Origin of the sequence: Bartonella sp. AP150HLJHH (genome assembly GCF_042196385.1) — a bacterium.
Lineage (GTDB): Bacteria > Pseudomonadota > Alphaproteobacteria > Rhizobiales > Rhizobiaceae > Bartonella.
Map to the genome: position 1 here is coordinate 57672 of NZ_JBHIQC010000005.1, position 57671 is coordinate 115342.

Here is a 57671-nt window from a genome sequence, read left to right on the forward strand (position 1 = left end):
TAACGGCCATATTAATAGCTGATTGAAAGCCAATCATCATTGCTATGCCAGTAATACCAAGACGTATAAAGGAATCACGTGTATTCATGGCTATATACAATGAACGCATAACGATAAAGCCAAACAGCATCATAATTAATAAACAAAGAATAATACCATATTCTTCAGCAGCAACGGAAAATACAAAATCTGTATGGCTATCAGGAATGATACGTTTTACTGTGCCCTCCCCAGGACCTTGCCCAAACCAACCACCATTCAAAATAGCCTCACGTCCCACATCCACTTGAAAAGTATCTCCTTCACCTGTCAAAAAACCATTGATCCGCTCGCGCACATGATGCAGAAAAAAATAAGCTAAAATAATTCCTACAACGCCTAAAATGAGAAAGAGAAAAATAATAGTAAGAGGGACACCAGCAATAAAAAACAGCCCCCCCCATGTTGCACTTATTAAAACTGTTTGTCCAATATCAGGCTGCAAAACCAGAAGCACACAACAAATGGCATAAAGTAGAATCGCTAACGTATAACCCAGAATGCCCCTCTTGCGTATCTGTTCCGAAAAAAGCCAAGCGGACATAACCACAAAAGCTGGCTTCATAAACTCTGACGCCTGTACAGAAAAACCAAATAGTAGAATCCACCTCCGTGCTCCCTTTAATTCTGGACCCCAAAATAAGGTTGCAACCATAAGAGCAAGCGTTACAATGAGCAAAAGAGCACATAAACGACGAATATTAGAAAGCGAAAAAAAGGAAATGGTAACCATCGTAAAAAATGCTGAAATGCTAAAAATGATATGCCACCGAACAAAATAAAAACTATCAGCAATTCCGATTTTTTTTGCAATAATAGGGCTGGCAGCAAAAGACAGCATAATGCCAATTCCCATTAAAATTAAACAAGCTGCAAAGATAGAGCGATCAATCGTCCACCACCAATTAGCAATTGGATCTCTATCTGCACGCGTCACCATGGTATCCACCTTATCCATTTTATAAATTATCTCAAAGTGATATGGTTCCCCAGCCTGTTTAACAAACACTTTAAAAACTAAATTACACAAAAAAAGATTCTGGAGTCTTAACGCAAAAATATTTTTTTATAACTGATGCTTTTTTATTGTAACTGCATCACAAAAGAGACAAATGCTTCGCCTCGCATTTCATAATTTTTAAATTGGTCATAACTTGCACAAGCAGGTGACAAAAGAACCGTCACCTCTTTTGCCTGAAAATCCATTGCGTCAACAGCTGCTTCACACACCGCATTTTTCAAAGTTAAGCTCATAGAAAAGGGAAAAGCAGATCCAATAGTGCGAGCAAATTCTTCCGCCGCGCTCCCAATCAAATAGGCTTTACGAATTTTAGGAAAAAATTCTCTAAGAGACTCTATCCCTCCCTTTTTTGCCTGTCCTCCAACAATCCAAAAAATATCATTAAAGGTGGAAAGCGCAGGAGCTGTTGCATCTGCATTAGTAGCCTTGCTGTCATTGATAAACAAAACCGCCCCCATTTTACGCACCTGCTGCATACGATGATCCAACCCTTTATAACTTGCCAAATGCTTGTTCACAGAAGGATCGGTTATTTTTAAAGCCTGCAATGTTGCTAATGCCATAAGGGCATTTTGCGCATTATGACTCCCACGTAACCCCGCCATAGGAGCAAGATCTGCAAGCATATGACTCTGTCCTTGACGAACAGAAAAGAGCTTGGTCCCATCTGCATAAAAACCATTTTCAACAAAATGATCCTTGGAAATTGCCTCAATTTGCTTCCCATCATGAAGTAACTGTTGATATAAAACCCGACAAGCTGCATCATCAACTGAAATGAAAGCCTGAGAAGCCTGAGCAATCAGATGCCTTTTGGTTTGCACATAACAGGCAAAACTCCCATGTCGATCAATATGATCAGGTGTTAAATTCAATAAAAGTCCAATGGTCGGCTGAAGAGAGGGAGTAAGATCAATTTGAAATGATGAACATTCAATCACATAGATACGTTTTTTAACAAATGGCTTAAGCGTCAATATTGCTTTTCCGATATTTCCCCCCATCTGCACATCATAGCCCATTTTTTCCAACAAATGCGCAAGTAAAGCCGTTGTGGTTGACTTGCCATTCGTCCCCGTAATCGCAATGAAAGGAACATCTTGGTCACACAAACCATAATGTTGTAAAAAATGCTGGCGCGCACGAACAAATAATTCAATATCACCGATAATTTCTATATTTTTTTTTCGTGCTTTTTCAACAATCCAATGGGGCTGAGGATAACTTAAAGGAACTCCAGGAGCTACAATCAATGCAACAAATTCTGACCAATCTTCATAACGGAGATCTCGTGTTGGAATATTGTGCCGAAAAGCCATTTGCACGCTTGAAGAACTATCATCCCACGCCACCACTTCTGCGCCACCGCACATCAATGCTTGTGCCGTTGCTAGTCCAGACTGTCCCAATCCAAACAGAGCAACTTTTTGACCTTTATAACACGTAACAGAAATCACATTCTCACCGCAATTTAAGTGTTGAAAGACCTATGAGAGCGAGAACAATCGAAATAATCCAAAAGCGTATCACGACTTGGCTTTCAGTCCAGCCTTTTTTCTCAAAATGATGATGTATCGGTGCCATAAGAAACACGCGTTTTCTTGTTAATTTGAAATAACCAACCTGAATAACGACCGAAAAAGCTTCCACAACAAAAAGCCCACCAATAAGAACCAAAACAATTTCGTGTTTCGTAGCAACCGCAACAGTCCCTAAGAGTCCTCCAAGAGCCAATGAACCAGTATCTCCCATAAAAATAGCTGCAGGTGGTGCATTAAACCATAAAAAACCAAGCCCTGCCCCAACAACAGCTCCCAATAAAACAGCCAATTCACCTGTTCCCGATACATAATGGATTTGGAGATAATCAGCAAAATTCATATTACCAGAAAGATAAGCAATCAGAGCAAAAGATAAAGCTGCAACCATCACAGGAACAATAGCAAGCCCATCGAGTCCATCCGTTAAATTAACCGCATTACCCGTCGCAACAATGACGAAAGCAGAAAAAGGAATAAAAAACCAGCCCAAATTGATAAGATAATCTTTTAAAAAAGGCAAAGCTAATCCAGATGAGCCAATTTTCAAGATGGCAAAAGCCGCAATTGCCGCAACAAAAAACTCCAAGCTTAATCGTGCTTTCCCAGAAAATCCTTTGTCTGTTTGTTTTGTGACCTTAAGATAATCGTCATAAAATCCAATTCCCCCAAAAGAAAGCATAACCAATAGCGATACCCAAAAGTAAATATTCGATAAATTACCCCATAAAAATGCCGATACCACAATGCCGATTAAAATCATCAATCCACCCATTGTAGGTGTTCCAGCCTTTTTAAAATGTGTTTGAGGACCATCAGCACGAATCGGTTGCCCCTTACCCTGCCGCAATTTAAGAGAAGCAATGATGCTAGGTCCAAACAAAAAGACGATAAGCCCCGAAGTAAGCATAGCCGCTATCGTGCGAAAAGTAATATAACGAAATACATTCACACCTGGAAGCCAATCACTAAACGAAGAAAAAAATAGCATCATGGAATAAAAAAACCTCTTAAAACTATGAAGAAACCGCTTTATAGCGATCAAGCAATGCAGTCACAATATTTGATGAACAAAGGCTATTGGATGATTTAACCATAAGCAGATCCCCAGAAGAAATTTCTGCTAAAAGAAGCGATAAAATTTTCTCAATATTTTCAGCATAATGAACCTTAACACCAGCAGACAAATCACTGACTAAAGATTTCATCGCCTCACCAAATAGAAAAACCGGATTAGCACCAGAAAGACGTATTGGTTTTATTAAATCACGATGAAGCTTTTCACTATACTCCCCTAACTCTAGCATATCTCCTAAAATAGCAATTCGCCGCCCCCCTTTCCCTACAGGCCCTGTAGCAAGAAGCTCAAGTGCAGCACGCATAGAAGCAGGATTTGCATTATAGCTTTCATCAATGAGATAAAATTCACCCCCATTTGATAAAGACAGTCGATAACGAACACCTCGCCCCTTTTGAGAAGAAAAATGGCGAAAAGAAAGAAAAACAGGCTCTAGCTCAACCCCCATAGCATCACAAGCAGCAATAACCCCTAAACTATTTTGCACAATATGGCGCCCAGGAGCACCAATTTGGACCTCCCTATCCCGCCCCCCCATACGCACAATCATAGAAGAACTATCGGTTAGAAGACGTATATCATGCGCTTGATAATCAGCATCTTTAGTCTCACCAAAGCTTAAGATCTTTTTTACACCGCATTTCTTTGCTTTTTGAACGAGATAAGAAAAAAAATCACTATCCGCATTTAAAATGGCAATGCCTTCCTCATCCAATCCTTCAAAAATTTCAGCTTTTGCCTTTGCTATTTCTTCAAGATCCTTGAAAAAACCCATATGTCCTGCACAAATATGCGTAATGAGAGCAACATGCGGACAAACCAGTTTGACCAGAGGGCGAATTTCATCTCTGTGATTCATGCCAATTTCAAAGATACCATAATCACTCTCCACAGGCATCCGCGCTAAAGTGAGTGGAACCCCCCAGCAATTGTTTAAAGAAGCGAGATTCGCATGAACATTCCCAGCCGTTGCAAGTGCTTGTTTCAAAGCTTCTTTTGTCGTTGTTTTTCCCACCGATCCTGTTATCGCGATAATCTTAGCTCTTGAACGTTTGCGTGCAGCTTGTGCAAGTTGTTCTAAGGCTTTCAAAACATCAGGAACGACAATGAGTGGAGCCGATATCTTTTTCATATCCCTCAAACGGTGTTCCGTAACGATAAGAACGCCTGCACCTCGTTCATAAGCTTGCGCAGCAAAATCATGACCATCAAGATGATGCCCTTTAATGCAGAAAAAAACATCCCCTTCCGCAAGAGTACGGCTATCAATGGAAACCCCAGAAAAAGTTTCTGGCAGGCTTCCCATTACAACACCATTAACTGCAGCAACAAGTGCTTGCTTATCCCATAAAGCTGTCATTTCTTTCGGTCCTCTAAAGCTTCTATCGCTTTCAGACGATCTGAAAAAGGATAAGTTGTCTGCCCTATAATTTGGCCATCCTCATGACCTTTTCCAGCAATGATTAATGTATCACCAACTTTCAAAAGCTCCACCGCGTAAGAAATAGCCTCTCCACGATCTGCTATCTCTATTGCTGTTGGCACCGCCTGTAAAATATCCTTGCGTATTTTTTCTGGCATTTCTGTGCGAGGATTATCATCCGTTACAATAACAATGTCCGCTTTATCCGCCGCAATTTTTCCCATCAAAGGTCTTTTCCCTTGATCACGATCTCCTCCACAACCAAAAACAACGATCAAGCGCCCTTGCGTAAAGGGACGAACAGAAAGCAAAACCTGCTCCAAAGCTTCTGGTTTATGGGCATAATCAATGTAAACAAGCGCATTATTTTCTGTCTTTCCCACAAACTCTAACCGCCCAGGTGCCCCCTGCAAAGTTTCAAGCGCAGAAAAAACCTTACGAGGTGAAACGCCCGTTGCAATTGCTAACCCCGCTGCCATAAGCGCATTGGCGACCTGAAAATCTCCAGCTAAAGGCAAATCAAATGTATAAATATTGTTTTCCACACGACACTCAATACACTGTTTTGAGCGTTGATGTTCGACACGATTAATCGTGATAAATTGCCCCTTACGACCAATTGTCAAGACACGGCGGCGCGCTTGTGTAACAACATCAATAACCTTTTGTGAATAAACATCATCAGCAAAAATCAAAGCAGGAGCAGATACAGGCAAAAGTGTATCAAACAACCTCATTTTAGCCCGCAAATAATCCTCTACCCCCGTGTGATAATCCATGTGATCTCGCCCTAAATTGGTAAAGGCACCAGCCGTTAAACGGACTCCATCAAGTCGTCCTTGGTCAAGCCCATGCGAAGAAGCTTCAAGAGCTGCATGAGTCACACCTTCATAAGAAATTTCATAAAGAAGACGGTGCAAGACGACCGGATCAGGTGTTGTGAGAGAACCATAAACATTCCGTTTAGGAGAAACAACACCAACAGTTCCTATACTCGCAGCACAAAATCCAGCATAAGTCCAAATTTGCCGAAGAAAAGAGACAACAGATGTTTTACCACTTGTACCAGTCACAGCAACGACTGTTTCAGGCTGAGAACCGTAAAAACGTGCAGCTGCCAACGCTAAACTATGACGAACATTAGAAACACGTAAAATGGGAACAGATAAATCCTCAAGAACAGCATGACAGTCTGTAACGATTGCTCGTGCGCCACGCTTTATTGCATCATCTATATAGCGTCTTCCATCACTTTTTTTCCCTTGAACAGCGACAAAAACATAGCTCGGCAAAACTTGCCGAGAATCCACACTTATTCCTGTTATTTCTATTGAAGAAAGACTTTCATCTTCAACACATTCTGTAAAAACTGTTCCCAACAACATGATAACGCACCTTTATATTCATTTTACCGTTGTTTAACGAAACTTGAATTGCTCTTTTTACTTAAAAGAGGCTCATATTCTTTTTTAAAATCGGGTTTTACACCAAGAAAACTAGCTGTGCGACGAACAATATTAGCAAGCATTGGTCCAGCATTCATTCCCGCTGTTGCTGAACGCTGTCCCTCCTCTGGCTTTGGTTCATCGATAATTGTTAAAACAACATAAGCAGGATCTTCAATAGGAAAAGCAGCAAGAAAACTATTGAAATTTTTTGTTTTAGAATATTTTCCATTTTCAACTTTTTCAGCTGTTCCTGTCTTACCACCTACACGATAGCCTTCTACTTTTGCATTACGTCCAGAACCAATATCACTATTTAATTGATAAAGGTAACGCATATTTTGACTTGTTTTAGCCTGCAAAACCCGTTTTGCATGGTGCAGAGTTTGTTCTTTTGTCCGTTTTAAAAATGTTGGAGCAATTAACCAACCACCATTCATTAAAGCAGCAGCCCCGACAGCTGTTTGCAAGGGGGTTGTTGCCATACCATGCCCAAAAGAAATCGTCATAGAATGTATATCCTTCCAATGATGTGGCACAATAGGGTGGGCAACTTCAGGCAACTCTGTCGTGAGACGATCCAGTAATCCAAGTTTTTGTAAAAAACCACGGTGTTTATCAATCCCTATCGCCAATGCCTCTTTAGCAGAACCAATATTAGAAGAATAAATAAAAACCTCCCATAACGTTAAGGGTCGATTTTTTCCATGAAAATCATGAATAGTATACCCACTACTTGCTTTTATTGGCTTTGAAGCATCAATAATACTGTTTAAATGAAAAATATCAGAATCAAGAGCCATGGCTGTCGTAAAACTTTTAATGATCGATCCCATTTCAAAAGCTCCTGCCGTCATCCGATTGAGACGATCACTTTTTAAAGCTTCAATAGGATTTCTAGGATCAAAATCTGGTAGTGATGCCAAAGCCAAAACTTCCCCCGTATGTATATTTAAAATAACAGCTCCTGCAGCAATTGCCCTATAACGCTTCATAGCCTGAATAAGTTCATCATGAACAATTGCCTGAACACGCACATCAATCGAAAGCTGAACTTGTTTTAATGATTCTTCCATGGCAAGACCAGCAGCGCGCAGAGCACTCAAACCCGCATCATCAATATATTTTTCCATACCTGCAATGCCTTGATTATCAACATTCACCATGCCAAGAATATGGGAAGTTACAGGTCCATCGGGATAAAAACGACGAATTTCAGTCCGAAAACCAATTCCTGGAATACCAAGGGCCATAATTTGTGTCTTCTGCATTGGCGTTAACCCACGCTGTATCCAAGAAAAACCAGTTTTTCTTTTTAAGCGCTTATAGGTTTCCTGCCAATTAAGATCAGGCAAAACTGTTGAGAGCAATTCAATTGTTTCATCCACATCAATAATACGTCGTGGCTCAGCAAAAAGTGAATAAGTTTTAATATCTGTTGCCAATAAACGACCATTACGATCAACGATATCAGGCCGTGCCATCAATTGAAGAATTCCAGGCCCTTTTGCTTCTTCAATCTGTCCACCTTCCAACCCATAAGAAATAAGGCAAGCCCCCATGATGCCATATAAAATTAAAAAGCAGAACAACGAAAAAAGCAAACGTGGACGACTAGAATAAGGACGACGAACAGAAACATTATGATTATTCAACGAATTCTTTAAGCGCTTTTTCTTCTGTGAGAATAAAAAAGTCGATTTCATTACTGCGCGCCTTTTTGGACAACACTATTGATCTGAGAAGCCCGATTATTTGTCAAAATATCTTGATTATCTTCCAAGATATTTTGTTTAATCACTTCTTCAATTTGATCATGTACCCGTACCGGAATGTCTTTAAACTCCACGATTTGACGCGGCTGTATAACCTCTAACCCAAGTTCTTTCTGATAACGTTTCGCAAGTTTTTGCATGCGTGAAGGCCTTATCATCACAGCCCACTCAGCATGAAGCAAACTTACCGTATTTTTTGCTGCAGCAATTTCATGCTCAAGATGAAGAACTTCGTTCATTCGCTTTTGAACATCATATTTTACCTTATAAGTAAGTCCTGCCATACAAATCATAATCAACACTAAAATCATATCAAATGTACGAAAAACTGTCATTTTTTGCTGCCTTCAAAACTGGCAATCTCTGCTAAACCAAATAATTTCATATCTGCTGCAAGAGCCTCTGCTTCAGTCCGTACACCAATACGCAACCTCGCAGAACGTGAACGAGGATTTTTCTGTAACTCCTCTTTAGTTGCCGTGATCCCACCTCGAAACAAAGGAAAAAATGTCGCTGGAGCAGCCTTTATTTCTGGCAGATAGCGTGATCTCATACATTCTCCAGAACGAGCCGAAAAAAATCTTTTGACCATACGATCTTCAAGAGAATGAAAACTGACAACCCCCAAACGGCCTCCAGCTTTTAAAACGCGTTCAGCAGCAAATAAACCACATGCCAATTCACCAATTTCATCATTAACATAGATACGAAGAGCCTGAAATACACGTGTTGCCGGATGAATACGATCTCCCAGCTTACGTCCTATCAACGTTTCGATAGCATACGCCAAATCACCTGTACGCAAAAAAGGCTGCACAACACGACGCTTTTCAATCATCCGTGCAATTCGCCCCGCATAACGCTCTTCCCCTAATATCTTAAAAATACGTGCCAAATCCCTTGCTTTTAAATGATTGACAACATCGCTGGCTGTAAAACCAGTCTGAGCCATTCGCATATCCAATGGACCATCTTTTTGAAAAGAAAAACCTCTTTCTGCTTCATCAAGCTGCATTGAAGAGACACCAATATCCAAAATAACTGCATCCACCTTCTCTTCAACGACACGATCAAGCTGTGAAAACGCCATATGGACCAAACGAAGGCGTGGAAAAAATTCTTCAACAAGCGATTGTCCTGCACTGATAGCATGAGGATCACGATCAAGAGCAATCACCTGTGCCCCTGCCTTTAACAAAGCGCGCGTATAACCACCAGCACCAAAGGTGCCATCAATCACTTTTGCTCCAACCAATGGCATAAGCCCAGCCAAAACTGGCTGTAACAACACTGGAATATGGCGTTCAGCTCTTTGATCCTGCTTTATCAAAATAATCCGTCTTGAAGTTATGCCGTCTTAAATCAACAGCTCTCTCATGGCAACTGATCTTAGAATAACCTAGCCTTCAACTTTCACATTAATCACAATGAACGAAAAAACTAAAGTTATCCCAAAACAGATCCTAACGCATTATACTTAAAGAAATGTTATAATTTTTTAAAACACTCTTTGCTCAAGTGTCTATTTCAAACACATAGACTCCATAAAAGACCATATATAATTGATCTTATAAAATATCGCGTATCATCATGAAATATCAGTCGGCCTATAAGCCGGGTTCTGTAGAGTAAAGCTTACACTTTACATGGCAACCATTCATCTGGGACGGATGTTACCATCCGCCTCGTGCAACCTACCCGAATGACTCGCCCGGAAATCGGCTGCAAATTAAATTTTGCACGTCATTTCTATTTGGTCTTGCTCCCGGTGGGGTTTACCTTGCCACATTCATTACTGAATGCGCGGTGGGCTCTTACTCCACCCTTTCACCCTTACCTATAAAAATAGGCGGTTTACTTTCTGTGGCACTTTCCCTAGGGTCACCCCCGCCGGGTGTTACCCGGCACCGTCTTTCCATGGAGCCCGGACTTTCCTCACCTGCCATATTTCAGTATCAGACAAGCGCGGCTGCCCAGCCGACTGACATACTAGTTTATAAAACATTTTCTGCTCCGTGAAAATAGCATCTTAAAATATTTTATGACAAACCTCTCTCAACAGATGTTTTTATTTTAATGAAGCCAGATAAGTCTTTACTTTTGCGCAATATTTCGCTGAAATGGAATTCATTTTTTTTGCAGCATGACCTGCGTTATATTTAAGGATTGTACCACACGTACTTCCACCACTGAGTTTATAGGCCCGTGCCAAATAACGCATACCATATTCAAGATTGGTCGCAGGATCGTACAAATCCTGTACAGAACCACTAAAACCCAATCCTCGTGCCGTAGAGGGTTTAATTTGCATCAAACCTATTTCACCAGCAGCCCCCTTTATACCTGCCTTATAATTACTTTCAACTTTTACAACAGCATGTGCTAAATTAACGGGAACATTATATTTATTCGCAAGTTTCTGAATAAGAAACTCATAAGGACGAGCAGAAATCTTAGAAGCAACAATCACTGAGGTTTCTCCTGATTCCGCAACATTTAAGACACTATGAGTCCAACTTATATCAAATACAAAAAATACAGCACATGCTGTATTTAACAAGATTTTCAAAAATTGCATTTTCTTTCTCTTCACTCAAACATTCTCAAATTCTAGCCGCAAGTAATTTGCAAATATATTATACAAAAAAGAAAGCAAAAGAACGTCTTTAAAAAGGAAATAGTAAGACAATTTCAAGCTAAAATTATGAAATAAAAGAATATATCTTTATGCACAAGTCTCAGATTTCTCTATATCATAAAATAAAAAAATAAAAAGACTATAATTAATCTTATAGCGTATCAAATAAAATGATATAATCTATAACTTGCGGCTATCACTGTTGTATCAATCAATTTTTATATTAAAAAAATAGCATCTGAACTAGATGTAATATTTTTTACATAAGATTATTAATTTTTTTATTGAGATCAATCCCTCAAAGAAAGAGAGACAAGAGCATCTTTTTACCGAAGATGCTCGATATCAAAAAAGGTTCACAAAAAATATAAACCGTTATCAACGCTTCTCTCTGATTAATAAACACCCACTGCACTCTTTATGTCCGATAAAACCTCAAAAAATCACAAAACAAATCTCCCCATCATTGCGCATAAAAAATTCATAAATATATTAAAACCATCATACTCTTTACCAATTCAAAATATTGGAACAGACTTTTAGCTCTCAAGATGTCTCAAAGAAGCTTTTTAATTCCTTTTTAAAAGAGTTTTTATCCACACAAGCCTCTACTTGTGGTATACAAGAAACTGATTTTAATTTTTTCACCATGGATAAATTTAAAATGAGAGGATTTTACAATTCTTAAGATTCTCATTCAATATAAAATGATAAATTATCATTATAAAACAATATACTAAAAAAGTTATATCCGTTTTTATCCCTACAACAAAGCTTAAAAATTACTTGTGTCTATTTTTTTGAAAAATGTTAGAAAACTCAATACCCCCAAAGCCTTTTTAAATAAAAATAGACCTCCCATCTTCATTCAAATATTTTTTCTTTGTTACAGACTATCATCTTATCAGTCTTGCACCTCATTTTCAGAAATCATACAAGTGGATAAATATCCTAAAATCCGTAGAACAAAAAAAGCTTAAATCCTTTAAAAAATTTTATTTTCTCATATCAAATAAAAAAATAACCGGCATATAAAATGCAGTTAACGTGTTTTATTATAATCAATACTGCTTTTGTCATTGTAGCGATTGATAATGCAATTAACTTGGACCAATACCCTTGATAGACTTTCTATCACTCCTGTAATGATTGCAACATTACCCTTATACTCCAATTGCTTACCTTTTGAGAGATAAATTTTGTTAATACCTTAAAAATTGATTATCTCCTCGCACTTTTCAAAATTTCACGAAAAGCTCTTTCTCCTTAAAATAAAACCCAAAAGCGCAATTAAAAAATAGCTAAAAATAAGCATTAGCAACGGAAGGACGAGAAATCGCTTTTGAGAGAGCCATAGCAACAGTTTCACCAGATTTTTGAGCCTGCTCACGACTCTGACCACTTTTAGAAGCAAGCGCAATTACATCACGACGCAGCTGCGCAATAAACAACTCCTGCTGTTGAGGGGTCATCTTAGAAAGATGCTTGATAATATCTGGAAAAGATACGGATAATCTCTCTAACAACTCCTCCTCTGTTACATCAAGCTGCTGAGAAGAAAAAGAAGAGCGACCGGAAAAAAACTGATAAACAGCACTACTTTGAGAAGCAAAAAAGACAGCGCCAGAAATAAAAAATACAAATAAAATAAAAATAATACGATGTGAAAAAGATCCCATTATCTCTTACCTAAAGATCACAGAATACAAACATAGCTTCCTTTTATGATTCTTCTTATAACATGCAACAATGCCTCAATAAAGAAAAATCAAATTATTAAAAATGAATACGCTAACACTATCCGCCCAATAAGACTCGCCCCTCTATGTATTTAGGTACTATAGGCGAAACAATAACAGATCTTACACTCCCCCCCTAATAACACCTTACATTTCCTAAAATAATTACAAAAAGCCTGACTGAGGAAATCCTCAGTCAGGCCAGACAATCTAGGGGATCCACGCGGGGGGGGGGGGAGGAGGTTCCCCGATTGTCCTCTTACATCAACCACTAAGATAGCCGATGCAATATTCTTGCTATGGAATAAAATTCTTTAAACAACAAGAAATTCTTATCATCTTCTACGCAAAAAAACATAAAAGAATTATAAATTATTTAAAAATGTTTAAATTTAGGCAAAAAAAGTTTAAAATGACCCAATTTGAAGCAATTTTATTTCAATAAGCATCAATTAGAATCTACGATCATTATAACTTTTAAATAGTTTCTTTCATAACTCTGATGATCATATTAAAAAACCGTAATTTCTACGTATCCACCCTATAAAAATCAAACTACGTAAAAGTAGAATCACTTTTCCAACAGCAATCACCACAAAAAGAAAAACGTAGATTTTTAAAATCTTACACAAATAACCGTAAAAAATGGAAAACATCTTCTTGCAAGAAAGCTATGAATTATTTAAATAAAACAATAAATTAGAGAAAATAAAATCTTATCTATCTTTATAAAAAATTTCTGTAAATGATCATTAAAATATTGTTACATCCCTCATGTAACAATCAATGAGGAACTTAAACAGCTTAATCTTATGAGAAAATGAGAACTCTGAAGGTATTTTTTTCGAATCACGCCCCATCGTCATTCCAAATAACGATAAACCATTTTACAATAACCAACAGTCTCTAACGCATTTTAACATAACAAACCGAAATCAATGCAGACATTTTCTCTTAATCTCTATCATTTAAATGATCCCGTAAAATAATACACACAGTAGTTTCTATGCTCAAAAATTTTTATATTCTGTTCTTCTAACGTAAACAATTCATTAATTTACAATCATAACTCATCATTTTACAATTTACATGAGAAACCTCAAGAACGTAAGATTCCCATATTTTCAATCTTCGTCTATTGAATTAATGAATAGCCATACTATCGCACATCACAAACAAGAAGAAGCATATGGATAAAAAACATAAAACGATGATGCCGGCTTACAACTTTTACTTAAACTAAAGACGATGGTGCCCTCTCAATTTTACGCTATAACCACGGACTGCGTCATAAGATGAGCGGCAAACATAAAAAGAAAGAAAATACTTTTGGCAAAAACAATGGACTTATTTAATAATCTTCATAACTTCTCATGATAAAGAGATACGAAACTTTAGTGTAATATCACGCTTTTCTTTCCTACTTTCAGCCACAAACTATCCATAGATCATCGCCGATCTTATTTTATGAATATAATGCATTGTCTTACCCTTTTACTTTTTCGTCTTTTTAGAGCATCTCTTTGCACCCCTCACTAAAAGTTCCAAGGTACTCCTTATCTAAAAACCTGTTTTAAAGAGATATTTTAAGATCTATTGGGCACCACCATCTCTGATATTTATAAAGGTATGAGCCTTCACTATGATTATATTGTGCGGCATTATATCATATTGCAGCCGCTCTCACATTTAGAAAATGTATTTTCTCTTACAAACGGTATCATTTAAGATAAATACCTTCTTTTGTAGCAGACAAACAGACTCTTTCGGATTCTGAAACAGGAAATTTGAAATGAAACAACATTCCTGTATTTAAACCTCTTATTGAGTCTAAAAAAATCAATGATCTTTTAAAATCAATATATTGGCTAATAAAATATAATATCAAGACACCTTAAATAATGATCCTCGTAGGCTTAACTCTATAGAAGGTGCTTCATTATACAGCCTACACGCCGCTATAAAACACCAATACTTCCATATAAAAACATAATACAAATGTAAAAAACAATAGCTCATCAATGATTGAATAAAGTTTTATCTCTACGCTATTCCTTGAGAAAAATCAGAGTATAAAGCACGTTAACAAACGCGATTTATGCAAAATCTACTTGTTTATCTTTGATATCGTCAACCAATAAACGCGGATCATGAGCAAGCCAAAGCGTAGCAATCCCCTCCTCACTGTTTTCATTTTGTATAGGAGTAAGACAAACCGTTTGTTCTAGAACAAGTCCCGCATTTTTAAGCCATTGTTCTATTTGTAAAGCCGAAAATCCAAAACGCATATGCACTTGATCAGAATATGAAGACTCAATTTCATGATAACCAAAATCCACAATCAATAAACGGCCATGAGGACGCAAAACACTTGATATCTCATGAAGGAATATTTCAGGATTTTCAAGAAAATGTAAAACCCAATGAAGAATAACTAAATCAAAAGTTGTATCTCCAACAGACAAGTGAAAAACATTGCTATCAAGCACAACTTGAACTGCATGCGTATAAAGATTAGAAAACAATTTTAAGATAGAGTCTCCACCTCTTCCAATATTCAGCATCGTCTGAAATGGTTTATCGCCAATGATTTCAAGTAAAGAGTTTTCTACACGATGATCTGCCATATAGGATGACCGTAATACATCCCGTTGCAACGCATTTTGTAAGAAATGCTTCTTCCTCGTTTTTTGACGCTGCTTTTTAACATCCTTCAAACGTTCTAAATCATGCGCTAACAACACATCATTCTTTGGCAAAGCCGAAAGAATACCCATCACAATGTCTTTACCCCAAAAATCATGACAAAGCTTAAAATAAAGGCTATCCCCCTTCTGATAACGCTCAATCAATCGTGCTTCGTACAATAAACGTAAATATCGTGATATACACGCTTGCGACTGATCAAGAATAAAAATAAAATCAGGAATTGTTAAATCTTCATGATGTAAGAGCCTAAGAACACGTAAATGGCTTACTTCTGCGACCGCTTTCAGCAGCACAATCATTGCATCTAAACTTGCACTTTTTTTCATAATTATCCCCTAAACATTCCTATAAACATTTGTTTATAGGAAAAAAAGTCAAGCATACAACGCATATTCTCATCTATTTTGTTCTCTCTATTTTATCATACTATGAAAAAAATAGGCTAATGTAAAAAACAAACAGATCTTATCTCCCTGCTTCTCGTTATAATGAGAATACATTGATTTATAATAATAATTCATTTTTAACTTGAATAAAAAACCGTAATACCGTAGATTTTCCTCATTTCAAATCTATTCATGATAAATCAATCCAAATCATTCTCTTACAGCTCATAAACGGAGGGGACAGATGGATAAAAATGCCTTTTATGCCCACCTCAAAACAAGAACTGCATACTATTGAGAAAAAATAACATGATAATGCCAGCTTGCATTTTTATTAAGTAAAGATGATAATGCTCAATGACCAAGGCATTTGTAGAAGTAATACTATACGCTTCATCCCCTCCTTTTCATTGCAGTTTTACAAAAAATAACCCTATTTAGGTCATAATTTCATAAAGTGTCTCTTACTCTTTTCAATGAATAAAAACTCCCACAGAGTACACACACACTTTATTTATGAAATAACAAACGCAATAAAATACACTATTATTCTAACAAAGTTGCGATAAGATAAAAAATTCTAGCGTGTAAGAGGTTTATAATTTGCATGCTTAGGATTAAGAGATTCCGCCCCAAGACGACGAACTTTATCAGCCTCATATTCAGCAAAATTACCTTCAAACCATTCTACATGACCATCACCTTCAAAGGCTAAAATATGTGTTGCCAATCGATCAAGAAACATACGATCATGCGATATGATAACTGCACAACCAGCGAAATTTTCCAATGCATCTTCCAATGCACCCAATGTTTCAGTATCAAGATCATTTGTCGGTTCATCAAGAAGAAGCACATTCCCCCCCTCTTTTAGAAGTTTCGCCAAATGTACGCGATTGCGCTGCCCTCCTGATAAATTTGCCACCTTCTGCTGCTGATCTGCCCCCTTGAAATTAAAAGCCCCGCAATAAGCGCGGCTATTCATCTCATATTTGCCTAATTTAATAATGTCATTTCCACCAGAAATTTCCTCCCAAACAGTTTTATCCCCCACCAAGGAATCGCGACTCTGATCCACATAACTCATGTGAACTGTTTCACCGATACGTATCTGACCTGAATCGGGCTTTTCCTGTCCCGTCAACATTTTAAACAAGGTCGACTTTCCCATACCATTGGCCCCAATAACGCCGACAATGCCACCAGCAGGAAGTTTAAAAGAAAGAGAATCAATCAATACACGTTCACCATAAGCTTTAGAGAGATTATCAACCTCAATAACAACTTGTCCTAATCTTTCTCCAATAGGAATAATGATTTGCGCCTCTCCAGGACGGCGCTCACGTGCTGATTGAACCAACTCATCATAAGCCTTAATCCGAGCTTTTGACTTTGCTTGTCGCCCTTTTGGACTAGAAGCAATCCATTCTTGCTCACGTGATAAAGCACGTTGACGCGCTGCCTCTTCACGGCCTTCCTGAGCCAAACGCTTGGCTTTAGCCCCCAAATAAGCAGAATAGTTCCCCTCATAAGGAATACCTCTACCGCGATCTAATTCTAAAATCCAACCCGTTACATTGTCGAGAAAATAACGATCATGGGTTATCAAAAGCACAGCCCCAGGATATTCACGTAGATGCCTCTCAAGCCAAGCCGTCGTTTCAGCATCTAAATGGTTTGTCGGTTCATCCAAAAGTAATAAATCAGGTTTTGACAAAAGCAATTTACAAAGTGCAACACGCCGCTTCTCACCACCCGAAAGTTTTGTTACATCCCCATCGGCTGGCGGACAGCCAAGAGCAGCCATAGCCATTTCCACTTGACTTTCTAAATCCCAAAGATTCTGACTGTCAATAATGTCCTGAAGCTGTGCGCTTTCATCAGCCGTTTCCTCGCTATAATTCATCATCAATTCGTTATAACGCTCAAGAACTTCCTGTTTATCTGCAACACCTTCCATCACATTACCACGCACATCTTTGCTCGCATCAAGCAAAGGTTCTTGTGGTAGATAACCACAGCGTGCTCCTTCAGAAATCCATGCTTCTCCCGTATATTCCTTATCTAGCCCAGCCATAATACGTAAAATAGTTGACTTCCCTGCACCATTCGGCCCTAAAATACCGATCTTCGCATCTGGATAAAAAGACAAATGAATATTTTCTAGAACTTTTTTATTGCCGTAAGACTTGTTAAGCCCAGCCATATGATAGATAAATTGACGTGCCATAAATTTCTCTTTATATTATGCGATATTAAAGATTAGGATTTTGAAAAAACTGCTTTTGCTTTTTGAAACTGTACAGTAAATAGCACTTACGTCGTATCAAAAGCTTTCGCTTTATATTGGTACATTTTTTCTAATCTCACAAGCCCCAGTATGGTCCTGAATGCAAAAAAACATCCCCCTAAAGAGCAAAAAGCAAATCTTTTTAGCTGTACCTGAAACCTGTTATCAAACATTGCCTCTCTTTTCCATACCAGATATAACATTGTATTTTTATCGTATTAAACCGACTTATCAATGTAATATGATACCACAAAGAAAAGCAATTCTCTATGCGCCTTCTTTTCTCGCTTTATGGGCTTTATATTACGCAGTAAAAAATCCTTCTCTTTTTTCATCGATTTTTTGCTACGGAAAGCAATGGACTTCACCCCTTGCCTTGATATGGCTTAAATTACGTTTACAAAACGACCGCCGCCTTATGGGATCTGACGTCCCAAGCCCAATGATCATGAAAGCTTTGCATCAACACGTAGCAACAAATGACTACAGCGCACTTCCCATTGGTACGTGGTTACAATTCGTAAAAAACTATAAAACCAATTGTAAAAACTTATCCATCCCCCTCTTTTGGCTTGATAATTATAAAAATAATATCAATATCCAGCACATCATTTCAAAACTTCAAGACGACATATAGCTTTTTAAAAATACGATAAAAGCTCATCTCGTATAGGAATATATTTATGGAAAAAAAAGCCTTAATCGTCATTGATGTTCAAAATGACTTCTTACTAGGTGGAGCACTTGCCGTACCTCAAGGTGATGCTATTTTACCCGCCGTCAATAATCTCATAAATCATTTTGACCACGTTATCTTAACCCAAGACTGGCATCCCAAAAACCATTGCAGCTTTGCTTCCTGTTATCCTGAAAAAAAGCCCTATGATACAGTCATTCTTGACTATGGTCCTCAAATACTTTGGCCTGATCATTGCATACGAGGAACACAAGGAGCAGAATTCCATCCATCTCTTAGAGCAGAAAAGGCACAACTTATCCTTAGAAAAGGCTATAATCAAAAAATGGATAGCTATTCTGCTTTTCTTGAAAATGATCAAAAAACACCAACAGGTTTACAAGTTTATCTCAAAGAACATGGTTTTACTAAGCTCATTATGTGTGGCTTAGCAACTGATTTTTGTGTCGGATTTTCTGCTCTTCACGCTATACAATGCGGTTTTAAAGTCAGTGTTTCATTAAATGCCTGTGCTGGTATTGATGTAAACGGATCACTAAACACTATGCTTAAAACAATGAACGAAGCCGGTATAGAACTTTTAATGGTCTCTTAAAATATCCTTCTCTAATCTACCATTATAATACACTGATTTATAAAGGATAAATCATTTTGCACATATTTAAGTAAGAGTCCAGAATATCGTAAATTCTCTCATTTCAAACCTGTTTCAAAAACATTCTTTTACACGTTACAAAGAGAATCAATGTATGAATAAATCATTCAAAAAAACAGTAAGAATGCTTCTTATGACCCATTAAATGCAAGAGCTTGTCATAATATTGAAAGCTGGTAAAAAGTATAACATCAGCTTTCTATCTTATATTTAGGTCAAAAAGTATCCTAGAGATTGTACATTATTGGCTTCATGGGTAGTATCATGCAATGAACTCAACTTTAAAAAAACGCAAATAAGCAATAAAATAGTATTTTATTTTGCATAAAAGACCTCTTTCTATTCAAAGATATGCGATAAACAAAGTGTGAAAAAGGAAGAAATCTCCATTACTTAGATACAACATGTTTATCTAATTGACGATGCTTAAAACGAATCGAAGAATATAATGCCATTCCAATAATACAGACTCCCACAAGTCCTGTTAAAACTTCAGGAACCGATATAATCGTTTGCAGATACATAATCACTGCAAGAACTAGAATTGCATAAAAAGCACCATGCTCTAAATAACGATAATGCAATAATGTTCCTGATTCAACCAACATAATTGTCATAGAACGAACGTAAAATGCTCCGATACCAAGACCTATTGCAATAATAAAAAGGTTGTGTGAAAAGGCAAAAGCACCAACCACGCCATCGAAAGAAAAACTAGCATCAAGAACTTCTAAATAAAGAAACGCCCCTACTCCCCCGTGAGCTACTGTTGTTAAAGTCTTTTGAGGAGTATCCAAGAGATGACCGACAACTTCAACACCGATAAAGGTCAAAAGTCCATAAAGTGCTGCCAATAAAAAAGTTATTTTATTTTCTGCATCAATCTGAGCTGAAACAAATAAGATCAAAATCAAAACAATTGCAATATCAATTCCAACAAGCGCCCCAAACTTTTGAGCAGGTCTCTCTATAACATTAAGCCAATGCACTTCTTTTTCAGAATCAAAAAAATATTTTAAGCCAACCATCATAAGGAAAGTTCCTCCAAAAGCAGCAATCCCCATATGCGCATCGGTTAAAACTTCAGCATATCGATGTGGTTCCCATATCGCTAATTTGACTGCCGCAATTGGATTAATCCCAACAGCAACGACAACCACCAATAATGGAAAAACAATTCTCATCCCAAATACAGCTATCAAAATGCCCCATATAAGAAAACGACGACGCCACAATGGACTCATTCTACTAAGAACACGCGCATTGATAATAGAATTATCAAAAGATAAAGAAATTTCCAAAATTCCTAAAACAAAGCAAATAAAAAAATATTTAAGAAAACCAGTAATACTTTCCGTTTCAAACCAACCAATAACCCCTCCTAAAAAGACACCAATAATCGTGAAAAAAAAAGCAAACCCAAAATAGCGTAATAGGGCCATGATCATTCCTCAAAGTTTATTTTCTACTTCATCTAAGCACACCCAGTACCAATCCAAAGTTTGCATCTCTTTAAAGTTGCATCTATTAATGCAGAGGTGTATAGAATATATATGGTAAAATTACATGAAAATTCTCTCAAAAAAAGCAAGAGACAAATGTAGCAACAAGGAATTTTGTTTTGAAGTGAATATCAATTGTCAATACAATAAGTGCAAGATTGCTTTCTATCTACACAAATAAAAAAAAACAAGAAATTAAAGCTATAATATTGACATTATATCATAGAATATTAATACATAGTGTGCTTTTATTATTTAATGATTTATACCATGATGATTTACCGAGGGAGATAATTCGTGGCACGTCCTGAAACTGAATCAAAAACCATATTTGGAAAACGTTTACGTTATGTACGTCTTGCTTTAGGCGATCCATCACGTGAAACCTTAGCTAAAAGTTTTAGCATGACAAAAAATTCCATTGCTTTTTATGAGCGTGGAGAGAGAGAACCCAATCTTAGTGTCTTACAAACATACCGCACGTTATATGGTGTCAATATTAATTGGCTTTTAACTGGACAAGGAAAAATGTTTGACACCGAATATACAAAAGGTGATTTTGACTGGAATTATTTTATTAAAAAAATCGAAGGACTGGAAGAAACACTTGCCGATAGTGATCGTAACGAAAAACTAAATCAAGAAAAAATCGACAGTTCTTATGAAAAATTGCAGCAATATTTGTCAAGACAAGGTTTATCAAATGGTTTTAACCCTAAAACTACAACCTCTCTTATCGATATGAAAGCTAAAATGGCCAATTCTTATACCCTTAGCTTATTCATTGATTTACTCATTCGAAGCGTATCCCAAAAAGAGGTTATAGCTAATCAATAAACGTCTATTTCAAAAGAAAAAGCAAGAAATGATTAAACACCAGTATGGAAAAAAGTATTTTTTACTTTATCCATGCTGGTGAAGTTTTATATAATTTATAGACTTTATTTCTGTAACGACAGAAAAATATTTGCATTGTAAATGAAAGTATAGTGTCTTTAAATTAAAAAAAATAATTTTATAGTATAAAATTCTCATTCATGTCTTATTGACAATATTTTTTTTCTTGTTAAAAGAATAATAGCTCTCATAGAAATTATTTTTTAAGGTCAGAAAATTTAAGGGGAATATATTGACGACTTCCTAGAGAGACATACATTAATGTTTACAAGTGGATTAGTTAAATATTTATCCTGAAAATTATCAGCTATTTTATGAGGTGGGAAGCATGTATTTTGAGGTGTTTCAAGGAGTTCACAATCAATGGTACTGGCGTTTAATCTCAGGAGATGCACAAAAAATTGCTTTTTCTAGTAAAGGTTATCCAACAAAACAAGATATCCTAATCAATATTGAGCAAATAAAAGAAATTACACATAAGGCTCTTATTAGAGAACTACAGTCCTAACATTCTTTACCATTAAAACAAGCGTTTATTTTGTATAATGGTATGGTAGTTACTTTTGTGACAAATGAAAAGTGATTGATTTGCCCTCAATGAGAGGAAGTTTTTGTATTATTTCTGACACTCACAAAGAACATTCATATTCTTACAGATTATATGTTTATTTTCAATCATACTCAAATCTCTATAGCCTTTATCAAAAAGAAAATCTCTTAAGTTTTGTATTTTTCATAAAAAATAAACGCACATGAAGAGAAGATAAATCATCAATGAGAAATATATTTACTCTACAAGATATTGATATCTTTTACGTTCATATTCCTCTTCTGTATCTGATAATCATAACTGACTTACCCATTTCATCTTCATAAAAAGCAAATATCTCTTTCTTTCTATTATCATGCAATTTTTTATACCTATTAGCTGAAACTATCGTAGCATTTATACCTTACATCTAAAAAGAACGTGCAAAACTGTTTCCAGCAATAATATAAAATTGCTGGATTGTATAGACGCGCTTTTTAATAACTAGCCTACCTATAAACTGGTTTATCATCATAAACTCTTATTTTATGATCAACGACGCTCTGTCTTATAAACTTAAATGTTGTCATAAAATCAGAGTAAACTTGAATATTCTCTTCCAATACAATCTCTCCATCAGCACCATAATTGGCTTCATTAAAGTTTATCTCTCTCGTCATTCCAATCTTCCTAACACATTTCCAAACCCTTTAATGCAAAATATGAATACAATCACTCTTTATCATCTTCAGATTTAAGCATTTTTTTATATTTCTTTTCATTTTTTTCATATTGCTTAATTTGTTTTTTCAGTTTTTCAATTGCTTGGTCGCGTCTTTTAATCACCATACTTTGCTCTCTAATAGCCCTATCTCGTTCTTCAGTCATCTTCATAGTATCTCTTAAAAACTCATGCTTTATTCTTCTAGATTCCTCTTTTAAAATTTTCACTTGACTGCGATAATATAAAGAAAATCGAAATATAACCCCGCTGCACAACAAAACAACAATCATTGCTCCCAATAAAATTTCGTTTACACTCATTTGGATCTCCCTTAATTGTCGCTCAAGTGATCATCTTGACCAATTTGTTTCATCCTCAATCAAAAAAAGAATGCAATAAATCGCATGTTCCAAGTGTGAACAATCACTCTCGGCGTTCTTATTTTCTCCATTAAAGCATTGATAAATGACGCAAACAAATCTCTGAAAGCGGCTAAATCTACACTCACACCAATTATTTGCGACATATTTATTGACACAAAATACAAAAAATAAGGAACGTCAAATAAAACTAACGACGCAATCCAATCATACAAGCCTTGCCCAAATCGTTCCTATCTTCCTTTTTACGCCATGTGGAATGCGGCTATATATAAAAGTTTTTCATTATTACAAAAATCTTCAGTGTCACAAAGCACAGCATTTCTGTAAAATTTTGCCTTCCCACAAATCTTTACATCACCACAAACTAAAGCATCATTATAAACTCGAGCCTTTCTAAAATCACGAGTATCACCACAAAATTCAATACATTGAGCATTCAAAACTTGATCAAAAAAGACCGCATTAGCATAAACATATGCATCTCCACTCATATTCAAATAACGATAAAGTTCTTATTTTTCATAAACATGCGAACTCTTACGAACCACTAAACAACCATATGTTAATGCATTGTTATCAATAACAACATCATTATAAACACAGACTTCATTATAAACCGCAGCATCATAAAAACACATTCATCCCCATAAGGGCATTGATCGAATGTACAATTCTACCAAACAACCACCTTTGTGGATCAGATTACCTTCCTGTTTAATAAAATATCCAAGATCACTTTTTTGATATTTCCCATTTTTTTTACGCATATATACGATATACCATCTGATAGTGATCTAATTTATTACAATAAAGAAGAAATCAGTATTCTTTGTCTATGCAATTTACATTTTTTCTACAGCCATTATCCTATCTCTTAAGGCTCTAAAGCTTCGTTATATTCACACACTACCTCAACGCAGAATTTTTTTTACAAATTCTGATGTTGGGGTATATCTTGATTTATAATGCTGCTACGTATACTATCATAGTGAAATCTCATAAACATACGAGTGTGTATCGCCCTTTCTGGTATACACATTTACTTTTTCACAACCGTGGAACTAAGCAACCATTTTTATTGATTCGAATCTGAAAGTGTATGGGGACATTTTGTTATTAGTTAAAAACAACTCTATATGCTTCCTTAGCGAAGAGCTACACATGGATATTTTCACGCTCCTTGTATCATATATTCTGGATTCGCAACGCAATATTAACGCTATAGCGTAAATATGTAAAGGTCTAAAAATGACAAAGACTGAAAAAGATTGGTTCCAACGCTTAGTTGAATTGATAAAAAGTGACGGACGAACAATGATTGAAATAAGCAGAGCTGCAGGCTGTGGACAAAATTACGTCCAACAAATGATAAATGGAGGCAAGAGACCTTCTGTAGATAAACTCATGGCTATTTTGAATACACTGGGAAATGCTAGTGCCATATATGTAATAACTGGTTTCAACATCTCCGATGAAGACTTAAAACTCATAACTTTGATTTCGTCTGGAGATAAAAAGAAGATTGAAGCCTTAAATGTTCTGTTGAATGAGCAGAATCTGTAGCATTTTCTACTTTATCCAATATCGCTTGCTTTTGAGACGTCGATAAAGACTCCCATTTCACAATAATATCAGATAAAGTTGTTTCAAATTTTTTATCATTCTTCATAGTCATACTCCATGTAGTCACACTATATAACGCTAAAGCGTTCAAAATATATCTCATACCTTAGAAAAAAATATTTGCAATAGGCAGTATGGAAGCAATTGTGTACAAACTTATTTTACAAAATCAGATGAAGTTCTATTAGTCATGTACCATAGTGAAACAGAAAGCATCACACGATCCAGACCTTCTTATGAAAATTGGTATAATCTATCAAAAACGCGAATAATGTTACGCAGATCTTGCGATTCGGACCAATAAAAACTAATGTGAAAATATCCCTGAAGACACTCCTGAACTCTATATAAGAGAACACGAAAAAGCTTTTTTGAAAAAAATACATCACAATTTATTCTACATAGCACCATCTATGTTTTTTTAACAATATTGCAAAGCAAGAATATAACAATGTTATAGGAATAAATTCTTATAAACAGAGCCACACTACCTAAAACTCTGTAACACATTTACAGGTAACCTCTCCTCTAAACGCACCTTGTAAATACTAATATAAGTCTCTATCATAAGCAAAAATGATACTATTAAAAAATAAAACGAATCATCACGCACAATCTTTGTACGTAAATTTTATACAGATTTACAACAAGAGAGAAATCCCCTTATGCAAATGAAGAATTATATTTTCAAAGTATGACTTTGAAGAAGAAGTATACTTTTCCAAAAAAACACCCTCCCTGCCAATAATTTTTCATAAGAGAAAAAACTCATAATAAAGATAAAACTCTCTATACGATCAATACGAGAAAAATGTTAGCAATACAAAAAAGTGCTAGGGTTACCGCAATATTGCCAATTCCTTATCAGAGTAAAATCAAAAAAGACATCTGCTCTTCAATAATAATTCGGATCACATGAAAACTCTATAATTTAAACATTAAGCAAAAAATACACAAAAACAGAAAATGGCATTTTAACAAATTTTCCAATATCATAGAAAACATTTCTTACAGAATAATAAAATGCTTATTACAATAGAATCTGGATGATGCAAAGCGATAGAAACAATCACTCAATTGACTTTTCAAAGAACAATTAATAAAATTCTTTTCAGAAAACACGCCACCGTCACTATGAACAATATTTCTTAAAATATTAAATAGAATTCCTTTCTTGGGAAAAAGAAAATATCAACAAATGTTATCATCGTTGCCCCCATGATACATATGAATGCCCATAGATCACATTCTCTTATACACTAACCTTTCATCACAATGATGCTATTCGAACGTCTAAAAGACATTAACATCACTTAGAAAAAAGCAAATTTACACTAAATGTTTTTTGAGCCATTTGTTCTGAACAGGTACAATCTTTAAAATTGGTTTTATTGAGGTCTGTTTATTTGCAGAACAAGTATAAATAAACTTATCCAATGAAGCTTTTAGCCTTCTATTTTATGAAGAACACCATATAGAAAAAGTACAAAACAGTATATGAATTAAGAAAGTAAATAGCGACCCATATCAGTTAATCCAAATGCTAAAAGGTTGCAAATAAGAGAACTTCTTTGATGAGACTAAGAAAACATACCATCATATTAAAGCGACTGAGAGAAAAAACTGCAACAAACAACGACCAAAAGCTTCTAACACAAACAGGAAAATAAATAAAAAACGAAAAAGGTAGAATCTCAAAACTAAGCGATCCATTTTTCTATTGTACATTTCCCTATTGGTGGGCCCGGAGGGACTCGAACCCCCAACCAAGCGGTTATGAGCCGCTGGCTCTAACCAATTGAGCTACAGGCCCTAAATAGGTTGTTTCTCTCTAAACTAAAATGCCCTATGATACAAGAGCTGACAAAGATTATAACCCATCTTTTTCTCTTTTCTATTGGTTTTTTTTTCAGTGCTCTAATTTCTTTACAAAAACTCTTAAAAATGAGAGAATAATTAACTGACAAATATAAAGGTATAGATATGATAGAAAAGAAAATTCAACCACTGAAGAGTTCTCGGGTTAAAACAGTTATATTAGCATTTACACTCTTAGCCACATCGTTGACTGTACGTGCTTATGCTGAAGAAAATAAAATGAAAAATGCAACGATTACAGTGACAGCAATCGGAGAAAGTCAAGCAACACCGGATATGGCCATTATTAATCTAGCCGTTGTTACCTATGACAAAACTGCCCAAAAGGCATTAGCTTCCAATAATCAATCCATCAATGATATTATAAACGCTTTTAAAAACAATGGCATCCAAGCAAATGATTTGCAAACATCAGGCTTATCCATTTATCAGTCGACCTCTGATAAACACCACGAAAAAAAGAATAATGAAAAACTCTATCATGTTTCAAATTCTTTAACCGTGCGCATTCGTGATCTTACCAATGCTGGTAAAATCTTTGATCAAGCGATGACACTAGGTGTTAATTCAGTTAACGGCATTACTTTTACCAACGCAGATACAAAGCCATTTTATCAAGCAGCACGTAAAAAAGCCATTACTGAAGCCATTGAAAAAGCGCAAACGATAGCGCAAGCAGCCGATTTAAAATTAGGAAAAATTATTGAAATCAATGAAAAGGATGATTACTATCACCCAACACCACGTCTCATGAGTAGAGCAGCAGATGTAAGCTACGCAAATACAAATTTTGCAGGTGGTGAATTAAATTATAACGTGAGCGTCACTGTAGTCTTTGCGATCGATTAAGTCACAAACAAGTTGTATAAAAAATCATATTACTGGCCTTCACGTAGAAGACCAGTAATGTGATAAAGATAATCTTCCTCAGATAATAATTCGTCTTCGTAAATCTCTATTTGTCCGCGTGCAGAAATATGCGCTGTATGTACCGTCTGACAATCCCCTGATACCAATGGATGCCACCAATGAAGATCTTTTCCCTCATAAATTAATCTATAAGCACAACTTTCTGGGAGCCAACGCACTGTTTTAACTGTCGTAATATCTAGCGATATACAATCTGGTACAATTGATTTACGATGAGCATAATCTCGACACCTGCAGTTTTCCCCATCTAAAAGACGACAAGCAATACTGGTTGCATAAAGGTCACCCGTATCATCGTCCTCAACTTTATGGAGACAACAACAGCCACAGCCATCACAAAGGCTCTCCCACTCAGAAATGGAAATCTCTTCTAATTTTTTTACTTTCCAAAAGGGAAGTTCTCCACTCATAAACTCAGACACACCTTTTTTAATTAAGACGATCTATAAAAAATGAAACGTTTAATTTCTATAATTTTATCTATTTCTGTCTCTTAAAAAGATTCAACTTAATGTATACTTTAAACCATGTTCTTAAAAGCTATCTGAATAAAAAGAGAATATTCAAAAATAGCGCATATAAATGAACATAACCTATTGAAACATCTCTTTGTAAACTTAACGAAGAATAAAATGCGTCACCTAAAATGATAGAAAAGTTCCGCAAAGAATATACATTTTTCATCAAAAAGTCCGTATGTTGCAATATAAGTTTATTCCTAATAGATCTCATTTCTTAAAAACGAGCCGCGCTATACGCAAGGTAATGTTTTTATCGTTCATTTCTTGAAAGCCCCCTACTCTCTACTCCATAACCACCCTTTGCCCTATATCTATTCTTTTGAGACAGAGAAGTATAAAGCCCCAAAACTAAGAAAAACATTAAACATCGAAAACTTTCTAGATTGTTCAAATTCTTCCTATGTTTTTCTCAAGAAAGCATCCAAGTACAACATGAAGCACCTCCCCCCTTCATTAGGAAGAAAGAGGGAGTTATTAAAATGCACACGAATTCTTTTATTTAAGAATCGAGAAAACTGCGCAATTTTCGTGAACGGCTAGGATGTTTTAATTTACGAAGTGCCTTTGCTTCAATTTGACGAATACGCTCTCTTGTAACTGAGAACTGCTGTCCCACTTCTTCCAATGTGTGATCGGTATTCATCCCTATTCCAAAACGCATCCGCAAAACACGTTCTTCTCGTGGTGTTAATGAAGCAAGAACGCGTGTTGTCGTATCTCGCAGATTAGCTTGGATAGCTGCATCAATTGGTAATAACGCATTCCTATCCTCAATAAAATCACCCAAATGGGAATCATCTTCATCACCAACAGGCGTTTCGAGAGAAATAGGTTCTTTTGCAATTTTAAGAACTTTTCGTACTTTTTCTAACGGCATAGAAAGCTTGCTAGATAATTCTTCTGGTGTTGGTTCTCGTCCAATTTCATGGAGAATCTGACGCGAGGTACGAACGATTTTATTAATTGTTTCAATCATATGAACAGGAATACGAATTGTACGTGCCTGATCAGCAATTGAACGTGTAATAGCTTGACGAATCCACCATGTTGCATAAGTTGAAAATTTGTAGCCGCGCCGATATTCAAACTTATCCACAGCCTTCATCAAACCGATATTGCCCTCTTGAATAAGATCAAGAAACTGCAAACCACGATTGGTGTATTTTTTTGCAATTGAAATGACAAGACGCAAATTAGATTCTACCATCTCTTTTTTCGCAATTGTTGATTCGCGTTCACCTTTCTGCACCTGCATAACAATCCGACGAAATTCACCAATCGAAATAGCCGTTTCTTGCGCAAGATTTTGTATTTCACTTCGCAGTTTTTGGATTTCTTTTGCTTCACGCACCGAAAACTCTTTCCAACCAGGTGTAGGCAAAGCAGAAATATAATTCATCCAATCCGCGTCCAATTCACGCCCTTGGTATTCTTTTAAAAAGTCCTCATGGCCAATGCCATAGCTATTGGCAATCCGTTTCAGCTTACCTTCATTATGAATCAATCTCTTATTAATGTCATAAAGCTGTTCAACCAAAGCTTCGATACGATTTTGGTTTAAAGAAAGAGATTTTACTGCTTGAATCAACTCACCCTTTAATTGAATATATTTCTTCTTCTGAGAGGATGTAAGGGCCCCCTCTTTACGCTCTGCCAAACTGCTTTCAACATGCTGATCTTGTAATTTTCGTAATTTTACATAGGTTTGAGCAATAAAATCCAATGTTTCCATAACTTGAGGACAAAGTTCATTTTCCATTGCAGCAAGCGATAAGTTAACATCGTCCTCGTCCTCTTCATCATCGTCTTCAATGTTTCTCTCTCCTGCGCTCTCCCCCATATTACGTATACCAGAAGACATTTTTTCTTCTACGGTCTTATCAACTTCACTTCGCTCAATAACAGGAGCCTGCTTTGCTTCTGGACCAGCATAAGTCGTTTCAAGATCAATAATTTCACGAAGAAGAATACGCTGCTCTTTTAACTCGTCACGCCAGATAATAAGAGCCTGAAAAGTCAAAGGACTCTCACAAAGTCCTGCAATCATTGTCTCACGCCCTGCTTCAATACGCTTAGCAATGGCAATTTCGCCTTCCCGCGAAAGAAGCTCAACAGCTCCCATCTCACGCAAATACATACGCACCGGATCATCCGTACGATCTGTTACTTCGCGTTTATTCGTTGTCGTTGCAATTGCGTGGCTAGAGGCTTCTACTAAATCACCCCCCTCTACCGTAACTTCTTCTTCATAATTTTCAGACTCGACTTCATCCTCATCATCCACAACATTAACCCCCATCTCAGAGAACATCGCCAAGATATCTTCAATTTGTTCGGATGTAACCTCGTCAGAAGGAAGAACTGCATTGAGTTCATCCATTGTTACGTAACCATTTTTTTTGGCAAGTTTAATCATTTTCTTGATGGCATCATCAGAAAAATCAAGAAGAGGACTATCCAAACTCGCTTGGTTTGTTACTTCTGCATTATCTTTCTGTTTAACCTTTGTTGCCATACCATAACTCCACTCGATCACTTCACAGTTTCCATGTAACCATAGTTTCCATGTGACCAGTTTTTTTGTTCTCACTAAAATCTACCAATAGTTACTCATATATACTTCCTGTTAAGAGATTACCATTGGAAAGAATACATTTTGTATACGCCCTGACATCCAGACAAACTTGACATCCAGACAAAAACGCGGGAAAACTCCAGAAGTTTCCCCGACACCTCTCAGCCCTTCTGAGATAATCTCTGCACCTTATCGTAAGAACCAATTTCCCGCTTTTCCTAAAATTTACCCGCTTTTCCTAAAATTTAATTGTCATCTTTATAAAAATGTCACTCCACATAAACTTCCTCATCTAAAATTTAAGTGACTGATTCGCATTAAAAAAGCGAATCATTTTATCGTATCTTGTGTATTCCCGTCTATTTTTTCATCCAACCAACTTCCAAATCCTTCAATTAACGCTTCTGTTGCCTGCATCTGCTCCAGCTCATTTTTTACCTCACGAAGCAGATCAAAAACCTCACTCTTAGGATTTTCTACAAGTTGCTCTTCAATATCCTGTAACCTCTTATGTAGGTGGTGTTCTTGAAGATGCAAGTAGACAGCTTGTTTTAATATAGCACGCGCATCTTCTATAGGGGCTCCACCAAGAATAATACGCATACCAATATTTTGCACAAGATGTTTCATACGCTCTAACAGAGCCTTTTGCCCTCTTTTTTCTAAGAACGCAACCATCGTCTCTTTATCATGAAGCTGTTGGTCCCCAAGAATTTCCAACATAGCTTGATGAAAAATTATCAATTGAGTATTTTTTAATTCTAACTCAGAAAGAATTTCAAAATTTTCATACCACAACTCAGGATAGTAAGCTAAAGTGAGTAAAATGACTGCTTCACGCAAAGGGATAGATTGCGAAGAATTTCGTACTATTTCAGAATTTGCTAACAGAGAAAAGGTTTGATCTTTAAAGGTCCTATTTGGTGAAGATTGACCATATCGCCCTTCCCCCTTTTGTTTTGAAAAAGAGGGACGAAAAAAATCAAAAAGGCGTTTTTTTACATCTTGCAAATAATAACGACGGACATCTTCATCCTTAATCGTAAAAATTTGTTGTTTTAGTTGTTTTTCTAGCGCTGCTCGTGCCTCTGGAATTTCAAAATGCTTTCCATAGGTAGCACGCCACCATAAAAGCTCACTCAAAGGAATAGCTTTTTGCAAAAAAGAAGAAAAAAGCTGAGCTCCACCAGCACAAACAATTTCATCAGGATCTTTCCCTTGTGGCAACAAAACAAAGCGTACACAAACCCCAGCCTTTAAAAGAGGCAACACACGATCAGCAACACGAAAAGCAGCTTTTAAACCAGCATCATCACCATCAAAACACAAAATAGGTTCCTTCCCCATCTGCCATAAAAGCTCAATTTGCGCTTCCGTTAATGCTGTCCCTAAGGGTGCTACAACTCCTTCAAAACCAGCTTTAGTCAATGCAATGACATCCATATACCCCTCAACAACAAGGAGTGAATGAATTTTTTCATCGCCAACAAAGCGACTATTTTTGCGAGCTGCTGCCGCGTTATAAAGTATATTTCCTTTATGAAACAGCACTGTTTCAGGGCTATTGAGATATTTTGCTCGTGTCTCTTTCTCTAATGCACGCCCTCCGAAAGCCACCACACGTCCACGCAAATCTTCGATAGGAAACATAATGCGATTTCTAAATCGGTCATAAGAATCCGCGCGCTCCTCATGCACTGAGAGAAGCCCACATTCTTCCATTTGCTTTATTGAAATGCCCCGTGTACCTAAAGCTTCTTTCAAAGCCGTACGCCTTACCGGTGCAAAACCAATGCGGAAACGCTCTACAAGCTCTGGTGTAACACCACGTGCATCCAGATAACGACGTGCTTGTATACCTCCTTTATCGCGTAAATTATATTGAAAAAAATCTGTGGCAATTTTCATCACATCATAAAGGTCAGCTTTTTCCAGTTGACGTTTATGACTTTGTGAATCCAAAATAGGGAGTTTCATTCCCGCAAAATCAGCCAAACGCTCTACACTTTCTGAAAAGTGCAATCCATCAAGCTCACACAAAAAGGTAAAAATATCTCCACTTACACCACAACCAAAACAATAATAGCGCCCTTTATGATCATCACAATGAAAACTTGGCGTTTTTTCACCATGAAATGGACAACAACACCAAAAGTCTCCCCGTGAAGGCTTACTTTTTCGAGGATCAAAATCCACCCGTTGACCAATCACTGTTGAAATTGGGAGTCTCGTACGCAGTTCATTAAGGAAATCGGGCGGAAAACGCATTATCTCTCACAGAGTTTGAAAATTCTTTTTTGCATATTTAACGACTTTAGAGCATAATTCCAATACTTCCTCTTAAGCAGTTGTAAAATTTTAAACCCTCAACTGCATATATTTTTAGAAATGGAGAATAAAAAGTGATCGAATTTATTGCTCAATATCCTTGGTTAGAGGCTATTTCTTGGCTTGTTATTCTTACCATAGCTGCCCTTTTAGTGAACTTTCTAGGACGAAAATTACTTATTCACGGAGCAAAAAAACTCTCTTCTTTTCTCCCCCAAAATACAACGATCGATATTAATAATGCTATTCAATACATAGCGGATATCATTTCAGCTTTTATTCTTTCAATTGGTGTTAATTTTATCTCAACATTGCCCGATGCATTTAGCACTGTCATCAGTAATGTTGCCAACGCCTTCATTATCTTCTTTGTCGTCCTGACAATTTCTTCCTGTCTCAATGTCATTAACATCCTTTACGAACAACGACCAACAGCACGACTAAAACCAATAAAAGGTTATATTCAAATTGCTAAAATTGCACTTTTTGCTGTTGCAACAATTTTAATGGTCGCTACATTGATTGACCGCTCCCCTCTTATTCTCTTCTCTGGTCTTGGTGCAATGGCCGCGGTTCTCATGTTAATTTTTCAAGATACGCTTCTCTCTCTCGTTGCCGGTATTCAAATTTCATCTACTGATATGGTTCGCGTTGGTGATTGGATTGAAATCCCCAATCTCGGTGCCGATGGTGATGTTATTGAAATTGCCTTGCATACTGTTAAAGTTCAAAATTTCGACAACACCATCACCTCAGTTCCTATCCGTAAACTTGTGACCGACCCTTTTAAAAATTGGCGTGGAATGCAAGAATCGGGTGGAAGACGCATCAAACGCTCCCTTTTTATTGATCAATCAAGTATCCATTTTCTCACAAAAGAAGAGCAAAAATATCTTTCCCGATTTAATTTATTAGAAAATTATTTCACGCAAAAAGTAGCAGAAATCGAACAATGGAACGCTCAATTAGATAAAAATCATGATGTCTTAGCCAATACGCGCCGTTTAACCAACATTGGAACTTTTCGTGCTTATGTTTTTGCTTATCTACAACAGCATCTAAACATCAACCCTAATATGACCTATATGGCACGACAATTACCTCCTACAGAAAATGGTTTACCCTTAGAAATCTATTGCTTTACGAACACCACCGTTTGGATCGACTATGAACAAATTCAAGGTGATATCTTTGATCACCTTTATTCCATTCTACCCTGTTTCGGTCTAAAGGTTTTTCAAAATCCAAGCGGTTATGATTTTAATCAAGTATTAAAAGCAAAAGTGAAATAAAAACAATAAACTTCAATTTATTAATTTGAGGCAACCACATTCACAACAACAAAGAAAGAATAAAGTATCATGAATGGTTCATTGGTACTCCTTCATCTTGCCGGCGCTATTTCTTTACTTCTCTGGGCCACACGCATGGTGCGCACAGGAGTTGAACGCGCCTATGGTGACAGACTTAAATATAAAATGTGCCACGTCGTTTCAAAACCATTGTTTGCCGTAAGTTTTGGGCTTTTTACAGCAATGATTTTACAAAGCTCTACAGCAATAACACTCCTCGTTGGCTCTTTCGTTGAATCTGGTTTTGTCTCTGGAGTAGCAGGACTTATGGCTGTACGTGGAGGAGAATTAGGATCAGCAATCGTTGTAAAAATTCTCACCTATGACCTCACTCTTGTTGTACCCTTGTGTCTTTTAATTGGCACTTGTATCTTCATGACAACAGAAAAACGTGAATGGCGTCAAATAGGACGTATTGTCATCGGTATTGGTCTTTTGATTTTATCTTTAGAGATGATAAGTACCGCGACAGAACCTTTACGTGAAAGCGAAATTTTACCTAGCATCATTCGTTATCTTTCAACCGATCCTATTTCCACTTTTTTGTTGGCTGCTGGCTTAACCTACCTCTTACATTCATCCATTGCAGGAATCATTTTGCTGGTCAATTTTGCCAACTACGATCTTATCCATACGCAACTCTGTGTTGTCATGGTTCTTGGTGTCAACTTTGGCTCTTCTCTTATAGCACCACTTTTAACGCGCAACGCCTCTCCTAATACCCGCCTCGTTCCCTTAGGAAATTTACTCATGCGTGGGGCAGGGTCAATCCTTATACTTATCTTATTTCTCTCCTTTCACCCTCCCATCACATGGCTTGGCAATAACGCCCCTACTCAAGTGATCAACGCCCATATCATTTTTAATGTTTTCATTCTCCTTGCTGGAATACCTCTTTCAAAATGGGTTTTAAAATTAACCACTCAGATCGTGAATATAAGTGCAAAAAAAATGCAAGCCGACAAAACACTCAATTTATCCGATCAAACAGCTCTTGATGACAGTGTTCTTGATCGCCCAACTCTCGCCCTCTCGAATGTCATGCGTGAAGTCATTCATATTTGTGATCTTGTAGACATCATGCTAGAAAAAATTATGGGACTTTATGAAAAGCCTGATCCCAATATTATTCGTGAACTCAACCAACTCAACACCATATTGGACAAAAAACATATCGCCATCAAACTTTATCTTGCACGATTAGCGGGACAAAAATTATCTGACGAAGAAGCTCTTCAAACGCAAGAACTTCTAGGTGCCTGTATAAAATTAGACCAAGCAGGGGATATCATTATTCATAATATGTTGATGCTGGTTAAAAAGAAACAACAAAAAGGTTTACAGTTCAGCAGCGAGGGCTGGAATGACCTCCTTCGTTTCCACGCCATTGTACTAGCCAACGCGCATATAGCATTTAACGTTCTCGTCTCACGTGATACACACACTGCACACCTATTGGTACAAAAAAAAGATCAGCTACGAAACTTAGAAAAAGAAATGAGTTTAAAACATTTTAAACGTCTGCGTGAAGGGGATCTCAAAAATGTAGAATCATCCAGTCTTCATCTCGACACTGTGCGCGACCTTAAACAAATCAACTCTCTTTTGACCTCAATGATCTACCCCATTTTAGAAGAACAGGGACTTCTTCAAAGTTCTCGTCTACGCAACCCTTCTGAAGAACAAGCAGAAAAAACTTAAACTTTTCAAATAACTTGAATAAAACACACATCACATCGATTATTCAATTTTGAATATGGTCAAGATATTGATTTAGTCAAAATATCTTATTATTCGACAATTTAAATGAGCTTTCTTCATCGTAAGTTTCTTTCATTTAAAATCTATTCATGATGAATTGCTCAAAGTCATTTGCTTGCACATTACAAACAAAGCAGCATGTAGAATAGAACTCTTGAAGAAAGACGTAAAAATGCCTAACCATCTCAAAGCCAAAACTGTTAAACACATAAAGAATAGGTCAAGAGTATGATAGTTCCAACCTAAACCCGCCTTGTAAAAAGGGAACCGCTTCACAGTAGCAGCAAAACAGAAATACTCTATAAGGAATACAAAACCCCACAAAAATGCAATATTTATATCAAGATCTGTAGAGGTTAAACCTATACAGCCACGCTATAACGTGTCAACAAAGCAGTTTTAATTTCAAACATCATTGATATCAATTGGCAAGCTCAAAACTTTTAAATATCCATTTTACTTATTGCTTTAATCACAGTTGTTTTTTTCAATTTAAGAGAGAGCTTTAAAAAGCTTATAAATACACTTTATGAGTTCTTAAAACATTTTCACTAATATTTTCTTATTTTATTCGTATTTCTAAATTAATTAATTTGTTTATAAATTAAAATGTATTATATATTTATACTTATTAAGTATTATTATGATACAAATGTGACTATTATTTTAATATAAAGGAAAGTAATAAGTAAAATCTCTAAAAGCAATATCCTTTCCACTGGGTAAAAAAGGAATAAACCTTGATTTTTACAAAGTTTACTCTAGTTACAATTTAAATTCAGGCAAAGGAGGGTATCATGGAAAATGCAAACATAGGTTGGATTGCAGCTATTATTATCGGCGGGATTGCAGGTTGGGCTGCACAGTATATTATGAAAAGCCAAACAGGAATATTGTTAAATATTATCTTAGGGATTATTGGCGCTGCGCTAGCAAGCTTTCTTTTTAGTCTTTTAGGTGTAAGTTTTGCTGGTTGGCTTGGCTATCTTATTTCAGGTTTTATAGGAGCCTGTATTCTTATATGGATAGGACAAAAAATTCGATCATAGAGTATTTATTTTTTACACCTTTTGGGATTCAATACAAAACTAGGAAACAACGAGCAGAGTTTAAAATATTCCCCTGTAACTTGTTGTTACCAATTTTGATATGATGGTGAGATGCTTAAGCTGCGATTTTAGGCATACACCATCATCGTATTATAAAACCAAATGCAGTAAAGAACTTTATAACGCACCATTTCATACCTATATAAACTTACGCATATCAGGAGAGATATGTTGCGTTATTTTAACGAAATACGAATTATTTTTGTACCACGTGCGCAAATCCAGCTTATCTCACTGTAATAACAACCCATAAGGTTACAAAAATCACTAACGATGATTAAAAATTCTACCGTATAATGCTTAATAGCTTACACTCTATCAACAATACCCTTTTTACCGAAAAACTCGAAGCGCTTTTTTACATTCTTAAGAAATAAAGAGAGACGGCAAGAATAAAATGATAAATATTTTTTTCTAATCTATGAAAGGAAATAGTATCTAAAATAAATATAAAAATTAAATTATAATGTGTTTTTTTAAATTTATTTTTAATAATAAAAATATATAAGTAAAAATTAATAATATTAATGCAAATTTATTATAAAATTAATACACATTATGTGATGTAATATTTCAAAATTTTAACAATATAATGTATTTTAAAGTTTTCAAAAATATATGCATTAATATAAATTTCTTGATTATAAAGAATACGATCCCCTTTACATCTCAATTCAAAAGATTTGAATACCTCTTCACTTTCTAAAGTATAAAATAAAGTTTTGTTCCTCTTAAAACTTCCTCTTTATATCATCTTGCATAGATGAATTTTTAGCTCTTCTTTATATGCGTTACAAACGAATTTTAAAGTACGAAACATTTTTCCCATTGCTCTCATGCGATAAAGAAATTTCCGTAACGCATTGTGAAAGCGCCTTGGATAAAACATAATACCTTATTTTGCTTTTTTAATGAAAATAATCCTATAATATATACTTCCCGCATATCTTCTTTTAAAGACCTTTGCAATCGACTTTCCCTTTGATATCTTCCTGTTAAAATCTTGCTGCTTTTATACTCCTTGTATTACAATAGAGCTATCTATTTAACCCAACATAACATATGGAATAAGACTTTAGCTGTGGAGTAAAACGATGTCTGATCTTGAAGATTCCATCTTACCGCCTCTAACGTGGTTCTCTGATCAAAATCCTCCAATACCAGAAAACGTTCGCGATTGGCTCATGGAATCGGGCTCAATGACGCTTCGATTAAAGAAATATTGTACCTGCCTCCAAGTTCAACCACAACGCGAATGTTTTATTACGCAAGATAAATTAACAGAAGAAGCAGAGCATCTCCCCGAAAGTGCGCGTTATTGGCTACGCGAAATCATATTAATGGGAGATAATAAACCTTGGCTCCTTGGACGCACTGTAATTCCACAAGAAACCCTCCTACACAATCAAGCCTTGATGCATTTGGGAACTGTACCTCTAGGACATTATTTATTTAACAATGACAAATTAACCCGCGATTACATTCATATTGGTCAACAAGGTGCGCTATGGGCACGCCGTTCCCGTTTGCGGTTAACGGGTAAGCCATTGTTGCTAACTGAACTATTTTTAACAGATTCACCACTGTATCCCCACAAATAGAGGTTACTCATTTTATTCTGCATAACTTATAGATTTCATATAGCTTATAAGGGATTTAATCAGAGAAAAGAATTTCAAAATTATCTCAAGAACACATTAAAAACAAAGACTTCTTTTCAAAATATCCTTTTATTTCATCAACTCAGCTTAAAAAATCTCTTCCCTAGAAAAAACGTTCTAAAATTCTGATTTTCTTATCATTAAAACCAGCACTTGAATTAAAAAGATACACACCATATTGATAAAACCATCTATATTTAAATTTCTTGCTGAATAATCACTACTCTAAAATACGGTAACTCTTTATCAAACAAATGCTTTGAAACAGCAAAAAAGACAATAATACACTCGCCAAAATTGGAAATCTGTATCAATTAGCTTAATCATTCTGTTTTAAAATTTTTAACAGTGCTGACAATAGATCTTTTTAAAAAAGTAAAAACTCTATAATCTTTTTGTTTTTTAATGGTCTAACAGCTTTGAAGAACAGAAAATATAATACATAAAAGATATTTCATTGCTCTATAAGAGCCCAAAAAGTTTAGTTGATATCAAAAAGTTATTTTTTTGATAATAGTATGTATGTACAAGATAAATGACATTTATCAACATCCTACTGACTTACAAAAGCGACGCACAATAAAAAATATTTTCCAATCCCCTTGAATTAACAAGATCTATTGCAATTTCTTACGAAGACTATTGCACACTTTAGAAAAATTCATTTGCCCCGCATACCGTTCCTTAAGCCATGCCATCACCTTACCGATATCGCGTAATTTTTCTGCCTTTGTTTGTGCCAAAGCTTCACAAAGAACCTGTTCTACTTCCATCTCCTTAAGTTGATAGGGAAGAAATTCACGAATAACTTCTATTTCTGCTTGTCCTCTCTCTGCCAATTCCAAGCAACCAGACTCTTTATAGGCTCGCATCAATTCTTCACGCTGTTGAAGCATTTTAGTGAAAACAGACTGTATCTGCTGATCATCCACTTCTAGCTTCCCTTCATCATAATAAAGAATATCACGATCCCTAACTGCAGCATTCATTAAACGAAGTGTAGCAAGACGCGCACTATCTTGCGCTTTCAAAGCAGCCCTAAGAGCCCCATCAATCTGGTTACGCAACATAAATTTATCCAATTTTTGTTCAAGAAGAAGATGCCTTTTAACCAATCTTTATCCATCTTGCAATGGAGAATAAAAAAATAATTAAGGACTCGATCTTCGAAAAGCTAAAACAAGACTTTACCTCTTCATGGAATGTACTTATACTGCCTATTTCAAGCGAAACGTTACCAGAATAATATACACAGCATCTGTTAAAGGTATGATTTTTGCGTAAAGTTGATCATTATACCTTTCAGAGAATAAGCCATCATACCTTTAGAATAAATTGTGGATACATACTATGATACAAGCGACTTCACCCAGCCACCCTTGGAGTATCAAAAAACCGACAGCCCTCTTAGTCTTAGCAGATGGAACCGTTATTAAAGGCAAAGGAGCAGGTGCTACAGGTATCGCTGAAGCTGAAGTGTGTTTTAACACCGCCATCACAGGCTATGAAGAAATCCTCACAGACCCGTCATACACACAACAAATCGTTAATTTTACTTTTCCTCATATAGGAAATGTAGGGGCAAATAGCGAAGATATTGAAGATCTCTCTCCTCTCAATTGTCATGGTGCTGTTGGCGCTATTTTCAAGGCAGACATTACACATCCCTCAAATTATCGATCCAATGAAAATCTTCATCAATGGCTTAAAACGCGTAAAATTATTGCACTTTGTGGTATTGATACACGTGCACTCACAATTCTTATTCGTGAAAAAGGTGCACAAAATGCTGTCATTGCACACGATGCTAATGGAAACTTTGATATTCCTTCTTTAAAGAAACGTGCGCAAAAATGGCAAGGTCTCGTCAATCTTGACCTTACGAAAGACGTGACATCTCAATCATCAATGCAATGGAATGAAAAACCATGGAGTTGGAATAAAGGATACGGTACAAACAATGTGCACAATCTTCATATCATTGCAATTGACTACGGTATTAAACGTAATATTCTTCGCCTTATGGCAACACAAAAAGCACGCATTACTGTTGTGCCTGCCCACACAACTGCAAAAGAAATTCTGGCAATGAACCCTGATGGCGTTTTTCTTTCTAATGGACCAGGAGACCCCGCAGCTACGGCTCAATATGCCATTCCAACAATCAAAACATTAATTGATCATAATTTACCAATTTTTGGAATATGTCTTGGTCATCAACTTCTCGCTCTTACGGTTGGTGCAAAGACCGTGAAAATGCACCAAGGACATCATGGTGCCAACCACCCAGTTAAAGACCTTAACACTGGAAAAGTTGAGATTGTATCGATGAATCACGGTTTTGCCGTAGATTCTTCCTCTTTACCACAACATGTTCAAGAAACACATATTTCTCTCTTTGATGGCTCAAACTGTGGTATTCGAATCATTGGAAAACCTGTTTTTTCTGTTCAATATCACCCTGAAGCTTCTCCGGGACCACAAGATAGCCACTACCTCTTTCAGCATTTTAGTGATCTCATTATGAATTATAAAAAAATATCTTAAAATAAAAAGCCTCACCTTTTAGCTTCTCTCCTTTAAATTATATCATCTTCCTACGCACAATTATATTATTTTTATACCTACAACTTATTGAATAAATATTCTTATTGATCATTCTGAAACTAAAAAGAGCGCTCTGAATAGCTTAAATTTTTCTCATTCCTCTCCTCTTAAGGTCGTATCCATCAAAATCATTGGCTTCTCCCCCCCAAGCAAGATAAGTGGGTCGATAAAAACCATTTTTAAAAAGAGTAAAGTGCCTAATATTCAAATAAGCATTTGATTCACAATACAATTTTAAGCATTCTATTGTGCATGAGAAACATAATCCCTCCTAAAGAATAAAAAAATTAAAGTGTAAGACAGTGCAACAAATCTCTACTTTTTAAAAGATATTGCCGTAGATGGTTTTGAAAACTGTAAAGTCGAATAAAAAAGTAATCGCAAAACAGAAAACATCTTTTCAATTTTACAACTTTATATTCTTCCAAAATGAGGTTTTCTTTCGATTCCAGAAATGATGCCAACAAATATAAGCAATATTTTACTTCCAATTTGCCATATAAAATTTGGAATTGTTCATACAATACTGATACATCTAACTCAGATACGTTTTAATCTTTTTTTTCAATATGCTGCTACATTAGCACTGGATATTAATTTGCAAGCAATAGAAAAAATACGGTCTCCCCTATACAAACAATATCACAAAATAAAAAAATTATTTTCACTAAATGAGAAGGATATATCGATATTCTATACAACACTTTGTGAAACAAATATCACAAAAAACTTTCTGCCTATAAAATGATACATTTTGTTTATCTTGTGCATTCTCTAGCAAAATAGTACGTACCAGCCCCTCTCAACAAATTAACGTACCCGCAAGACAAAAATAACTGTCGCAACAACAAGAAGAAAAAAGCCTCCAACAAAAGGAGCACCAGAAAAATAAAACAGTGCATTTTTATCTGTAAAACATTCAAAAAGAAACACATAAAAAACAGAACCAAATGTTAAACTCAACGAAATAACAGATGTCATCGCTCCTTGCAGTTCTCCTTGTACATTTGTCGGTACCTGCGCTGAAGCAATAGCACGTATAGGTGCATGAACAAGATACTCAAGCATAGTACACACACAAACCATATAAACCATCCACCCCTGCGTCGCAAATGTATAACCCAGCATAGCAACAGAGGCAAACAAAAGCCCTACTATAACAATATGCCAATCACTCCATCGTTTAGAAAAATAAGGCAAAATGAGAGCGACTACAATAAATTGGCCTATCCCAAAAACACTATAGGAGAGTCCAATAGAAAAAGAACTCCAATCATAGCGTTCTTTTGCAATGAAAGCCCAAATGCTTAACCATACAGATTCCGCAAACCAATAAAGAAAAAAGACCAATAACACCCAAAGAACCATCGGGTATTGTTTCAGATGCCAAAAAGCACCTAAGGGATTTGCCCGCTTAATATCAAAAAAGCGCCTATTCCATAAAGAAAGGGTTTCTGGAAGCATAACCCAAGAAAAAATAAAATTAATGAGTGAAACACCAACAGCAAAATAAAACGGAATACGCGGACCAAACTGACCTAAAAAACCACCAATAAACGATCCTAAAATAACCCCCAATGCGGATGCAATGCCTAACAGACCAAAATTGCGTGTACGGGTTTTATCATCAGATATATCCGCAAGATAAGCTGTACAAGTTGCAAAACTAGCGCCACTTATCCCTGACAAAAGACGCCCGATAAATAACATAGAATAGCTCCATGCTATAGCACATATGAGATTATCAAGAGCAAAGCAAATAATAGAGAGAAGCAAAATAGGACGACGACCATAACGATCAGAGAGATTGCCAATAACAGGAGCAAACAAAAACTGCATCACTGAATAAGCTGCAAGTAATTTTCCTCTTTCTACAAAAGATGTACTGACCTCTTTTCCAGTTAATTGAGAAAAATATTCAGGCAAAACAGGACAAATGATCGCAATACAAAGAATATCTAACAATAAAGTGATGAACACTAAAATGAGCCCACGCTGAACAAATTTCGGATTGAGCATTTGGTCTTGCATAACATACACACTATTTTACGCATACAATGACTCCCCCGCTCTCTTTTAACTCCCTTTTCCTTTTAAAAGTATTCTATGCTGTATAATTTTCATATATGAAATAATAAAAAATTAAAAATTACAAAAAGAGTCAAGATAAAAATATAAAATTATTTTTTACTTGATATATCATTATCAAAATATAAAAAATATATTTTATATTAATTTAAAAAAATACTTATGAGAATAAATCATTAAACAATTACTCGTAAGACATAGAATGTCAAAATAATTTTATAATACATTATTACAACTTATCATACTGCTAATTTTTAAAACATCAACTCTATTAGATAAATCAATTCCATATAATAATTTAAATATTTAATAATCATCGTAAAATATATTAATACTGTAAAAACTGATTATATTTATTGAATCAATCAATATTATATGTTATTAATACATTAAAATCTAATAAGCATGAGAAAACAGTTCTTTTAGTACGTGTTGTCCGTGAATTGTTAAATTTAAAAATGGTGTGTAAAATGCAAAAAATATCCCTATTAATTCTCACTTTAATGCTAGTGATAGGACGTGATGTCCAAAATTCTTATTCACAAGAGGGGGGGATAGAAAATAAAATAGAAACACAACAAACAACCAGCGTAGAGCTAGATCCCTATACTTTAAATAAATTAAATGCTCTTCTCAAAAAGCGTTCAGAAATAAATGATCACGAAAAAGGAGCCGTGATTGACTTTCTTTCTGAAGCTTTTTTAGGAACACCTTACAAAGCTAATATGTTACATGGCTCAGAAAATACACCAGAAAAACTGATTATTGATTTTAGAAGCTTAGATAACTTCACTTGTATGGATTATGTTGAAGCATTGCGCAAATCAACATCCCAAACAGAATTCATAAATAACGTCATAAAAACGCGTTATATTAACGGTAATGTTGATTTTTTAAATCGGAAACATTTTTTTACGGATTGGGCTTATAGAGAATATAAACTCGCCACTGATATTACCGCTGAAATAAGTCCCCATGCGGTAAAAATAGAAAAATATCTCAACAAAAAAGCTGATGGTGAAAGCTATCTTCCTGGACTTCCAGTTGTGAAACGCACAATAACGTATATTCCAAGTAACTTTATTAATGAAGAGGTTATAAGCCGTTTAAAATCAGGGGATTTCATTGGTATTTATGCAAAACTTGCTGGATTGGATGTAACACATGTGAGTTTCTTTATCATGACAGATAAAGGGCCGATGTTACGACATGCTCCTTCACACAAAGAAAATGAAAAAGTCGTCGATACCCCTTTTATGGATTATGTTGCAAAAACACCAGGAATCGTCGTTTTAAGAGCCCTTGAATAACATCATAGCGATATGAAATAGCTTTTCTATTCTTAATAGATATACTGAAGCTATTCAGATAAACGTCTAACTTTGTATAATCTACACGGATAAAATCATATTTGAAGAATGGCGGTTATAATTACCTTTACTGACTGAAGGCTGAAGGCAAACAAAACTCTGTTATTTCTTGTATCATACTTTCTTTTCATATGCTCGAGCTAAGAATTATCTATAGACCACCGCCATTCTAATCTTTATGAATATAAAAATATTTTTTTTGCAAGCATAAGTAAAATAAGGTATGTTATGATTATTGTCTCACAAAGTATTTTATATAAAATTTATAATTAAGCTCTATTTCCTCTCGCCCTCAAAAACAAGAGATCTATTCTTGACAGCCACGTAAACAATACATCTTCTTAAGCCAATTTCAGCGGATAACCATTTCATGTAATTCAATTAAACGCCACCAGCAAGCCTTACTGCTCGGCATTGACCGCGCACTCAAAAAATACTTAAGAGATCAAATTTTATAGGTCTTATCTCACCACACCCTAAATGACAGTGTACGAAATAAATCTTGCCTTAAGAGACTCTGTTTAATCTTCCCCTTTATTGATGCAAAAATACAATCAACAAAAGAGCATCATCGTATTTTCAAGAGATATGAGTTGCCACACCGTAAAAAATTAATGTTCGTAACATGACAACCCATTTGAAAAAATCTTTTTATATAAAAGGGATCACCGTTGTACCAGGAGGCAATTTTGCCTCATCTTCAGGCTCGACATGAATAGAAATACGCACATTATCAAATTCTTTTTGAAGAACAGCTTCGATTTTATCACAAATTTTATGTGCTTCTCCTACCTGCATTATAGCAGGCACAACCAAATGAAACTCTATAAAAGTAACCCTCCCAGCAACACGCGTCCGCAAATCATGGACCTCAAGCGCACCCGATGCATTTGCAGAAATCAGCTCACGAATCCGCATGCTTTCATTCAATTCAACGCCAACATCCATTAATCCCTGAACAGCATTTCTAATCACCTTCCAGCCCTGTAAGAGAATATTAACGGCAACGATTATCGCTAAAATTGGATCTAAAGCTCCCCATCCTCCGACAAAACCGGCAATCAAACCAATTAAAATTGCAAGCGACGTAAAAACATCAGTTATAAAATGTACTCCATCAGCTTTAAGAGCCGGTGAGCGATGGAGTTTTCCCTGCCCAATAAGAACCATTCCCCACATACAGTTTATGACAGTTGCAATAAGATGAATAACAAGCCATATTCCAGGTTTCTGCAACAATTTAACGGTAGAAAGAGCTATCCATGCTTCTCTTAAAATAACAATTGCCGCAATAATAATGAGTACCCCTTCAAGAATTGCGGAAAAATATTCCGCTTTATGATGCCCAAAGGGATGATCATGATCTGCTGGCTTCATACTCACTTTAACAGCCCACCATGCTGCCAATGACGCAAGAATATTAACGATTGATTCCAATGCATCAGAATAAAGTGCAACCGAATCTGTGATGTGATATGCCCAATATTTCAAAGCAAAAACAATACACGCAATAAAAATAGAGTATAAAGTTAAGCTTTGTATATTGATTTTTACATCCATGAACCTCATCCTTTTCTTCACGAAATAGGGAATTAATATTTTCAACCATATCATTATACTTTTGGCATAACGACGATCTTTCCTCAATATTACAGAAGCTTCATCATACAATAAACGCCTCAGCTCACCATTATTATCGTAAAAACTGCTCAGTTACACGAACAGCACCAATAAATAAAGAAGAGAGAAAATAATAGAAAAAAGAGCTTTCCCAAGAGCAATCAAACACATAACCTTCATTATTAATCGTTTTCTGAATAACTTAAAGCCATCTCACTTCTCATAAACGAAAAACTTGTTTTTGCTCAAATCTATCATGATCATGCATTATTTTTCAGTCTTATGATGTGCATTATAACCCATCTATAAGCCATCTTTGCACCTTAGAAAAAATATCTTAGCACTCTACGGTAACTTTACAGGTCAACAGGATTTTAAAATATGATTTACTGAAAAATTTAGATATAAAAAGAAGAACAATGATTACCCTCAAAAAAAAAGAATCTGGGCATTGGGGACCCAGATTCTTTTCCCTTAAAAACTAAGGGCATACAGAACTTGGGAAATAGCGGGGACCCAAGACACTGCACCCGATACGAGAAAAAATATATGATTCCGTATCAGTATTTTTACATTATACCTATGGTTGCATATTGTCAATACAAATTCTACCATAAGTTTTAAAAAATATTTTTTTATCTCTTCTTTTTAAATAAAACAAATTCTAACATCTGGAAATCATAAGAAAAAAGCACTAAAAATCTCGCATGCATTTGAATATCATAACAATCAATGAAACAGATGATCCACGCCTAAAAGCCTATCATAATATCCGTGAAAAAGATCTTGTTGGACGGCAACATCAATTTATTGCTGAAGGCAAAGTAACATTGTCCGCATTACTACATTCGAAAGAGTTTTCTGCCATCTCACTGCTCATCGTAGCAAACCGTCTCTCTGGACTTCTACCGCTTTTAGAAAAAACACAGCCCCTATGTCCCATTTATTGCGTTCCACAAAAAGTTATGGATAATATCACCGGCTTCCATGTTCATCGTGGTGTTCTGGGTATTGGTAAACGCAAAATACTGCCATCCTTACAAAGTTTTTTACAATATCTTCCAGAAAAAGCTTTGATTCTTGTTTTATGTGGTATCTCAAATCACGATAATATGGGATCAATTTTTCGTAATGCAGCAGCCTTTGCCAGTAATGGCATTATTGTCGACAAAACCTCATGCGATCCACTTTATCGCAAATCAATAAGAGTTTCTGCCGGCGCTGCTTTAAAAGTACCCTATACGTAAAACGCTGATATAGATGACATTATAGCTGCTCTAAACGATGAAAACTTTCATCTTTATGCACTCTCCCCTTCTGCCTCACACACTCTCAAACAAGCCAACAAAAGCAAAAGAATAGCACTTATTTTTGGAACAGAAGGCGATGGCTTACCACTCCACATACTAAAACAATCAAACACCTTACGTATTCCCATGACTGACGGTTTTGACAGCCTTAATGTTGCCACAGCCTCAGGTATTGCACTTGCTCATTTTACCAACTTTGACCACTAAAGATGATAACACTTCAAGTTATAGAACATACCTAATGTTGTATGTTATCTACCAGTCTCCAATAATATTGCCGTTCCCTAGCCTTTGAAAGCATTGATAAAAAACATTTTTACATTTTTTTCATCACTTTCCACACCCTAACCCCGCTTATGACGTGCAGAAGATATAATTTTGATGGATTCAATCATAAAACAAACTTTCAATGAGAAAATCTTCCGGAAGTCTCTCATTCAAGTTTAAGATTAAAAAATATCATTATAAATCAATCTACTATGCTTTATAAAGCTGTTGTTTTTAGTTCTGAGGAAACAGGATCTTTTGTTTCGAGATTGCATAAAACGCGCTTCAACATCATTTCAGTATCAGCTGCACGTTCTGAATGTGTTACAAATCCTCCCCCAAGAATACGCGCCTCATGACCATTTCCATCATAAAGAACGCAAGCTTGCCCTGGTGCCACACCATTTTCACATTCCAATAAATCAACAGAAAAAATACCTTCTTTATAATGTAAGCGCGCAAGGTGAGGAGGACGCGTTGAACGCACCTTTACAGCCACCTCAATACCTTGAGAAGGGAAATTATCTAACGACTCATCACCAAGCCAATTCACATCACGTAAAAAAAGCTTATGCGTTTCTAACATTTCACGCGGTCCAACAATAACACGTGCATTTTCCACATCGAGATAAACTACATAAAGCGCTTCACCCGTTGACACCCCAATACCACGACGTTGACCAACCGTATAATTAACAATTCCCGAATGTTTACCTAAAATCTTTCCATCAATATGGACAATAACGCCAGGATTAGCTGCTTCTGGACGCAGTTTTGCGATAACATCTGAATATTTTCCTTGTGGAACAAAACAAATATCCTGACTATCATGCTTATTGGCAACCACAAAGCCCATTTCTGCTGCCATTTCACGAACGCGGGCTTTTGGAAGGTCACCAAGTGGAAAACGCAAATAATCAATCTGGTCTTGTGTCGTTGCAAAGAGAAAATAACTCTGATCACGATCATTATCGAGAGGACGAAAGAGTGCTCGATGCGCTCCGTTGGAACGCGAACGAATATAATGTCCCGTAGCCAAAGCATCCGCCCCCAATTCGCGTGCGGTTGCTAATAAATCAGCAAACTTAACCGTTTGATTACATGCAATACATGGTACTGGGGTCTCTCCATGAGCATAACTTTCTGCAAAAGGATCAATAACAGCTTCGCGAAAGCGCTTTTCATAATCAAGAACATAATGCGGTATTCCTAATGTTTCTGCAACGCGGCGTGCATCCTCAATATCTTGTCCTGCACAACACGCCCCCACCCGATGCGTTGCTTCCCCATGATCATAAAGCTGCAACGTAATGCCAATAACATTATACCCTTCCTTTTTCAAAAGACCTGCAACAACCGATGAATCAACCCCCCCCGACATTGCAACAACAATGCGAGAATCCTCAGGTTGTCCTAGTAAATCAAGACTGTTTAAAAACATGTATTCATTCTCTATTTAATGCTCTGTTTAATGGCTAGCCATATGTTGACATTCTGATGCACGCTCTTTAGCACTTTTACACGATTGATTGTCTTTATATTATTTTTTTATCCTTTCCACAACCATAGGCATTACTTTCTTAAAAGCTGCTGCAAACAAAAAAAGAATGATGGAAATAAGGCATAATGGTAATCGTTTAGGAGAAAACCTTTTTTCTCTTTTGAAAAATCCGGTAAAATATTGCAAGAATCTCTTCTACACACTTCAACTTGAGCTTCTTTTTACATACCCAATCACTTTATTAATTTTTTCTTTCAGCGCTTTTAGCTCTTTTTTAAATTTCATGCTCTATAAACGAATCAAGTCCTTGACTAAAGGTAGAGGATACGAATGAGCAACTTGATAAAAACACAAATGAAATATGTTATTGGGCCAGATGGAAGTCCGCTTACAATTGCCGACCTACCGCCGCAAACAACACGGCGCTGGGTGATTCGTCGCAAAGCTGAAGTTGTTGCGGCTGTCAGAGGTGGATTGTTAAGTCTTGACGAAGCATGCCACCGTTATACTTTGACTGTAGAAGAATTTCTTTCATGGCAAAGTTTAATCGATGAACACGGTTTAGCGGGATTACGAACGACCAAGATTCAACACTATAGGCATTAAGTTGCCATTGATTAATAACATAAAGCAATCTATAAAACAGCCAAACTTGATAGAAGTTTGGCTGTTTTATACTATATCCAAAAGATAAACCTAAAAGAATGGATTTTTCAATAATTGCTTTTATCATCCAGCCATTAAATTAGCCAACCATTGAATTAGATTGAATCAAAATATCCTTATCATCCGCAGCAATCTTCTTTTCTCGTGCTTCCAAAAGCTGTGCACGTTGCAGCTCTGTATTAGCTTCATGGAGAGCAATTTCAGCATTTGTTTTTTGAAGTTCTAAATCACGAATTGAATTGATCAGATTATCACGTCTTTGCCGCGCTGCACGCGCAAAAGCAGAATAAGCAAAATGGTGAACATCATTGTTTCCAGATTTACGTTCTTCATGAGTAATCTGTGCTTCCAACTCTAACACCATTCGTTCAAATTCTGCGATCATCATCTCAAGCTGTGCAATTTCACGGCGCTTTCCACGCACTTGAAACATCCTCAATCGCACCATATTTTCTCGTGGCTTCATACTCACTACTCCTTGATTGCGCCAACTCAAAACTCGTATTCACACCCAATAAATATCTTTTAGTTATATATCTATCCGACAAAAACAGTCTCTTAACTTGAAATTATAATAATTTTTGCCTTGCATTAAAGCATCTGAAAATACAATCTGCTTTAAAGAGCAATAACTATTTCTTTAACTTTTCCCCCCATTATAAACTGAAGAGGTTTAAAGCTCAGTAAATAAACACTGAAATTGTAAAAAAGTAATTTATAAAGCTCTTTTACAAATTTTTTTAAGTTAAAGTTTATAGAAAAAGCCCTCCTTTTTTATTATGTTAAAAAATATAAGATTTTTCTAAAATAATTTTGTAGCCTCTTTCAAAAATAAAAATATTTTGTTAACCACTATCATGGATAGTGGGGAATTTAGTAGTGATTGTTACGCGTACTACTGAAATGTTCATAAACGCTTTTTTATAAGTGTTTGATTTAATGAATTGTTTTTATAACAGTGGTTTTGCTAACTGATATAAAATAGAAATGCTCCTTATGATTCGTGAAGGAGCAAAGTGAGGGATCTAAAATGCGCGTATTATTAATTGAAGATGATAGAGCAGTTACTCAAAGCATTGAGTTGATGTTAAAGTCGGCAAACTTTAATGTTTATATCACTGATCTGGGTGAAGAAGGTATCGATTTAGGAAAACTCTATGATTATGATATCATTTTGCTTGATCTGAATTTGCCTGACATGTCAGGGTATGATGTCTTGCGGACTCTAAGGTTGGCAAAAATAAAAACTCCTGTCCTAATCCTTTCTGGTATGAATGCCATTGAAGACAAGGTTCGTGGTTTTGGCTTTGGAGCAGACGACTATATGACGAAGCCTTTTCATAAGGATGAGCTCATTGCACGTATCCATGCAGTTGTTCGTCGTTCAAAAGGACATGCACAATCGGTTATTGTTACCGGAGATCTCACCGTTAACCTTGACACAAAAACTGTCGAAGTTGCAGGGCGCCCTGTTCACTTAACCGGTAAAGAATACCAAATGTTAGAGCTTCTCTCTTTACGCAAAGGTACCACCCTTACCAAGGAAATGTTTCTCAATCATCTCTATGGTGGAATGGATGAACCAGAACTAAAGATTATCGATGTTTTTATTTGTAAATTGCGGAAAAAATTGGAAGCAGTCTCTTCCAGTGTAAATTACATTGATACAGTTTGGGGACGTGGTTATGTATTACGTGATCCAGTTGAAGAGAACGTACGAAAAACCGCTTAAGCAGTGAACATGCACATTGTAAAATCTCGGAGTGTAGCGGGCCGAGATTTTTTCCCGAGATCTTTTCTCTATTAAAAGTAGAGAACTCGCGCACTAAAAATCTCATATAGAAAGCGCTTAAAGCTTAAGAAGTAACCACACCCAATTTACACATATAACCTTATCGCTCATAAGTTCAATCGAAGCCACTTTTCCCAACACAGCTTAAGCGCTTCTCTCTTATTCAAAGCTTTTTTACACTTTCTAAAACAATACAACCATCACTTTCATCAATATTTATTTTCATCTCTGTCATCTGAGCAAGTAACATTGTGTAATAAAATTGGATGACATGTGCATCAATAAGCTCTTCTTGAACTTCTCCACGAAATAACGCAAGAAAATGAGGGGGTATACGGAGAGTTCTACCGAAAACCTCAAATCGAAAAGAACGTTTATTTTCTTCTTGCAAAATCATAACAACAATTTCACCACCACGAGAAACTGTTGCGTTTGCAATCAATAATAAATTAAGCAAAAGTTTAACTTCATCTTTTTCTAACAATAAAGAAGAAGCTTGCCATTTTAACGTTGCTTTTTCTTCTTTCATATATTGTTGAGCAACCTGCTCTGCAGCCCGTGTATCTATTTGTCCTCCACTTGCACCAGCAAAACCAAAAGCCAATCGCGCAAATTGTAGACGTGCAGCAGCACTCGCAACGGATAAACGCACCAATTGTAAAGCATCTTCTTCAGCTCCTCCTTCATCATAAAGCTCCATTGCATTTTGAATAGCTCCCACAGGTGAAATCAAATCATGGCAAATACGACTACAAAGCAAAGCAGCAAGATCCATAGGCTTCAAAGAAATATCTAACGTCATAATGATTGAAAACTCCTAGATTCAAAAAAACAAAATTTATTTTAAAGAAAAACTCTTAACATCTGATGCATAATAGGAAACATTAACAATCATGCTAAAAAATTCAGAAATAAATTCAAGAATTTAAATAACCTTATATCTTATTTTTTATTTGAATAGAATGAAATTTCTAATATTATCTTTTTGTTTATCACTAATAAAAGGAGAAAACTCCATGGCTCTCTCTCTGCTCAAATACTGGTACAAAAATATTATATCTTTAATCTTCCTTTTATTCATCACCATAAACACTACACAAGCTCGACTAAAACCAATAGAGCAAAACGAACCTCATTATTCACTCCAAGAAATTATTGATTCTGGTCATATTTTTTTTGGAAAAACAGCCAGTGGTCTGGCTGTTGCAATTCAAAATATTTTTTCAAAATACGGTTATCCCAATGCCTATATTTTAGGAGAAGAAGCTTCTGGTGCCTTTTTTGCTGGATTAACCTATGGCGAAGGAATGGTTTTTACCAAAAGCTATGGTCAACATAAAGTTTTTTGGCAAGGTCCCTCAGTAGGATGGGATTTTGGCGGCCAAGGCTCCCGTTTAATGATCTTAGTTTACAATCTTAATGGCATAAATAATTTATGGAGACGCTATGGTGGTATTTCAGGTTCGGCCTATTTAATTGCAGGTGTTGGTTTTCATGTCCTAAAATACCATAATACCTTGTTAATCCCAATACGTACAGGAGTCGGCGCACGCCTTGGTATCAATATAGGATATTTAAAATTAACACATAGACCGACATGGAATCCGTTTTAAACGGTTTCTTATTTGAAAAGGGGTATTATGCTTATTCAATCATTTCTTTTTTTTATACTTGGAGTTGCTTTCACTTCCTGGTTACTGGTGCTTTTATCTCCTTTTATTTGGCGTAAAGCCGTTCATTTTGCGTATAAAGATGTTTGTGCGAAAATGCCATTATCACTCGCGGAAATAGAAGCAAATCACGATTTTCTTCGTGCACAACATGCTGTAGAATTAGCAAACAACCAACAAAAGTACGAATTTTTGCAAAAAAAATATGTCCAACAAAAAATACAACTGAGCCAAGTAACAGAACAATTTTATCGGCTATGCCTCCCCACAAAAGATACTCTCACCAAAGAAGCGATAGCAATCAAACAAAATATCGCCACACTACACACTTCCAAAGGAAAGACAAATGATGCGTGAAAAAGTCGCACACTATCAGCAACGCTTACAAAAAATCCAAACTCATGAGCTGGACACGACCGCTAACCACCAATTGCTAGAAGAACTCCGAGAAGAAACAAAAGAACTTGCAGCAACATTGGCAGCTCAAATAGCGCTACAAGAGGGGAATACATCACCCATCAACACATTGATTCAAAAATCCAAAAGCAAAAATGACCTAGCATCACGTATTCGCCAAAAAATAACTTTTCTCTCCAAAAGCCCTGTTAAATAAGTTATCTTTTAAAACACCTTAAATGAAGAGTAAAATCAACAAAGGTTCATTGTAACTTTCATAACCCAAATCCTTTTTACTAAACGTGACTTTTTTGCTAAGCTAAAGGACAAAGTTTCTTAGCCCATACCGTTCTGTTAAAAAATATCTTCTTGTCTAGAAGCTTCACTTTCTAATCATATCACCGCTCTAAAGGACAACATTTCATAGGTCCTAGAAAGGAAATAATACCAAAATATTGGCCACACACTTTAACAAAAAATACCTTCTAAGATGGATCACCAATAGAGCTTTGACCATAATTTTAAGGATAAAAACACGCTCTCAAGAGTGATAAAAATCTCTTATTTTTTTGATAATCATATCCTGATCCGTTTGTGTCAAGTAAGGATGCATTGGTAAACTTAAAACACACTCTCCTAAAGACTCTGAAACAGAAAGGGAATCTTTTACATAAGGGAAGTGTTTATAAGCTGGCTGTTGATGTAAAGGAGTTTTATAATAAATCATTGTAGGGACAGAATTTTTTTGTAAAAAATCTTTTAATTTATCCCGCTCTTTTACCTTAATCGTATATTGTGCATAAGCAGAACGAATATTTTCTCCTATTTCTGGAACTGTAACAATATCTCTTAAGCCATTGGAATAGCGTTGAGCAATTTCCACACGCTTTTCCATTTCATCTTCAAAAATCGCAAACTTTTCTAGTAAAATTGCAGCCTGAATGCTATCTAGGCGCGAATTCATACCAATACGTACATTGTCATATTGCGTTTCACCTTTACCATGAAACAAAATAGAGCGTAAAAGTTCTGCAAAATGATCATCATTGGTCATCATAGCGCCTCCATCGCCATAACATCCTAATGGTTTTGCAGGATAAAAACTTGTAGCAGCCACATCACCAAAAGCACCACACATAGTATTACCGCTTCTCCCCCCCATAGATTGAGCAGCATCTTCAATTACAAAAAGATTTTCCTTTGCAGCCACTTGAGCAATTTGCACATAGTCAGCAGAAAGTCCAAATAAATCAACGGCAATAATAGCTTTTGGCTTTAGACGTCCCTCTTTTTTTACCATTTCGATAGCGTGAGAAAGTTTTTCAACATCAATATTGAATGTATCAGGTAAAACATCAACAAAAACAGGTTTAGCCCCCACCAAAGCAACCACTTCAGCCGTTGCTGAAAATGTAAAACTAGGACAAAAAACAGCATCGCCTGGACCAATATTTTTAGCCATAAGAGGCATCTTCAAAGCATCTGTTCCATTAGCACATGCAATCACATGTTTAACGCCAAGATATTCTGCCAATTTCTCTTCAAATTCTGTTACTTTTGGCCCCAAAATATACTTACCACTAGCGACTACATGCGCAATTGCAGAATTAATTTTATCTTCAATACGCGCACGCTGCGCCCCAAGGTCGATGAATTGCATATTAACTCCATTGATCATCACAAGAATGCAAAAGCGCTACCTATCTCTTTTATCTATTATAATTGACATCAGCAGCTGTTAAAATCCGTAAAACCGCAATAGCATCATCACCATTTGTACGAGGTGATTGACGCGTTTCAATACAATGAAGGAAATGCCGTAATTCGCAAGTAAGCGGCAAATCTTCACAAACATCAATGTAATTCAGCTCATCCATGCTAAAAGCCCACTCTTGATTTTCTTTCCAAACGGCAAAATGGTGCATTGCCAATTTACGACTCCACGGTTCCATATCATCAAAAACGAGTATAGCCTTTGTTCCAACAACAATTAAACGCCTCTCACGATAAGAACTCAAGCGTGAAGTAAAAAGATGACTACGCACACCATTTGGAAAAATCATATGAATATGAGAAAAATCAGAAATCTGATCAACGACAGCAGCCCCCTCACCGCGAATTTCGGAAGGTTCACATCCTGTCAACGCCAAAATCATTGAAAGATCATGAGGGGCAAGATCCCATAAAGCATCACTGTGTGTGTGAAATTTTCCAAAGCCTAATCTATGAGAATAAATATATCGCACATCTCCCACATCTCCGTTTTTCACCAATTCACACATTTTTTCAAAAGCTGGATGAAAACGCAAAATATGGCCCACCATAAAAACTCGCTCATAGGCCTCAGCCTCCTGAACTTGGCGTTTAGCATCAGAAACATTCAAGGCTATTGGTTTTTCCACCAAAACATCTTTACCATTTTTAACAGCACGGAGCACATTTTGCGTATGCAATTGTGGCGGCAACGCTAATACCAGCGCATCAATATCTCGATGAGTAAAAAGATCATCTGGTGTAACAACCTCTACACCATACAGTGTTGCAAAACTAGCAGCACGATCATTATCAATATCAGAAACTGCTGCTAAAGCCCCGAGAGAGTGGAGTGTCCGTATATGATTTTCACCCCAATGACCGCATCCTAAAACCGCTACACGTGGCACCATTTTCATGCCTTACCTTACTTTATCATATGAAAATTACACTTTTACATATCGAGGATAAAATAGAATGACAAGAGAAAAGCTTAAAAACGATGCTTGACATCTTACTATTCTACCCCTTATATCCGCAAAAGATGTAATTATTGACAATTATGATTGCTTATTTTGGCGGAGTAGCTCAGTAGGTTAGAGCAGAGGAATCATAATCCTTGTGTCGGGGGTTCAAATCCCTCCTCCGCTACCATTACTTTTTTATTGTGTGTGTAGCTTGCCAGTTGTAGTGTAGCTTGCCAGCGGGTTTTGTATATTTTGCCACTAGTGTAGCTTGCCAGCGGGTTTTGTATATTTTGCCACTAGGTTTTGTACCAATTTATTTTTTCTCAAAGAGTTTTTAAGGGGTTCTCAAAGGGTCTTCAAATGCTTTTCAAAGGGTATTTAAAGCTCTCTTTAACGCATTTTTCTGCTCCTATTTTTCCAAATCACTAAAGCATGTAAAGTCGGATTGAAATGCAAGG

The 57671-nt window shown here is 36.2% G+C and carries 47 protein-coding genes, 2 tRNA genes, 1 other RNA gene and 1 pseudogene (2 of these 51 cut by a window edge); 19 read left to right on the forward strand and 32 right to left on the reverse strand.

Annotated features, from left to right (window positions below; all coding sequences use genetic code 11):
- The 13 genes from ACFING_RS03665 to ettA all read right to left on the reverse strand — a co-directional run.
- Nucleotides 1–979: the 5' portion of an FtsW/RodA/SpoVE family cell cycle protein gene (locus ACFING_RS03665; protein ID WP_375621370.1), read on the reverse strand. 176 nt of this gene lie to the left of the window's left edge; only the first 979 of its 1155 coding nucleotides appear in the window; its start codon is at nucleotides 977–979; its stop codon lies beyond the left edge, outside the window.
- Nucleotides 980–1122: 143 nt separating this feature from the next.
- Nucleotides 1123–2517 carry a UDP-N-acetylmuramoyl-L-alanine--D-glutamate ligase gene (gene murD, locus ACFING_RS03670; RefSeq protein WP_375629957.1) on the reverse strand — a complete coding sequence of 465 codons (1395 nt, stop codon included), beginning with the start codon at nucleotides 2515–2517 and terminating at the stop codon, nucleotides 1123–1125.
- 4 nt (nucleotides 2518–2521) lie between these two features.
- Nucleotides 2522–3592 carry a phospho-N-acetylmuramoyl-pentapeptide-transferase gene (mraY, locus tag ACFING_RS03675; protein ID WP_375611992.1) on the reverse strand — a complete coding sequence of 357 codons (1071 nt, stop codon included), beginning with the start codon at nucleotides 3590–3592 and terminating at the stop codon, nucleotides 2522–2524.
- Between the two features lie 22 nt (nucleotides 3593–3614).
- Nucleotides 3615–5036: a UDP-N-acetylmuramoyl-tripeptide--D-alanyl-D-alanine ligase gene (murF, locus tag ACFING_RS03680; RefSeq protein ID WP_375613366.1), complete on the reverse strand. Its 1422-nt coding sequence runs from the start codon at nucleotides 5034–5036 to the stop codon at nucleotides 3615–3617.
- Entirely contained in the window at nucleotides 5033–6484 is a 1452-nt protein-coding gene (locus tag ACFING_RS03685; protein WP_375629959.1) for a UDP-N-acetylmuramoyl-L-alanyl-D-glutamate--2,6-diaminopimelate ligase, read from the reverse strand. The genes murF and ACFING_RS03685 overlap by 4 nt, the downstream gene beginning before the upstream one ends.
- Before the next feature lie 23 nt (nucleotides 6485–6507).
- Complete coding sequence (locus tag ACFING_RS03690) at nucleotides 6508–8250, reverse strand: peptidoglycan D,D-transpeptidase FtsI family protein (RefSeq protein ID WP_375629960.1); 1743 nt, start codon at nucleotides 8248–8250, stop codon at nucleotides 6508–6510.
- On the reverse strand, nucleotides 8250–8654 hold the full coding sequence (locus ACFING_RS03695) for a hypothetical protein (protein WP_375611988.1): 405 nt from the start codon (nucleotides 8652–8654) through the stop codon (nucleotides 8250–8252). Before ACFING_RS03695 ends, ACFING_RS03690 begins: the two co-directional genes overlap by 1 nt.
- Nucleotides 8651–9649 (reverse strand): 16S rRNA (cytosine(1402)-N(4))-methyltransferase RsmH, encoded by a 999-nt coding sequence (gene rsmH / locus ACFING_RS03700; RefSeq protein ID WP_375629962.1) that lies wholly within the window; start codon nucleotides 9647–9649, stop codon nucleotides 8651–8653. Before rsmH ends, ACFING_RS03695 begins: the two co-directional genes overlap by 4 nt.
- 264 nt (nucleotides 9650–9913) lie before the next feature.
- Nucleotides 9914–10304: RNase P RNA component class A (rnpB, locus tag ACFING_RS03705), an RNA gene on the reverse strand.
- Between the two features lie 83 nt (nucleotides 10305–10387).
- A complete protein-coding gene (locus tag ACFING_RS03710) occupies nucleotides 10388–10897 on the reverse strand; it encodes a lytic transglycosylase domain-containing protein (protein ID WP_375613362.1) in 510 nt (169 codons plus the stop codon).
- A 1361-nt stretch (nucleotides 10898–12258) separates the two neighbouring features.
- Nucleotides 12259–12636 (reverse strand): hypothetical protein, encoded by a 378-nt coding sequence (locus ACFING_RS03715; protein ID WP_375613361.1) that lies wholly within the window; start codon nucleotides 12634–12636, stop codon nucleotides 12259–12261.
- A 2156-nt stretch (nucleotides 12637–14792) separates the two neighbouring features.
- Complete coding sequence (locus ACFING_RS03720; RefSeq protein WP_375621373.1) at nucleotides 14793–15731, reverse strand: ArsR/SmtB family transcription factor; 939 nt, start codon at nucleotides 15729–15731, stop codon at nucleotides 14793–14795.
- A gap of 640 nt (nucleotides 15732–16371) precedes the next feature.
- Nucleotides 16372–18021 carry an energy-dependent translational throttle protein EttA gene (gene ettA / locus ACFING_RS03725; RefSeq protein WP_375611983.1) on the reverse strand — a complete coding sequence of 550 codons (1650 nt, stop codon included), beginning with the start codon at nucleotides 18019–18021 and terminating at the stop codon, nucleotides 16372–16374.
- Nucleotides 18022–18181: 160 nt separating this feature from the next.
- Here ettA and ACFING_RS03730 point away from each other — a divergent pair, with 160 nt between their 5' ends.
- Nucleotides 18182–18718: a hypothetical protein gene (locus ACFING_RS03730; RefSeq protein WP_375611982.1), complete on the forward strand. Its 537-nt coding sequence runs from the start codon at nucleotides 18182–18184 to the stop codon at nucleotides 18716–18718.
- A 46-nt stretch (nucleotides 18719–18764) separates the two neighbouring features.
- Nucleotides 18765–19373 carry a bifunctional nicotinamidase/pyrazinamidase gene (gene pncA / locus ACFING_RS03735; protein WP_375621374.1) on the forward strand — a complete coding sequence of 203 codons (609 nt, stop codon included), beginning with the start codon at nucleotides 18765–18767 and terminating at the stop codon, nucleotides 19371–19373.
- A 449-nt stretch (nucleotides 19374–19822) separates the two neighbouring features.
- Here the strand turns inward: pncA and ACFING_RS03740 are convergent, their stop codons facing one another.
- The gene (locus tag ACFING_RS03740; protein ID WP_375613357.1) at nucleotides 19823–20875 is read right to left on the reverse strand and encodes a DUF475 domain-containing protein; all 1053 of its coding nucleotides are present in this window, start codon (nucleotides 20873–20875) and stop codon (nucleotides 19823–19825) included.
- 357 nt (nucleotides 20876–21232) lie between these two features.
- Here ACFING_RS03740 and ACFING_RS03745 point away from each other — a divergent pair, with 357 nt between their 5' ends.
- Together ACFING_RS03745 and ACFING_RS03750 are read left to right on the forward strand one after the other, a co-directional pair.
- Nucleotides 21233–21772 carry a helix-turn-helix domain-containing protein gene (locus ACFING_RS03745; RefSeq protein WP_375611979.1) on the forward strand — a complete coding sequence of 180 codons (540 nt, stop codon included), beginning with the start codon at nucleotides 21233–21235 and terminating at the stop codon, nucleotides 21770–21772.
- Between the two features lie 388 nt (nucleotides 21773–22160).
- Nucleotides 22161–22340, forward strand: a complete 180-nt coding sequence (locus ACFING_RS03750; protein ID WP_142416545.1) for a DUF1508 domain-containing protein — start codon at nucleotides 22161–22163, stop codon at nucleotides 22338–22340.
- A 530-nt stretch (nucleotides 22341–22870) separates the two neighbouring features.
- Here the strand turns inward: ACFING_RS03750 and ACFING_RS03755 are convergent.
- From ACFING_RS03755 to ACFING_RS03770, 4 genes are all read right to left on the reverse strand, one after another.
- Nucleotides 22871–23041 carry a hypothetical protein gene (locus ACFING_RS03755; RefSeq protein ID WP_375621377.1) on the reverse strand — a complete coding sequence of 57 codons (171 nt, stop codon included), beginning with the start codon at nucleotides 23039–23041 and terminating at the stop codon, nucleotides 22871–22873.
- 52 nt (nucleotides 23042–23093) lie between these two features.
- On the reverse strand, nucleotides 23094–23405 hold the full coding sequence (locus tag ACFING_RS03760; protein ID WP_375611977.1) for a hypothetical protein: 312 nt from the start codon (nucleotides 23403–23405) through the stop codon (nucleotides 23094–23096).
- Between the two features lie 305 nt (nucleotides 23406–23710).
- Nucleotides 23711–23965 carry a hypothetical protein gene (locus ACFING_RS03765; protein ID WP_375629965.1) on the reverse strand — a complete coding sequence of 85 codons (255 nt, stop codon included), beginning with the start codon at nucleotides 23963–23965 and terminating at the stop codon, nucleotides 23711–23713.
- Between the two features lie 15 nt (nucleotides 23966–23980).
- Nucleotides 23981–24106 carry a hypothetical protein gene (locus tag ACFING_RS03770; RefSeq protein WP_375611975.1) on the reverse strand — a complete coding sequence of 42 codons (126 nt, stop codon included), beginning with the start codon at nucleotides 24104–24106 and terminating at the stop codon, nucleotides 23981–23983.
- 610 nt (nucleotides 24107–24716) lie between these two features.
- On the opposite strand from ACFING_RS03770, the gene ACFING_RS03775 reads away from it, so the two are divergent.
- A complete protein-coding gene (locus ACFING_RS03775; protein ID WP_007347852.1) occupies nucleotides 24717–25031 on the forward strand; it encodes a helix-turn-helix domain-containing protein in 315 nt (104 codons plus the stop codon).
- Here the strand turns inward: ACFING_RS03775 and ACFING_RS03780 are convergent.
- Together ACFING_RS03780 and ACFING_RS03785 are read right to left on the reverse strand one after the other, a co-directional pair.
- On the reverse strand, nucleotides 24955–25137 hold the full coding sequence (locus ACFING_RS03780; RefSeq protein WP_375611974.1) for a hypothetical protein: 183 nt from the start codon (nucleotides 25135–25137) through the stop codon (nucleotides 24955–24957). The two genes, ACFING_RS03775 and ACFING_RS03780, sit on opposite strands and share 77 nt — an antisense overlap.
- A gap of 1690 nt (nucleotides 25138–26827) precedes the next feature.
- Nucleotides 26828–26904 (reverse strand) — tRNA-Ile (locus tag ACFING_RS03785).
- A 170-nt stretch (nucleotides 26905–27074) separates the two neighbouring features.
- Between ACFING_RS03785 and ACFING_RS03790 the strand changes: the two genes are divergently transcribed.
- Nucleotides 27075–27818, forward strand: a complete 744-nt coding sequence (locus tag ACFING_RS03790) for an SIMPL domain-containing protein (protein WP_375621378.1) — start codon at nucleotides 27075–27077, stop codon at nucleotides 27816–27818.
- Between the two features lie 29 nt (nucleotides 27819–27847).
- On the opposite strand, the gene ACFING_RS03795 is transcribed toward ACFING_RS03790, so the two are convergent.
- The 3 genes from ACFING_RS03795 to dnaG form a co-directional block, all read right to left on the reverse strand.
- Nucleotides 27848–28309, reverse strand: coding sequence for a YcgN family cysteine cluster protein (locus ACFING_RS03795; RefSeq protein WP_375629967.1), 462 nt, complete (start codon nucleotides 28307–28309; stop codon nucleotides 27848–27850).
- 610 nt (nucleotides 28310–28919) lie between these two features.
- Nucleotides 28920–30935 (reverse strand): RNA polymerase sigma factor RpoD, encoded by a 2016-nt coding sequence (rpoD, locus tag ACFING_RS03800; RefSeq protein WP_375613401.1) that lies wholly within the window; start codon nucleotides 30933–30935, stop codon nucleotides 28920–28922.
- Between the two features lie 390 nt (nucleotides 30936–31325).
- A complete protein-coding gene (gene dnaG / locus ACFING_RS03805; RefSeq protein WP_375629969.1) occupies nucleotides 31326–33263 on the reverse strand; it encodes a DNA primase in 1938 nt (645 codons plus the stop codon).
- Nucleotides 33264–33397: 134 nt separating this feature from the next.
- On the opposite strand from dnaG, the gene ACFING_RS03810 reads away from it, so the two are divergent.
- The 4 genes from ACFING_RS03810 (at nucleotide 33398) to ubiC (ending at nucleotide 39146) form a co-directional block, all read left to right on the forward strand.
- Entirely contained in the window at nucleotides 33398–34615 is a 1218-nt protein-coding gene (locus ACFING_RS03810; protein ID WP_375621381.1) for a mechanosensitive ion channel family protein, read from the forward strand.
- A 69-nt stretch (nucleotides 34616–34684) separates the two neighbouring features.
- Nucleotides 34685–36376: a Na/Pi cotransporter family protein gene (locus tag ACFING_RS03815; RefSeq protein ID WP_375629971.1), complete on the forward strand. Its 1692-nt coding sequence runs from the start codon at nucleotides 34685–34687 to the stop codon at nucleotides 36374–36376.
- 857 nt (nucleotides 36377–37233) lie between these two features.
- Nucleotides 37234–37485 (forward strand): GlsB/YeaQ/YmgE family stress response membrane protein, encoded by a 252-nt coding sequence (locus ACFING_RS03820; protein WP_375611967.1) that lies wholly within the window; start codon nucleotides 37234–37236, stop codon nucleotides 37483–37485.
- 1154 nt (nucleotides 37486–38639) lie between these two features.
- Nucleotides 38640–39146: a chorismate lyase gene (gene ubiC, locus ACFING_RS03825; RefSeq protein WP_375621383.1), complete on the forward strand. Its 507-nt coding sequence runs from the start codon at nucleotides 38640–38642 to the stop codon at nucleotides 39144–39146.
- A gap of 677 nt (nucleotides 39147–39823) precedes the next feature.
- Here ubiC and ACFING_RS03830 read toward each other — a convergent pair.
- Nucleotides 39824–40276, reverse strand: coding sequence for a GatB/YqeY domain-containing protein (locus tag ACFING_RS03830; protein ID WP_375609255.1), 453 nt, complete (start codon nucleotides 40274–40276; stop codon nucleotides 39824–39826).
- Between the two features lie 280 nt (nucleotides 40277–40556).
- On the opposite strand from ACFING_RS03830, the gene carA reads away from it, so the two are divergent.
- On the forward strand, nucleotides 40557–41753 hold the full coding sequence (carA, locus tag ACFING_RS03835; RefSeq protein WP_375629973.1) for a glutamine-hydrolyzing carbamoyl-phosphate synthase small subunit: 1197 nt from the start codon (nucleotides 40557–40559) through the stop codon (nucleotides 41751–41753).
- An 870-nt stretch (nucleotides 41754–42623) separates the two neighbouring features.
- Here the strand turns inward: carA and ACFING_RS03840 are convergent.
- The gene (locus ACFING_RS03840; RefSeq protein ID WP_375629975.1) at nucleotides 42624–43844 is read right to left on the reverse strand and encodes an MFS transporter; all 1221 of its coding nucleotides are present in this window, start codon (nucleotides 43842–43844) and stop codon (nucleotides 42624–42626) included.
- Nucleotides 43845–44371: 527 nt separating this feature from the next.
- Here ACFING_RS03840 and ACFING_RS03845 point away from each other — a divergent pair.
- Complete coding sequence (locus ACFING_RS03845) at nucleotides 44372–45211, forward strand: DUF1460 domain-containing protein (RefSeq protein WP_375611962.1); 840 nt, start codon at nucleotides 44372–44374, stop codon at nucleotides 45209–45211.
- A 711-nt stretch (nucleotides 45212–45922) separates the two neighbouring features.
- Here the strand turns inward: ACFING_RS03845 and ACFING_RS03850 are convergent.
- Nucleotides 45923–46831 carry a cation diffusion facilitator family transporter gene (locus ACFING_RS03850; protein WP_375621387.1) on the reverse strand — a complete coding sequence of 303 codons (909 nt, stop codon included), beginning with the start codon at nucleotides 46829–46831 and terminating at the stop codon, nucleotides 45923–45925.
- Between the two features lie 767 nt (nucleotides 46832–47598).
- Here ACFING_RS03850 and ACFING_RS03855 point away from each other — a divergent pair.
- Nucleotides 47599–48408, forward strand: a pseudogene (locus tag ACFING_RS03855) (TrmH family RNA methyltransferase).
- A gap of 277 nt (nucleotides 48409–48685) precedes the next feature.
- On the opposite strand, the gene mnmA reads toward ACFING_RS03855, so the two are convergent.
- Entirely contained in the window at nucleotides 48686–49909 is a 1224-nt protein-coding gene (gene mnmA / locus ACFING_RS03860) for a tRNA 2-thiouridine(34) synthase MnmA (protein ID WP_375629977.1), read from the reverse strand.
- Nucleotides 49910–50299: 390 nt separating this feature from the next.
- On the opposite strand from mnmA, the gene ACFING_RS03865 reads away from it, so the two are divergent.
- Entirely contained in the window at nucleotides 50300–50575 is a 276-nt protein-coding gene (locus tag ACFING_RS03865; RefSeq protein ID WP_273790817.1) for a DUF1153 domain-containing protein, read from the forward strand.
- Between the two features lie 139 nt (nucleotides 50576–50714).
- Here the strand turns inward: ACFING_RS03865 and ACFING_RS03870 are convergent, their stop codons facing one another.
- On the reverse strand, nucleotides 50715–51101 hold the full coding sequence (locus ACFING_RS03870) for a flagellar export protein FliJ (RefSeq protein WP_375606932.1): 387 nt from the start codon (nucleotides 51099–51101) through the stop codon (nucleotides 50715–50717).
- A 564-nt stretch (nucleotides 51102–51665) separates the two neighbouring features.
- On the opposite strand from ACFING_RS03870, the gene ctrA reads away from it, so the two are divergent.
- Nucleotides 51666–52367, forward strand: coding sequence for a response regulator transcription factor CtrA (gene ctrA, locus ACFING_RS03875; RefSeq protein WP_273790819.1), 702 nt, complete (start codon nucleotides 51666–51668; stop codon nucleotides 52365–52367).
- A gap of 223 nt (nucleotides 52368–52590) precedes the next feature.
- On the opposite strand, the gene chpT is transcribed toward ctrA, so the two are convergent.
- Nucleotides 52591–53229, reverse strand: a complete 639-nt coding sequence (gene chpT / locus ACFING_RS03880; protein WP_375621390.1) for a histidine phosphotransferase ChpT — start codon at nucleotides 53227–53229, stop codon at nucleotides 52591–52593.
- A gap of 214 nt (nucleotides 53230–53443) precedes the next feature.
- Between chpT and ACFING_RS03885 the strand changes: the two genes are divergently transcribed.
- Genes ACFING_RS03885 through ACFING_RS03895 form a run of 3 tightly spaced genes read left to right on the forward strand, consistent with a single transcriptional unit; the run spans nucleotide 53444 to nucleotide 54710 of the window.
- Entirely contained in the window at nucleotides 53444–54040 is a 597-nt protein-coding gene (locus ACFING_RS03885; RefSeq protein WP_375613340.1) for a DUF1134 domain-containing protein, read from the forward strand.
- A gap of 27 nt (nucleotides 54041–54067) precedes the next feature.
- A complete protein-coding gene (locus ACFING_RS03890) occupies nucleotides 54068–54454 on the forward strand; it encodes a hypothetical protein (RefSeq protein WP_375611956.1) in 387 nt (128 codons plus the stop codon).
- On the forward strand, nucleotides 54444–54710 hold the full coding sequence (locus tag ACFING_RS03895; protein ID WP_375611955.1) for a hypothetical protein: 267 nt from the start codon (nucleotides 54444–54446) through the stop codon (nucleotides 54708–54710). The genes ACFING_RS03890 and ACFING_RS03895 overlap by 11 nt, the downstream gene beginning before the upstream one ends.
- 324 nt (nucleotides 54711–55034) lie before the next feature.
- Here the strand turns inward: ACFING_RS03895 and ACFING_RS03900 are convergent, their stop codons facing one another.
- Both ACFING_RS03900 and ACFING_RS03905 read right to left on the reverse strand, forming a co-directional pair.
- Nucleotides 55035–56153 carry a DegT/DnrJ/EryC1/StrS family aminotransferase gene (locus ACFING_RS03900; RefSeq protein WP_375621391.1) on the reverse strand — a complete coding sequence of 373 codons (1119 nt, stop codon included), beginning with the start codon at nucleotides 56151–56153 and terminating at the stop codon, nucleotides 55035–55037.
- A 49-nt stretch (nucleotides 56154–56202) separates the two neighbouring features.
- The gene (locus ACFING_RS03905) at nucleotides 56203–57159 is read right to left on the reverse strand and encodes a Gfo/Idh/MocA family protein (RefSeq protein ID WP_375613400.1); all 957 of its coding nucleotides are present in this window, start codon (nucleotides 57157–57159) and stop codon (nucleotides 56203–56205) included.
- Nucleotides 57160–57323: 164 nt separating this feature from the next.
- Here ACFING_RS03905 and ACFING_RS03910 point away from each other — a divergent pair.
- Nucleotides 57324–57400: transfer RNA gene (locus ACFING_RS03910), tRNA-Met, on the forward strand.
- A gap of 222 nt (nucleotides 57401–57622) precedes the next feature.
- Here the strand turns inward: ACFING_RS03910 and ACFING_RS03915 are convergent.
- On the reverse strand, nucleotides 57623–57671 hold part of the coding region annotated (locus tag ACFING_RS03915) for a DnaB-like helicase C-terminal domain-containing protein (protein WP_375629979.1) (this coding region is incomplete at its 5' end). Its footprint extends 165 nt past the window's final position; 49 of 214 annotated nt are visible.

Bases quoted from the DNA above. Each gene is read 5' to 3' on its own strand.
- mraY (WP_375611992.1), bottom strand. From the start codon at position 3,592: ATGATGCTATTTTTTTCTTCGTTTAGTGATTGGCTTCCAGGTGTGAAT.
- murF (WP_375613366.1), bottom strand. From the start codon at position 5,036: ATGACAGCTTTATGGGATAAGCAAGCACTTGTTGCTGCAGTTAATGGT.
- ACFING_RS03685 (WP_375629959.1), bottom strand. From the start codon at position 6,484: ATGTTGTTGGGAACAGTTTTTACAGAATGTGTTGAAGATGAAAGTCTT.
- ACFING_RS03690 (WP_375629960.1), bottom strand. From the start codon at position 8,250: ATGAAATCGACTTTTTTATTCTCACAGAAGAAAAAGCGCTTAAAGAAT.
- ACFING_RS03695 (WP_375611988.1), bottom strand. From the start codon at position 8,654: ATGACAGTTTTTCGTACATTTGATATGATTTTAGTGTTGATTATGATT.
- ACFING_RS03710 (WP_375613362.1), bottom strand. From the start codon at position 10,897: ATGCAATTTTTGAAAATCTTGTTAAATACAGCATGTGCTGTATTTTTT.
- ACFING_RS03715 (WP_375613361.1), bottom strand. From the start codon at position 12,636: ATGGGATCTTTTTCACATCGTATTATTTTTATTTTATTTGTATTTTTT.
- ACFING_RS03720 (WP_375621373.1), bottom strand. From the start codon at position 15,731: ATGAAAAAAAGTGCAAGTTTAGATGCAATGATTGTGCTGCTGAAAGCG.
- ettA (WP_375611983.1), bottom strand. From the start codon at position 18,021: ATGGCACGTCAATTTATCTATCATATGGCTGGGCTTAACAAGTCTTAC.
- ACFING_RS03730 (WP_375611982.1), top strand. From the start codon at position 18,182: ATGCAAAAAAACATCCCCCTAAAGAGCAAAAAGCAAATCTTTTTAGCT.
- pncA (WP_375621374.1), top strand. From the start codon at position 18,765: ATGGAAAAAAAAGCCTTAATCGTCATTGATGTTCAAAATGACTTCTTA.
- ACFING_RS03740 (WP_375613357.1), bottom strand. From the start codon at position 20,875: ATGGCCCTATTACGCTATTTTGGGTTTGCTTTTTTTTTCACGATTATT.
- ACFING_RS03750 (WP_142416545.1), top strand. From the start codon at position 22,161: ATGTATTTTGAGGTGTTTCAAGGAGTTCACAATCAATGGTACTGGCGT.
- ACFING_RS03755 (WP_375621377.1), bottom strand. From the start codon at position 23,041: ATGACGAGAGAGATAAACTTTAATGAAGCCAATTATGGTGCTGATGGA.
- ACFING_RS03760 (WP_375611977.1), bottom strand. From the start codon at position 23,405: ATGAGTGTAAACGAAATTTTATTGGGAGCAATGATTGTTGTTTTGTTG.
- ACFING_RS03770 (WP_375611975.1), bottom strand. From the start codon at position 24,106: ATGTGTTTTTATGATGCTGCGGTTTATAATGAAGTCTGTGTTTATAAT.
- ACFING_RS03775 (WP_007347852.1), top strand. From the start codon at position 24,717: ATGACAAAGACTGAAAAAGATTGGTTCCAACGCTTAGTTGAATTGATA.
- ACFING_RS03780 (WP_375611974.1), bottom strand. From the start codon at position 25,137: ATGAAGAATGATAAAAAATTTGAAACAACTTTATCTGATATTATTGTG.
- ACFING_RS03790 (WP_375621378.1), top strand. From the start codon at position 27,075: ATGATAGAAAAGAAAATTCAACCACTGAAGAGTTCTCGGGTTAAAACA.
- ACFING_RS03795 (WP_375629967.1), bottom strand. From the start codon at position 28,309: ATGAGTGGAGAACTTCCCTTTTGGAAAGTAAAAAAATTAGAAGAGATT.
- rpoD (WP_375613401.1), bottom strand. From the start codon at position 30,935: ATGGCAACAAAGGTTAAACAGAAAGATAATGCAGAAGTAACAAACCAA.
- dnaG (WP_375629969.1), bottom strand. From the start codon at position 33,263: ATGCGTTTTCCGCCCGATTTCCTTAATGAACTGCGTACGAGACTCCCA.
- ACFING_RS03815 (WP_375629971.1), top strand. From the start codon at position 34,685: ATGAATGGTTCATTGGTACTCCTTCATCTTGCCGGCGCTATTTCTTTA.
- ACFING_RS03820 (WP_375611967.1), top strand. From the start codon at position 37,234: ATGGAAAATGCAAACATAGGTTGGATTGCAGCTATTATTATCGGCGGG.
- ubiC (WP_375621383.1), top strand. From the start codon at position 38,640: ATGTCTGATCTTGAAGATTCCATCTTACCGCCTCTAACGTGGTTCTCT.
- ACFING_RS03830 (WP_375609255.1), bottom strand. From the start codon at position 40,276: ATGTTGCGTAACCAGATTGATGGGGCTCTTAGGGCTGCTTTGAAAGCG.
- carA (WP_375629973.1), top strand. From the start codon at position 40,557: ATGATACAAGCGACTTCACCCAGCCACCCTTGGAGTATCAAAAAACCG.
- ACFING_RS03840 (WP_375629975.1), bottom strand. From the start codon at position 43,844: ATGCAAGACCAAATGCTCAATCCGAAATTTGTTCAGCGTGGGCTCATT.
- ACFING_RS03845 (WP_375611962.1), top strand. From the start codon at position 44,372: ATGCAAAAAATATCCCTATTAATTCTCACTTTAATGCTAGTGATAGGA.
- ACFING_RS03850 (WP_375621387.1), bottom strand. From the start codon at position 46,831: ATGGATGTAAAAATCAATATACAAAGCTTAACTTTATACTCTATTTTT.
- mnmA (WP_375629977.1), bottom strand. From the start codon at position 49,909: ATGTTTTTAAACAGTCTTGATTTACTAGGACAACCTGAGGATTCTCGC.
- ACFING_RS03865 (WP_273790817.1), top strand. From the start codon at position 50,300: ATGAGCAACTTGATAAAAACACAAATGAAATATGTTATTGGGCCAGAT.
- ACFING_RS03870 (WP_375606932.1), bottom strand. From the start codon at position 51,101: ATGAAGCCACGAGAAAATATGGTGCGATTGAGGATGTTTCAAGTGCGT.
- ctrA (WP_273790819.1), top strand. From the start codon at position 51,666: ATGCGCGTATTATTAATTGAAGATGATAGAGCAGTTACTCAAAGCATT.
- chpT (WP_375621390.1), bottom strand. From the start codon at position 53,229: ATGACGTTAGATATTTCTTTGAAGCCTATGGATCTTGCTGCTTTGCTT.
- ACFING_RS03885 (WP_375613340.1), top strand. From the start codon at position 53,444: ATGGCTCTCTCTCTGCTCAAATACTGGTACAAAAATATTATATCTTTA.
- ACFING_RS03890 (WP_375611956.1), top strand. From the start codon at position 54,068: ATGCTTATTCAATCATTTCTTTTTTTTATACTTGGAGTTGCTTTCACT.
- ACFING_RS03895 (WP_375611955.1), top strand. From the start codon at position 54,444: ATGATGCGTGAAAAAGTCGCACACTATCAGCAACGCTTACAAAAAATC.
- ACFING_RS03900 (WP_375621391.1), bottom strand. From the start codon at position 56,153: ATGCAATTCATCGACCTTGGGGCGCAGCGTGCGCGTATTGAAGATAAA.
- ACFING_RS03905 (WP_375613400.1), bottom strand. From the start codon at position 57,159: ATGGTGCCACGTGTAGCGGTTTTAGGATGCGGTCATTGGGGTGAAAAT.